Here is a 45,154-nt window from a genome sequence, read left to right as displayed (position 1 = left end):
GCGCCTGCCATTGTGGCGGGTATAGCCATCGAGGATGCGGGCAATATCCGCTGCGTATTCAGGGCCAAATTGCTGGCTGGCCCACTGCTTGCTAAAAGCGGCCTGAGTGGCAGCGGTAAAAGCAGTGGGGTTCCAGGCCATACGCAGAAAGAAGTCGGTGGGCAACTCCATGGGCTTGAGATCGCCAACATTGACTATCCAGATACGGTCCGCCTGATATTGCCAGGCCAGATGCATCTGCTCCCAGATTTTGGCAATAGGAACGGTGTTAATCCAGCGGTAAGAGCGCGGCCCGCCAACATAATCGAAATGATAATACACCCCGGCCCCACCGCTGCGCTTGCGCTCTTCTGCGGTTGGCAGGCGGCGGATATTGCCAAAATTATCGTCGGCCCACAGCAGGGTCACATCATCGGGCACCCGCATACCTCGTTCATAAAAGCCCTGCACCTCTTTATACAAAGCCCATACCTGCGGCACCTGACGAATATCATCAGCGAAGGTGTCAGACAGGATCTGGCGCTGATCCGCCACAATCTGTTCCAGCAGGCCGATATTTTCGCCTTCGCTCATGGGTTCGTCTTCCTGGCCGCGCATGCCCAGAGTAAACAGACTTTCCAGTTGCTTATGGCGCTGCGCCCCTTGTTGCCAGAAGCGATAGATATTGTCGCGATTGCTGGAATACTCCCAGGGCCCTTCGCCATAGCGGTTCCATTCCTTATCCGCGCGCATCATGGGCTCATGATGAGAGGTGCCCATTACGATACCCATTTCATCCGCCAGCAGCGCGTTGCCGGGGTCATCATCTGCAAAGGCGTTATTCCACATAGCCGGCCACAGATAATTGGCTTTCAAGCGCAGCAGCAGTTCAAACACATGCACATAAAACTCGGCGTTGTAGTCGCCGAATTTTTCTTTCACCCAGTTAGTTAAGGCGGGTGCTTCATCGTTAAGAAAAATACCGCGGTATTTCACCTTCGGCGCATCCACCATCGCCGCAGAGGCCTGAACATAGAGGCTGGACTTGCGTTTCACCGGCACATCGGCCCACCAATACCAGGGCGAAACGCCAATGGCTTCAGACAGGCTATACACCCCATAAATAGCACCGCGCTTGTCGCTGCCGGCAATCACCAAAGCCTGTTTCACCCCAGGTAACGGCTGCTGCAGGGTTTGAATCTGATAGGCTTCCCAGCGCCCTTCGATAGCACTGACATCCAGCTTGCCCTCGGCAATCAGGCGGTCCAGCACTGCGCTGTGCCCAAGGCTGCCAATAATCACTAACTGTTCGCTTTGGGTTTGCTGCCCCAATAACAGTGTTTTACCAGTGACCTTGGCAATATCACTGACCAGATTGTGGGCGGCCCGTTGCACGCCCGGCAAGGCTTCCTTGTCGATATACAGACGCGCCTGGGTATTGGCCCCTACCAGGGTAAATGCGCTTGCATCAGGTTGTTCAGTTAGCCAGTCAGCCGCGCTAAGTGGCGCGGTCAACAGCCCGGTCAGCGCCAGCATGACAGACAGAAATTTCATACCCCTGGCTCCACAGGTTCAAGACGGCTATGCACCCCCAGCATGGTGCCAACAAAGCCCCCTGCTAACTGGGTGCTCAGCAGTTTGCCATCAAATGTACCGCCCAGTGGTTGCCAGGCCTGTTCGCCCAGTTGGTAAGAAAAGCGGATGCTGTCTTTATCGCCCTCAATGGCCAGGTTAATGTCGCCGTTTGCGGGCCCTTCCAGCAGCGTTGTTAATATCACTTGTCCGTCATCCCCCGCCGCCTGCTCTAAAAACACCTGCATGCCTTGTGCGACACGACGAGCGCCAAGATAGTAGTGGTATTGTTCGTTCTGAAAAGCCGTCAGTCCGGCCGAGAAGCCTGTCGAGGACAAGTTTAGTGCCGTGCTGACCCGGTAATGCATATGCTGCTGCCGACGGCCGATAAAGCTAAGTGATTCAGCACTATTTAGCCTGCCAGTCTGTGGCTTCACCAACAACTCGCCCTTATGGATATGCCACCAATGGCTACTAAAATCGCGTAGCTGGCTCCAGTGCACACTCAGCGAGGGCTGGTCAAACTCATCCCGCCAGGTGAAGTTGCCGGTCAGCGGTTCATCCACCGGGCTGTTTGCCAATCCATCCGGTTTTTGTGGCCGATAATCAATAGCTTGCCCAGCGGGTAAAATATGTGGCCAGTCATCCTGCCAGCTCACCGGTAGCAAAAAGGTTTCACGACCACTGTTGTAGAAACGCTGTGCATAGGCGCGGGTGGCCAGGAACACCGCCCACCACTGCCCCTGGGGCGTTTGTACTATGTCCGCATGCCCGGCAGTGGTGATAGGGGCAGGTCCGGCCGGATCCAAATCGCGCTGGGTCAGTATGGGATTACCTTTGTAGGGCTCAAAAGGCAGGTCCAGGCTGCGGCTGCGAAATACCACCTCGGAATGCTCATCGGCGGTACCGCCTTCGGCACACAGCAAGTAGTACCAACCATTGATTTTGTAAAGGTGCGGCGCCTCTATCCAGATAGGTTGTTTGCTCAGATCCACGCCGCCGTTGACAATGATTCTGCCGCTATCGGCCTTAATCTTTTGCGACTTGGGGTCAAACTCCCACAACCAGATGGCCCGGTGCCCTTCATATAAAGGTTCGCCCGGCGGCGGGCCATTGTGGGCAATAAACACCCGGCCGTCATCGTCAAAAAAGATATCGGGGTCAATACCATCCAGTTCCGGCAGCCAAACCGGATCTGACCAGGGGCCAGCAGGATCGCTGGCGGTAACAAAGAAATTACCGCCCTTATCTACCAGGGTGGTAATCATATAAAACAGACCATCGTGGTATCTCAGGGTTGGCGCAAAAATCCCCCTGGATACCCTGGCTCCCGCCACGTCCAGTTGCGAGGGTCGGGTCAGGGCATGGCCAAGCAGTTGCCAGTTTACCAGGTCACGGCTATGCAGAATCGGAGCCCCAGGCGTATAGGCAAACGAAGATACTGCCATATAGTAGTCCTGCCCTTTGCGGGTAATACTGGGGTCGGGGAAGAAACCAGCCGCTACCGGGTTTTGATAACGATCTGGGGCCAGCGGAGCGTCGAACACTTCGTCCATGCCCTGGTATTCAAACCACAGGAAACTGGCTTGCGGCTCCGGTGATGGTGCCGACAAGGCGGGCGGTTCAGAGCACCCCAGCAATCCCAGCGTCAACATCAGACTGGCAAGTGTTACATGGCATCTCATGGCTGTCCCCTCAGTCCGTTGGCCATCCCCGCCAAAGCAGGCTTGGCAGCAAAGCTATCGTCAAACAAAAGCGGCCAGTCCGGGCGCTGCTTAAAACCGGGGATCCAACTGTCGCCATCGGTCAGCCCCCACAACGTGATACCACCGCGTTGCGCCGGCGGCACGGCCTGCAGATAAACCTGCACCACCTGTCGATAACGCTCGGCCTGGAGGCGCGCCAGTTCGGGGGTTAAGGCGCGATATTGCTCTGATTGATTAACAGCAATATCCAGCTCGGAAATACGTACTTTAACACCCCGTTTTGCCGCACTGGCAAAGGCATCATACATGGCGGAAAGTGAAGGAGAGTCGGTGTCGATATGTACCTGAAAGCCCAGACCATCAATCGGCACACCACGGGCCAGAAAGTCGTCCAGCATCGCCAGCACCCGCTCCAGTTTGGCGGGCAGCGCACCGCTGATGTTGTAATCATTGTAATATAGCTCGGCACTGGGATCGGCGGCCCGGGCCAGACGAAATGCCCGTTCAATGTAGCCGGGGCCTATATTGTCCAACCAGATGGTGGAGCGATATGCACTGGGGCTGTCATCGGTAAAGGCCTCGTTGACTACATCCCAGCTGTGCACCTGCCCGGCAAAATGTTTAGCCACTGTCTGAATATGCGCATCCAGTATCTCGGTAAAACTGCCGGGCGGCCCCTGATGGGCATCCATCCAGGGCGCAGCCTGGGTATGCCATACCAGAGCATGGCCATGCAGTATCAATCCATGCGCTTTGGCATACGCCAACAGGGCATCGGCGGCGCCAAACTCAAACTGACCTGGCTCGGGCTGCAGGTACGCCATTTTCATGCCGTTTTCAGCAGTCAGGCTGGAAAAGTGCTGCTCTACCAATGCTTGGCGCTGCGGGCTTTGCAGTACACTGTTTGGCCAGGGGTCAATCGGCACTGCCACCCCAACAGGAAAGTCCGCCAGGGTGTGCAGCCCTACAGACGGGGCCTGCGCCATGGCTTGTGGTGATACCAAAGCTATGCAACAAAGCCAGCGACACAAGGCATTCATCTTTGTCATGGTTTTTTCCGCAGCTGATGGGGCAACTGCTACCAACTGCGTGCGGCGCTGCCCCTTTGAAAGTACAGTGCCAGATTAAAACGGAAAAAGACGTTCTCAATCAATGCCATAGACATTATGAAAGTAGGCAGAAGGGTTGCGTTTTTTCAGTCTGAAAGTAACGAATAAAGACAGGCCGCACACAGCGCGCGGCCTGCATAGGCTTAACGGCTGATGCGAATAATATTGTTGTCGGTATCTCTGTCGATCAGGGTGACCAGCGGGTCAACCCCGGCATAGTCAGGCTCAGTATCCACCTGCAGCACCACCTGGTTATCACCAGACTTGAGCAAATGCTTGCCACGGTAGACTATCTGACTTTGCTGAGCAAAATCATCCGGGTCGCCTTTAAACAGCATAATATCCACCAACTGTTGCATAGGCTGCTCTTGCTCTTCGCCCTGACCGTCTGCCACATAATGGGCGGCTTTGACATTCAGCGTTACGCTAAAGCCCTGTTCAGCCTCGCTGAGCTTGGCGTCGGTGGCTTGCAATTCATACAAGCTGATTTGCTTAAACAGGGTATCAATCAACTGTTGGGTGGGCTCATCGGCCTTGGCCTTTAACTCCGCCATCAGATCCAGGGTGGTAGGATATCGATCGTCCCGGCCGCCCCACTTCTGCACCATCTGCTTAAGTGCAGCGTTAAGTTGCGCTTCGCCCATGGCTTGCTTAAGCGCCACCATCACCACCGAGCCCTTGCGATAATGTATATAATTCTGGCCTTCGGCGCGGGCCAGCGGCATTTCCTCAATCAGTTCCTGGGTGCGGCCGCGCAGATACCGATCCAGCTCATAGGTCAGGAAAGTACGGGTTTTAGCCTCGCCGTATTTGTGCTGCATCACCATCAGCGCACTGTACTGTGACAAGGTTTCGGAAATAATGGCACTACCCTGCACATTCGCCGCCCCCACCTGATGTCCCCACCACTGGTGCGCTACTTCGTGGGCCGTCACATAGTACACAGGGTCAATATGCTCCGGATCGCGCAGATCACTGATAAACCCGATTCGCTCCGAGTAAGGCACGGTATTGGCAAAACTCTGGGCAAAAGAACGATAACCAGGAAACTCAATAATACGCATCTGCCGGTGCTGATAAGGGCCGAAAGCTTCAGTGAAATAGTCCAGTGAATCGCGTACCGATTCCATCATCCTGTCCACGTTCCAGTGGTGGGCCGGATGATAGTAAACCTCGATATCAATACCCTTGTACTGCTGTTTTTTTACCGCCAGCCGTGCCGACATCAGGCTATAGAAATTGACCATCGGACTGTCCATTTCGTAGCGAAAATACTGTCGGCCATTATCCTGCCACTGGCGGGTCAGATAGCCCGGGGCAATGGCGGTCTGCTCTGCGTCGGTGGACAGAGTGACGGCAAAGTCAATCAGTCCCACGCCTTTACCAAAGAAACTGTCAGCATAATGACGTCTGTCTTCCAGTGGATAAGCACGCTGCAACTCAGGTAAATCGCGTTTACGCCGTTCATGCTTGTCACTTAACTTACGCTCGGGTGCAAAGCCAAACTGGCCAAACAGCTCATAGTTGTTGATAAAAGTACCGTTTTTCACCAACGTAGGGTCGCCACTGCCGTCTTCAAACCCCACTATCTGGCGTACCACTTCAACCTTACCTGCCCGCTGCTCGCCTGGCTGCATCGGTTTGGTGAAGGTAAAGCTGGCCAGGTTCAGGGCTTTATCCACCTCTCCCAGTTCTCCCCCTTCAATCTGCAGACGATAGCTGGGGCTGTATTGGGGCAAGTTCACCAGCATGGCGTCTATCACCTGATCGGTTTTATTGGTCAGCACCAATTCAGCGCTAGCCTCAATGCGACGCTGGTTTGCGAAGATATCCACCTTGGCTTCCACCGCGGTCACGGCAGGAATATCCGCATCTTCCAGGTGGCCGAAGTCGCGCTCATAGCGCTCCTGCAGATCTTCGCCCTGCTCGCTGGTCAGATAGGTATTCAACACCACAGTGTTGTAGTAAATACCGCTGCCCAGTCCAACAAACACCAATAGTGCCGCGGCCAACACAGCACGGGCGGTTTTCCCCAACACCAGCGGCAACGCCTGCAACTTGAACTTCAGCCCCATCTGCGGACCGCGCTGCCATAAACCGTAACTGACCACCCCGAGGATCACCGCCAGGCTCAACCAATAGCCCATAAACCAAAGCTGACTGGTGACAAACCAGCCATAACCGTTCATATCAGAGTATTGCAGGGACGGTGCAGCGGCATAATTAAACAGGCTATGCTCCAGTCCAATCTCCCCCAGGCCAAGAGAGATAAAGAAATAAGCCACAAACAGCAACATACCTACGTATTTGTTCGGGCTGATGGCCTGCAGAAAGAACGCCAGAGCGGTAAGCAACAGCCAGGTCGGGGCCTGGAAGCCCAAAATGGTGGCCAGATATTGCCACAGCTCCAGGTCGTCCATGCCCTTAATCAATTGATAGGCCATGGTTACCAATGCCCCACCAAATAACAGCAGTAAAATCACCAGACACACGGCCAACAGCTTCGACAACCAGAAATGCAGATTAAATACCGGCATGGCATCGACAATATCCCCCATACCAACACTGCGCTCCCGCCACACGGCTTCGGCACTATACCAGGTCACCACAATCACCAGCAGCAAAGAGAAACTGTCCTGGATCAGATTGAGCATATCCTGGGTCAGGGGCCAGTTAGGCGCATCGTATAAGGCTGCCGGGTCAAAGAAATCGCTGATCAGACTAAAGGAAGAAAAGGCCAGTAACACGAAGAAGGCCGGGCTTTTCAACACCTGGCGAATTTCAAAGCCAGTGCGGGCGCTAAAATGTGCCAACCCAACGCTGGACGAGGGTTTGTAATCAATGCGATTGGCTAACGGTGGCGTAAATTTATCCGCCTTAGTGGCTTTTTTGCCACCACGCGATGGCAGGCTCAATGGTTTGTGCAATCCGCCAAACAAGCCCAATATCAGCAGAGCCACAGTCAGCCAGATCAAGCGGTTTTGCAGTACCACGCCTTCCAGCCCCACCACCTGGGTATTACGTTCAAAAGGAGTCCAGTAACGACTGACGTCACTAAAAGCACGCAGCCCGTAAGGATCAGACAACGCTGCCAGCACGCGGTATTCAGGCTCATCCAGTAAGCGTCCGGAGATAATATACAGAATAAACAGCGCCACTGCTGTAAGGTAAACCGCCACCACAGAGCGGAACCTTAACGCCGCCGCATAAAACAGAGCCGCCATCATCAGCAAACTGGTCAGGGAAAAGGTCAGAAACGGCGTCAGGTAGTAACTCAACTGGTTAGCACCGATACGTTCGCTGTCCAGCCAGGGCATCAGACTGCCGATAAAAATGCCCAGCGGTACCATGGCAAATACCGTAACACAGACCAGGTAGCTGCCAAGGAAGCGCCCACTCTGGTAGCCGAGCAATTTGAGCGGCTTACTGCTGACAATTTCCAGCATCTGGCTCTGCTCATTACGCAAAGCGGTATTAGCGATAAAATTTACCACCAGAAACATGGCGAACACCCCGAGGATCAGGGTCATCACCGCGATGGTTTGCGGGCTGTTAAAGTTGGTGTTGGCGCTACCACCAATTTGCACATTGTCGATAGTCATAGCCAGAAACGGCAACAGGAAAAACACCAGACAAGTGACAATAAAAGACGGCTGACGGGTAAAGTACCGCCATTCAAAACCCAGATTATGTAAAAACATCCTTATTCTCCTCAGGCAGCCTGCGCCTGACGCTCAGCCTTTCTGGCCGCATGCAGGGTACTGAAATACACATCTTCCAGATTGGCTGGTGCAGATTCAAAGCCTTGCGGGGCCTGATCGGCCAACACATGAATAATGGTCTGCCCCGCTAATAAGCGCTTGGAAATCACCTGCAGCGATTTTTCCAGCTCCGCCGCTTCCTGTAATGACACCGACTTACGCCAGATGCGTCCCTCCAGCTCCTGCGTGACCAGAATGGGGTTACCTTGCAGTAAAATCTGGCCACCACCGAGCACCGCCATATTGGCGCAAAGCTCGGACACATCATCGACAATGTGAGTGGACAGAATAATCACCTTTTGCTCACCCAGACTGACCAGCAGATTATGAAAACGGTTACGCTCTTCCGGATCCAGCCCGGCTGTGGGCTCATCGACAATCAGTAGATCCGGGTCGCCCAACAAGGCCTGGGCGATACCAAATCGCTGACGCATTCCGCCGGAATAACCACTGACCGCCTTATGACGATGCTGAAACAAATTGGTATGCGCCAGTAGCCCATCCACCGTTTCCTTGCGCTGGGCTTTGTTGGTCAGGCCCTTTAGTACCGCCAGATGATCGAGCAGGTCATAGGCGCTGATACGCGGATACACCCCAAAGTCCTGTGGCAAATAGCCCAGTCGCTGGCGCAGGGCATTTGGCTGGCGCAACACGTCCAGCGTATCGAACTGAATATTGCCGCTGTCTGGTTGCTGTAAGGTGGCGATAGTACGCATCAGTGATGATTTACCCGCGCCATTAGGACCAAGCAGACCAAACATGCCCTTGTCGATATTCAGACTGACATTGTCCAGGGCCTTGACGCCGTTCTGATAGGTTTTGCATATATTTGTTATTTTCAGCATTTTGTTCTTCCGTGCAGGTGTGTTCGATTTGGCAACATAACAAACATCCTGTTTACAAAACAGATACCGACATAACTGCTAACAACAAAATAGCCGCACTAACTATCGGCCAGACCTGCACAAGGGGCAAACCTTGCCTCTTTGCCGTTATGTGCTAAATATTTGAATAGGCTGGATGTCTGTGAGTAACGCGTGAGATTTATTGCAACGCACTGCTATGATGAGTCGTTAGGGGTGATTGTCACTGAAGCCAGCGGACTGGCTGAACCCGGTGACATTCTGGCTTTGTACAATAAACTGCATTGTCTGTCTGGCCGTTACCATTGCCGTAAGGCGCTGGTAGACTTGCGAAAAGTCAGCCTCAGCTATGACAGCGCCAGCGTCCTGTATACCCTGGATCGCCTTGAACCCTTGTTATGTAATCTGCAAATCGCCCGGGTGGTGGAAGATCTGGATACCCGCCAGCAGCTTATTCAGGAATACGCCGACAAACAGAAGCTGCTAATGCGTAATTTTTTTGACCGCCAGACTGCGCTGGATTGGCTTAAAACCAGCCTGGATGGTACCCGGCTTCAGGCAGGGTTGGCCACCATGCCAGGCTGAACGAGCAAACGCATACCCTGCATAGCGAATGGTTTTGTGGCACAATAGCGGCCTTTCGCAGCCAGGAACCGGCCATGCTCTCCGTGTATTCAGTCCCCGCCGCCGCCCATCAATACGAATTTGACATCAAGCGCAGCCGTTTTTTGTGTCTGGTGCAACATGCCGATAACCGGCAGTCGGCGGAAGGCTTTATTCGCCTGCAACGCCAATTACACCCGCAAGCAGCCCATGTATGCTGGGCCTATATCGCCGGTCCGCCCAACACTACCCTGATGTCCATGAGTGATGACGGTGAACCGTCCGGCACCGCAGGCCGGCCAATGCTAAAAGTGTTACAGCACTCCGGACTGGGAGAAATTGTGGTGGCGGTGGTGCGCTACTATGGTGGAATTAAGCTGGGCACCGGCGGCTTACAACGGGCCTATTCCGATGCAGTGACCGGTGCCCTGAACGAACTTCCCACCAGATTGCAGGTGCCACGCACCGAGGTGCATATACGCATTGATTATGCGCTGGAAGCCAATGTTCGCCATTGCCTGGGGCAGTTTGATATCAGCGAACCGCAGATCCATTACCACCAGCAGGTGGAGATGCATTTCGCCGTGGCCGATGAGCAAAAAGAGCAATGCTTGCGCCAGCTGACCGATCTTTGTGCTGGCGCGCTCGAAATCAGCATTCCCGCCAACCTTAGTTAAGCTGCGTTGACAAGCAAATCCCGCAACTGAAACAGATCGGTTATCTCATAGTGCGGGTCAATGCCCTGAGGTCGCACCTGCCCTTGCATATTCAACCAGCAGGTATGAATACCGGCATTCAGGCCACCCAACACATCGGCATGGGGATTATCGCCGACCATCAGCACCTGCTCTTTGGGCGGATTACCCAGCAGTGCCATAGTGTGTTCAAAGATCCCTTTATGAGGTTTCGCCACCCCCACTTGTTCGGAAATCACCAGATGCTGAAAATGCTCACTGACGCCGTTGTTATCCAGGCGAATTTGCTGCATACGGGTGAAACCATTAGTGATAATCCCCAACGTGGCTTTACCGCTAATGGCTTCCAGCAGTTCGCGCGCGCCCGGCAATAACTTGCTGGTCTGGCCCATGGCATCCACAAAAAACTCATTGATCTGCCTGGCCTGTATGTCGTGTTTCTGCGCCCAGGGGGCAAAACGACGATGCTGCAACTCTGTTGAAGTAATTTCTCCGTCCTGGTACTGGCGCCACAGCGGCATACTGATATGCAGAAAATCTCGATAATCTGTATCGTCAAACTGCTGTTCAAAACGTGAAAAAGCCAGTTTCAGCCCAGCAAAGGCGTCGAAATCAAACAAGGTGTCGTCAGCATCAAACAGGATCCAGGGGTACTGCATCAGGTCTCCTTAATAAAGTTGCGGGTGTAAAAACGGCGCCATGGCAAGTACCAGTGCCTGATGATAAGCACTTTGACGGGTTTCACGGCCATTGGTCAGCAGCCCAATAGCGCCACCTTTGTGCTTGATATTGGTTTGTTGGAATTGCCGGTCCATCACCGGGCCAAGCTCTTCACCGGCCAGCAAGGCGCGCCAGACAACCGGTGGCAATGGCAGATTGGCGCTGCGACCAACTGATTGTTTATGCTTATCGGCAATTACCACATAGGCAAAGGTAGCAGGACCATCAATAAACTCATCCACACCACCTTCAGCGGCCACATAGTAATCCGCCTCAGCCTGACGCTGACAGGCAATAACCCGGTTTACCGCGCCCTGGCGGGTATCGGCCTCATTCATTGGCTGGTCGGGGACGCCGGATGGCACCGACAGCCCCTGGCACTGAATCAGGGTCTGGGGGAAAAGGGCAGAAAACGCCCCTTCAACCGCATTAATTTTGACGGGATTGGTGGAGCCAACCAGAATAGTCAGTGTTTGCATCAGGCCCTACGCTCGATAAAAGCGCCATTGTGCCACAATTGCATGACAATTTATCGGCCAATGGCCCTGTGCAGTGCTAAAAATAATACTCCAGGCTGAATTGCAGATAATCATCGCGGCGCAGCATAAATGCCCGATCCTCCTCGGTATCAGAGCTGAAAAACCAACCATCGATACGCCATTTCCAGTGGTCGTTAATGCGGCTGGACGCTTCAATATAGCCACTGCGACTGCCGCTCTCATCCAGATCCTGAATAAAGGCAATAAGCAGTTCGGTACCATTGATATCGTTGAAAATCAGCCTGGTCCCCAGCATCAGATCGTTCTGGCCCAGACTGGTAGCCTGTTCATCCCGTTCGTCGTATTGGTATTCCATCAACCAGCCGATATCGTATACCGAATTCAGCACCCCCACCGAGGTGTACTCAAATCCGGCCGTCAGCGCGTAGTAGCTGTCCAGTTCGGTTTTGCGATGAATAGCTTCCAGCTTGTACAAAGTCGCACCGGAGACCATCAGCATATCCAGCCCGGCCTGTTGCATTTGCCCATAATAGGGTCTTAACACGGCTTCCTGTCCGTTCATGGCGGGCTTCAATAGCGGCTCGCGATTGGTGCCATCAAACCAGGACAAACCCAACTCCAGGTCACCTAGATAGCCCATATAACGAACGGCCCAATCCAGATGCTTTTCCTCGTCTGCAGATTCAAACAGGGGATTGTCGGTATCCACCCGCAGTGGCAACCGAAAACGCCCTTCCACACCGCTGAAGGTGCGCTCACGAAAATAAGGCAAGGCAAACAGGCTCAGATTTCCCCAGTCCTTGACCAGCGAAAACTGTACCATGGGCTGTCCCAGCTTCTCTTCAGCATCAATGGCTTCAACAAAATCGGTCTGATTGATCACATCCACCAGATGCTGGGATTCAGTCTGCCCCCAGAACACTTTGCCAATACCGGCGCGCATTTCCCATTCATCGCCCACGTGCAGCCAAATCAGTTCGCGAATATCCATATGGGTGCGTTCACTGTCGCGGCTGTCGTAACGAAAAAAGGGTTTAACATTCAGGCTGTCGCTACCGTCATTCCAGCTATGATAAAACTCCGGCTCAACAAATACCGAGATATCACTGTCATGTTGTTGCTCGTACAACCCGTCCTGAAAATAAAAGCGTTGCTCCAGGGCCGCTTTTACATATGTCTGGGTGTCTGCCGATGCCCCGCAGGCCATCAGCAGCGCCACAGCCGTTAGCGATTTTTTCACCCTTCCTCCTATCTGGCGCGCTTCAGCGCCGCCTGGCTGAAATCATCTTCTGTCAGGCCGGTGCGAAAGCTCAGCTCATGGGTCACCAGGTCGGTGCTCTTTCTGGTCTGATGATTCTGCATGGACAACTTCATGGGCCGCCAGTATTTGTCCAGATACAGCTGGTAATCATGCATGGTCAGGGTTTTCAACAGGCTGTTTTTACGGTCATAAAATTCCACCTTGTGCGCACGGTAGTGCGCTTTGTCCAGCCAGGTAACCAGTCGGGTATAACCTGAATGCTCGTAGGCCGGGATCTGCTCCACCACAAAACAATCCTGATCATCACACTTTTCATCACGCAGGTATTTGTAGCTGAACTTCTCCACTTCAAATGAGCTCAGATCCTCAAAGGCAAACTCACTGCCCATAAAGGGCCCGGACTTATTTTTCGAGGCAATACGTTTTACCCGCTTCAGCGCAGGCAGGTACATCCATTGCTCATCCGGCTCCACCGCATGGGAATAATTTAAAAACGCCGTGCCTTTTACATCCGCTGGCTGATCAAAAATAGTCAGGCCCTTGTCACCGTCGTCCTGCATTTCCAGCGTCAGTAAACGCATGCGCCGTTCGATTTCCTGCCGGTTGGCAGTACGCAGGATCATACTGGCGTCGGCCTGACTGTCCTGCCAGCCCAAATCCCGGCTTTTTCGCTCTTTGGCAATGGCCAGGCCTTTTTCTTCGGCACTTTGTGCCTGTACCTGCGCCACCATCAACAGGCTGAGTAGCGCGCTAATGAGCAGTTTGCAGCTTTTTGTCCGTATCATCCGCGTTATCCTCTGTGTTTGTTTTTTGCTTATCGAAAACCATCAGGAAGGCTGGCAGGAACAGGAAATCCACCGCCAGCGCCACCAGAATAATAATGCCGGTGAGCATACCCATGTTCGAGTTGACCGCAAAGTTAGACATGGCCAGTACGCCAAATCCGGCCACCAGCACCGCCGTGGTAATAAACAGCGCGCGTCCAACACTGCTAAAAGCATAGCGCACCGCCTGCGTTGCATCAGCGCCATCCTTTCTGGCACGCTGGTATTTGGCCAGAAAGTGCACGGTATCATCGACAATAATACCTAGCGACATACTCATCACCACCGACAAGCCCATATTGATCTGCCCGGAATACAGCCCCCAGATGCCAAATCCAATCCCCGCCGGCAATAAATTGGGTAATAAACTAATGGCGCCCATTTTCCAGGAGCGCAGTGCCACCACCAATAAAGCGGATATCAATACCAGTGCTAATACGGTACCGCGAATCATACTATCCATATTGGTTTCACCGATATGCGCAAACATCAGTGTTGGACTGGCCGCCGTCATATTGATGGCAGGGGCACGTTGCTGCATCCAGGCCTGGGCGCGATTTTCAAACGCCGTGTATTCCTTACTACCAAGATTTTTCATCGTCACCATCACCCGGGTGGCAGACTTATCCAGATTAACCTGGTTATTCAGGTCCAAGCCAAATGGCAGTGACATTTCATACAGCAACAGATACTGAGCGGCTAAATCCTGCTGTTGCGGTAAGCGGTAATAACTGTCGTCATCACCATGCATGTTTTTGTTTAAACGCTTGAAGGTGTCACTGATACTGCTGACATGATCGACTTCTGGCTGGGACCGCAACCAGTTGGTAAAGTCCTGAATCAGTTGCAGATTGTCAGGCTTATTCAGGGCTGACGGTGTGCCCAGGTACAGGGCAAAATCCACCGTTGCCATACCACTGATGTTGTCCTGTTGAAAATCAGCTGCCTGGCGGAATTCAGTTGCTTTGCTGAAATACTCAGAGGCCTCGTCGTTGATCTCATTTTTCAAGGTGGCAGCAACCGCCCCAAGCGTCAGAATAATGGTCAGTGGCAACAAGCGCCGGTGATTGTGAATAACCCACTCGCTGAAACTTTCCATCCAGCCCGACTGGCTTTTCTGCTTGGCCGCCACTCGCATCGGCAACAGCAACAATAATGCGGGCAACACTGTGATAGAAAATACGCAGGCCAGCATAATCCCCAGGGCGGTCAGGTTGCCTAAATGCACCAGAATTGGCACATCAGAAAAGTTAAGGGTTAAAAAGCCAATGGCGGTGGTCACACTGGTAATAAATACCGGCATCAGATTCAGCTCCATGGCGTAGCGAATCGCTTCGATTTTTGTTTTGCCCTGGCGCAGGGCAAACAGCATGGAAGAAATAACGTGCACGCAATCGGCCACCGCCAAGGTCATCACCAGGGTCGGTACATTAACTGTGGCGGTACTCATAAAAATATTCAGCCAACCTGCCACGCCCATGGTGGCGCCTATAGTGGCAACGATAACCACCAGCGTCGCCAACATGCCAGTAAAAGAGCGCAGCAATAGCCATAGCATTAACAGAATGGCTATAAACATACCGGGTACCAGAGTCTTGCTGTCTTCTTCGGCGGCCGTGGCAAAGGCGTCATTCAAAAATACCACGCCGGTATGATAAAACGCATGCCCCGGATATTTCTCACTCATGCGCTGGCTGAGGTCACGCACATAAGTGCTGATTTCCTTGACCGCACTGGTCAGGTCATCTTCCGGCAATTGCAGCATAATGTTGATCACCCCCACCTTGGCGTCGGGGGCAATCATCTTCTTCACCAGGTTGGGTTCGCTTAAGGCCACCTTCCTGGCATCAGCAATTTGCTGGGCGTCCATGCTTGCAGCATCAGGTATCAAATCTTCAACCAGTAACTCGTCTTCCTCGGCCGAGGTATGCTGAAAGTTAGCAATAGAGTCTACCCGGGTGGAATACGGGATCTGCCAGGCCAGGTCGGTGTATTCCCTGATCAGAGCCAGCGTGTCTGGGCTAAATACATTGTTACTGTCAGGGGCAATGGTGATATTCACATTGTCAGTTTTGCTGAAGACCCGCTGCATTTCCTCGTAGGCCAGTTTTTGCGGGTTATCAGGGGCAAAAAACACCCTGTAATCACCGCGAAAATACAGGTTCTTTGCACCAAACCCAGACGCCAGTACCAACAACAGACTGATCAACAAGGTTAACCAGGGGCGCAGTAAAATACTGTTCAACCAGATAGCTCTCATGCCGCGTTCCTCTATATGCCCGGATTGGGCTGTTTTTCCTTCAGGGTCAGCAATTCCTCAGCAAACAGCTCTTTGCCAATCCGTTGCCAACTTTCCTGGTAATCCCATTGGCTGCTAAGCGGTGTCCATTGCATACCGTCCAGCAGCAGGTTGGTGTTAAATAACAACGCCTGCTGCGCGTCCAGCCCCTTAATCAATTGTGAGGTACTGGCAGCCTGCAACAAGGCATTGGTGCCAAAAGCCGTGGCCCAGGCAGCAAAACTAAAGGCTTCAAAAGGCAGGCCGGTTGGCTTGGGCAGATCACCACTGTCAACCGCAGCAGCAAACAGGCTGTTGCAGGTGTCTGACAATTGCATTTCCAGCGCCAGTTGGCCTTCCAGCCGCGCAGGGGATGCACGCTCTGCCACCGCCGGGGTTTTGGCTATCAGCACACAATAAAACAGCGTGGGGTTTAACACTGCATGCAACCAGTAGGCAAAACAGACCGCCAATACCCGTTCCCTGCCGTTGCCGTCGAAGGTAATGGCACGGGCAAACAGTTCCAGTTCAAGGGTCATACATTTGCTGCACAATGCGCAAATCAGATCCTCTTTACTGGAGAAATGGTTATACACCGTGCCTTTGGAGTAATCACAGGCCGCCACCAACTTATCCATGGTCAGACCGCTGAAGCCGTGCTCCTCCATCAGTTTTTCCGCCAGGCACAACAGTTCCTGCTCACGCTCTGCAATGGCCTGCTGGCGTTTGTTTTTGAATTTTTTAAACAGACAACGCTCGTTGTCTTTATTGCAACTTAATCTGAAATTCATTTTTTGACGAATCGTCAACTTGACGAATCGTCATAATAGTTCGTTTTGCGCGCAATGCAAGAGGGATTTTTTGCTGAACGTGTGGCGTGTGGCGTGTGGCAAGCCATTAGAGCCTGGCGATAAACAGTTTACAACATGCGGTATACATTGGCATAAGCAACCAAAGTCTTTACACGAACTGCCTCACCAGGCCACTGAGTAGCTGAGGGGACTATTGTGTGTTTTGCAGATGGCTCAGCGCTGCCTCCAATACTTTATCCTGACCATTTTCAAGATCGCCTTTGCTATTGCTGATTTCCATATCCGGTTGAATACCCTGCTCGTCATAACTGTTCCCCTTGGCATCCAGATACCTTTCATTTGGCAGGCCGAACAACCAGCCGTTAGGCAATGTGCGCGGCAAAATATCTGAAAACACGCCGCGGGTTCGCTGACCGATACGCACCACCTTGGGACTTCGTTGCATCAGCGCCATGGCGAATGCTTCGGCAGAACTGATACTCTGGTAACTGGTTAACAAGGCAATATTGCCATTAAAACCAGGCAGACCATTTGTCGCCACCAAAATGGCTTCCGGTTCAGTCCAGGCGTTACTGGCAGCAAAATCTACCGCTGCCTGTTTTCTGTAGGCAATATAGGTGTGCTGGGCGAAGCGCTGTGCTAGTTGAATCGCCAGGCGACCGGAACCGCCGCTGTTATCGCGAAGATCAATCACCAGCGCGCTAAATTTGATGTCAGTGAAGATAGTATCAAGTGCCTGACCAAAGCCGGACTCATCGTCCGCAAATTGGCCCGTTTCACTGCACCCTGAAAATGCCTTCACTCTTAAATAGCCAACATTACCCGGCAACAAGGCGAATCCCAGCCGGTCCTGGCAAAATGACGTAAGAGGCTGCAGCAGATAACTGGCTTCGACATTGGCAAAAGCTTTATCAATGTGATCATAAGCACTTTCATCTGACAGACGGCCTTCGCCAAAGAAGTACTGTTCCAGATTGGCCGCCACGATCGCCACATGCGAATCGTAAAGCGGCTCTACCAGGGAAACCAACTGCCCGAATAACTCTGTATCATTTGTATTCCCTTGGGGTAACGCCACCTGACTAAACGTCGCCCAATCTGTGCCCTTTTCAGCAAAGAAAGGGTAATGTTCTTTAAAGGTCTGCAGAAAGACCTTCAAGCTAAAATCAGCGGAGTTGTCCTTGGGGTGGCTGCACAGTGCGGGCAACGTTTTCAGACGCTGAGCCCACATAGTGGCGGCGGTATCAGTGCGGTGAAATACAACCTCATCAGGACTGTCAGTGTGAGCGATTTCCATCTCGGCATTAATAAAACCGTCAATTTTCACCGCAAAGCTGGCACGCTGTGAAAGCGATGAATCCAGTGTAATGGCACTGGCCTGCAGGCCACTTTCGACACAACTGATAGCTGTCAGTTCATAAATGGCGACATTGGGAAAGTCCACATCAAATACATAACCATACCCCGACGTCTGCCAGATTCCATTGATATCAATGGGTGTAGCACGGTCAGCAGCACAAGAGGTTGAAGCAAGTAATGTCTGGGCAAAAATGGCGATAAACAGATTCTTAAGATGCATGGCAAGGTCTTATTATTGGAGATTGGCAACCGATAGCACGCATCATTAGCAATGCTAAATAGCTTTTCCAAACTATCAATCCCCCTAAGGAAGGGAGCTCAGTGTAGAGTTTGCATTCTAAGGGAATGTTTTGTCCACTGTCGAGCTCACCACAACGGCAAAGTATTACCATACCCATAACGCATACCCTTAGTATAAATTGCATACTCTGCTATATACCTATTTGGGTTAGTATTTACTTCTCTGAGATGACTATTAGACGTGAGCTTGCCATGAAATCTGGTGCCAATAACGAAAAACCACAAAAGACTGCAGAAAAAGCCCCCAGTGCATATAGTGTTGTTCTGAAGCAACTGGGCCTGCTGTATTCCGGTAATAGCAAAGACTCGGCCAAGCCAGTCAGCGCTGATAGCCGCCGTTTTGTGCGTAGCGGAAACTGACTGGCCAAATCCAACAGCAATTCGCCAGTCTTCTATTAACCTATCCCCCATAGTAAGCACCATGCCAAAGTGACTTTCAGGGCAACTGACGGCACAATAGCTTTCCTTTTTCTGCCCGGTGTACTGAGAGTTATGGCGCAACTGTATTTTTACTATTCGGCAATGAATGCCGGCAAATCCACCTCTCTGCTGCAGTCCGCCTACAACTACAAAGAGCGAGGCATGCATGTGGTGTTGTTTACCGCCGCACTGGACGACCGTTTTGGCACCGGCGTGGTGGCCTCGCGAATTGGTTTGCAGGCCGAAGCGCAATTGTTCGGCCAGGACAGCCATCTGCTTGAACAAATCAATAAGCTCAACCGACAACAGCGCATTGACTGCGTGTTTATAGACGAAGCCCAGTTTTTAACCAAAGAGCAGGTTAAACAGCTGACCTTTGTGGTGGATGAGCTGAACATTCCGGTGCTGGCTTATGGCCTGCGCACCGACTTTGCCGGTGAAACCTTCGAAGGCAGCCATTACCTGCTGGCCTGGGCCGACAAACTGGTAGAACTGAAAACCGTTTGTCACTGTGGTCGCAAGGCCAACTTTGTGGTACGTATGGATGAGCAGGGTCAGGCAGTCAAACAAGGGGCACAGGTGGATGTAGGCGGCAATGACAAATATGTTTCTATGTGCCGCTTGCACTTTAAACAGTTGGTATGGGAGTAACAGATGGAATACGCTGCGTTATTGCTGTTTGTGGTGTCAGCGTCCGTCACCCCCGGCCCCAATAATCTGATGATAATGGCATCGGGCCTGAATCATGGTATCAAACGCAGTATTCCGCATCTGCTGGGCATAGATCTTGGCTTTACCCTGATGGTAGTGGCGGTTGGCCTGGGTATGGCAGGCATTTTCAGCGCCTTTCCGCGCCTGCATGATGTGCTGAAAGTTGTCGGTACCTTGTATCTGTTATGGCTGGCCTGGAAAATTGCTTCGGCACCGGTCGACGGTATAAAGCTTAAAGAGCGCAAACCCTTTAGTTTTATGCAGGCGGCACTATTTCAGTGGGTTAACCCTAAGGCCTGGATCATGATTGTGGGGGCGGTTGCCACTTATACCTCAGCAGGCAGCGACTACACCTGGCAGGTGATGTTTATTGCCCTGAGCTTTTTACTGCTCGGTACGCCTTGCACAATCGCTTGGCTGCTGTTTGGCACCAGTTTAAAACGCTTTATTAATACGCCGGGCAATCTACGCATATTTAATATCAGTATGGCACTGTTGTTAGTCGCATCCCTGCTGCCAGGGTTGTTGGACTTGATCACAGCGTATTGATTTACTTTCATTCTGAACCATGCTTAGTGCCATGAAAGTAGTCTTGGGGCTCGCATGGAAACCAAAACGCTAAATGAATTTATTCAGTACCTGCCAGTACCTGCACTGATTGCTAAATACTGTCCTGATGATTCCATCAACCACCCAATCCTATTTGTCAACCGTCGATTCCAACAAGAGATTGGTTATGAACAAACGGAGATCCCTGACAAAGAGACTTGGTGGCAACTCGCTTATCCTGATATCGCCTATCGCAAAGTAGTTAAAAATCAATGGGAATTAGAAGAAGAGTTGGCTGGCCGTGAACGGCGAAACTTCACTAAATTGGATGTACTGATTACCAATAAGATGGGCGAGGAGAAGCGCTACCGGGTGTTATGCAGCCCTTGTCCAGGCTTACCGGAATATATACAGGTTCTTTTTATTAATATTGAACAAACAGTCTAAACAGCGCTTGCATTAGTGATAGTTTACGCCAAAATAAAATGTATACATTTTTTATAAGGTATACATTATGAGCTCCTGGCGTCAGGATCTAAGCTTGTCGGCGGTCAGCGCCGGACTGGTGGCAGTATTAGTCGGGTTCGCCAGTTCTGTTGCCATTGTCTTTCAGGCTGCGCAGGCGGCCGGGGCTGACCAGGCCATGATGGTATCCTGGATTTTTGCCCTGGGGCTGGGCATGGGGCTGACCTGTATTGGTTTTTCCTGGTATTACAAAGCCCCGGTGATTACCGCCTGGTCCACCCCCGGCGCCGCCCTGTTGGCTACCAGTCTGCTTGGCGTACCTATTACCCAGGCCATTGGCGCCTTTCTGTTTAGTGCCCTGTTAACCTTACTACTTGGACTATCCGGCGGCTTTGACCGGTTGATGCGACGTATTCCCACCAGTATTGCCAGTGCGATGCTGGCCGGTATTCTGCTGCAATTCGGTCTGTCAGTATTTTTGTCCTTGCAGAGTGAGCCCTGGTTAGTGGGTTTAATGCTGGCCACCTACCTGCTGGGTAAACGCTGGTTGCCCCGTTATACCATTATACTGGTATTGGCCGTGGGCCTGACGGCCTGTCTGGTACTGAATAAAATGGATCTGAACGCGCTCAATCTTAGTATCAGCCAGCCTGTGCTGGTATGGCCGGAATTTGATTTTGGCGTATTACTGGGAGTTGGACTGCCGTTGTTTATTGTCACCATGACATCGCAAAATATCCCTGGCGTGGCAACGCTGCGGGCCAGCGGCTACGAGCAGGTCCCGGTATCGCCGGTACTGACGGGGACCGGGATCACAGCTTTGCTGCTGGCACCTTTTGGCGGCTTCGCCTTTAATCTGGCGGCCATTACCGCAGCGATTTGTACCGGTCCTGAATCGCATCCGGATAGCAAAAAACGCTATATTGCCGGGCTGTCGGCTGGCTTTTTTTACGTTCTGGCCGGCCTTGGCGGCGCCTCAGTGGTGGCACTTTTTACCGCCCTGCCGACAGCGCTGGTTGCCAGTTTGGCCGGTTTAGCACTTATTGGCACTATCGGTGCCAGTTTATCGGCTGCCGTGGCCGAGGTGCAGGAACGTGACGCCGCCCTGATTTGCTTTTTGTTGACCGCATCGGGCGTCAGTTTCTTTGGTATTGGCGCGGCATTCTGGGGGCTGGTCGGCGGCATGCTGACCCTGCTACTAACAAGAGCGCGTTGACCATTTGAGTATGTATCACAAACTTAAAGCAGATTTGCAGGCCGGACGTTTTGCCCCCGGCACCGTGCTTAAGCAAAAAGCCCTGGCCGAGCATTATCAGGTCAGCCGTATTCCGGTACGCGATGCCATTTTACGTCTCAAGAATGAAGGCTGGCTGACCGACCACGGTAAATGCGGGGTGGCGGTACCGGAATTTGACGCCAACGAGGTAGAGGATATCTACCTGATGAGAATGCGCCTGGAGCCCTTGTTACAGGAGTTGGCCATGGCCAACCTGAATGCCGAAATACTCGGCCGGGCCGAGGATATCCTGATAAAAATGGCGTCCGACGGGCTGACAGCGGCGGACATCGGTGAGTTGAACTGGCAATTTCATGCCTGCATTTTTCGCGCAGCAGCCCGCCCCACCTTGTTCAGTATGGTTGAGCATCTGCATCGCCAGTGTCAGCGCTATATCGGCTACCAGTCTCTTAGCCTCAACTATCAATCCCGCAGTCAGGCCGAGCACCATGCACTGCTAAACGCCTTGCGCAAAGGCGATGCAGCCCTGGCCAGTCAACTGCTAAGCGAGCATATCAGCGAAGCTGGTCAGGCTCTGGTGCGTTTTCTGCGCTGAAACGCACATTTCCGCGCCGGCTGATTTAGCGGCCAATATCCTCACTGTCCTGCCTGAACAGCGATTCCAGTTGTGCCCTGCCCTGCTTGCTGCGTTCAATCAGGGCGTCCATGTCATCCAGCTCTTCCAGGGTACCGGCCAGCAAGGTTTCGTCGTGCTTGCGAAACACCTGCACCAGATAATCAGCACGGGCACTGGACATACCATAGGCCTTGAGCAGCATATTGGCCGCTTCCAGGCTGCCTGAATACACCTCACGTACCACCTCAGTCACCCCCAACCGGTGCAGATTACGCACCGTCATGCGGTTATGGGCACGGGCGATAATATGCAGGTGAGGGAAATGCTCGTGGGCCAGCGCGGCAATTTTAACTACCTCTGTTTCGCGGTTTACTGCAATCAACAGCACCTTGGCCTGCTCAATGCCCGCTGCCTTAAGTAAATCCAGACGGGTGGCATCCCCATAAAACACTTTGTTGCCAAAGCGCTGCACAAAGGCGATATGCTCGGCGTCTTTGTCCAGCGCGGTAAAGGCAATCTGATTAGCGGTCAGGATCCTGGCGCTCATTTGTCCGAAGCGGCCAAAACCGGCAATCACCACCTGCGGCTCTTCCACGCTGGTTGCGCTGTCATACACCGGCGGACATTGGCGGCTGTTTACCCAGCGGCTGTATAAGATCACTACTGGCGAGGTGAGCGCCATAGAAATGCCAACAATCAGGCTGACCTGACTGGCCAGCGCCGGCGCCAGCAAACCATTTCCCGCCGCACTGGTCATAACCACAAAGGCAAACTCACCGCCTTGGGACAGCATTAATGCCACCCGCACGGCATCGCCTTTTTTCTGTCCGGCCAGCATCAGCAGCAGGCCGATAATCAGGGTTTTCACCGCCACCAGCCCCAGACTGGCAGCCAGGATAAAGCCGGGATTGTCCAGCAACAGTTGCAAATCCAGGTTCATGCCAATGGCGATAAAAAACAGCCCGAGCAGCAAGCCTTTAAAGGGCTCAATCTCGGTTTCAAGCTGATGACGAAAGCTGGAATTGGCCAGCAACATACCGGCCAGGAAGGCCCCCATGCCCATGGATAACCCGGCCTGCTCCATCACCAACGCCGTGGCAATCACAATCAGCAGCGCCGCGGCCGTCATCACCTCTTCGCTGCCATAGCGCGACAACAGGCGTAAAAACGGGTTGAGCAGATAGCGGCCCACCAGCAACACAGCAACAATAGCCGACAAGCTCAGCCACCAGGGCGGCGCCGCGCCCTCACCGTTACCGGCCAGTCCTTCCACCAACAACAAGATGGGGATCACGGCCAGATCCTGCATCAGCAAAATGGCGAACCCCTGCTGACCCGGCTGCGTTTTCAGAATGCCTTGCTCGGCCATTAATTGAATGGCAAATGCGGTAGACGACAAGGCCAATGCCAGGCCAATGACCAGCGAGGGTTGCCACTGCTGCTGTGCCAGCAGTATCAGCGCCCCGACCAGAATGGCGGTGGTTAACAGCAACTGACCACCGCCAGTCAGCACAACGGCCTTGCGCATAGACCAAAGCTTTTTCGGCTCCAGTTCCAGGCCAATCACAAACAACAGCAGAATCACTCCCAGTTCGGCTACATGCAGTACATGATCCGGGTCGTGAATAAGCCCCAGCACCGAGGGCCCAATTACCACGCCAGCCACCAGATAACCAAGAATGGCACCCAGCTTCAGTCGCTTAAATAAAGGTACGGCAATCACTGCCGCAATCAGGAAGATCAATCCAACGCCAAGTCCAGACATTAAGTACCTCATTGAACCCGTCTGCGCAAACGACTCAACGAGCGAGCCATCTGGACAGGACTCGTTAAAACGCTAGACCAAAAAGCAAATGGGTTTAAAATCGCAGATTAAACGAGTTAAGAGTAATATTTTGCAAAGGAACATGCTATCTATGCGCATTGTTGTCTCCGCGTTATACCTTTTGTGTTTTGCCATCCCAACCTTCAGTTCAGAAACGACTGCCCCGGGTAAGCTACCTTTGGAAGCTTTTGGCAGTCTGCCCGTACTTAGCCAGGTGCAGCTTGCGCCAAACGGCAAGCATCTGGCCATGCTGAGAAATTCAGAAGGCAATACTTTTCTGCTGGTTGCTAATATTGAGTCCATGGAATCCAGAATTCTAGCCAGTACGGACAACCAGAAATTTAAAATAAACTGGTATGAATGGGCGAACAACGACACATTGCTGATTAGTGCTCGCTTTCCAACCAAACGTTATCGAATTGACGTGACAGAAACGAGACTATTAAAAGTAAGCATTAGCGGCGATAGCGAATTACAAGCAGCATATAAATCAAGAAACTCTAGTTTCTCCGACGATGATCACTTTAGCCAGTTTCAGGACAATATAGTCAGCCTGCTTCCTGGCGACGATGAACATTTTTTACTCGCTGTGGATGCAGACATCCCAAATCGACCAAGTGTTTACAAACTGAGTTTGAAAAACTCAGCCCGGAAAAAACTCCAACAGGCCAAAGAAGATATTCATGACTGGCATGCTGACAGACAGGGGCGGGTCAGAATAGGTGTGGGGTTAGATGACACCCGTGTATTTTATATCCATAAGAATTTACAAACAGAGGAATGGGAATCCCTTTGGGAATATCAAATTTTTGATGCCCCGGACATCGATATCCTGGGCTTTGATAAAGACCCCAACCAACTCTACATCAGGGCCCTGCATAACAACAGATATGCCATTTTTAAGGTTGATCTGAGCAAGGACCCACAAATGAAAGAACTGGTGTATGCAGATCCACACTACGACATAGAAGGGCGACTACTGTATTCACGCAAAACGGGTAATGCCATTGGCGTCACACATGGCGAGGCAGAAAATGGTCGTATCTATTGGGACCAAAGCTATCAGGATTTTCAGCGCGCTTTGGATAAAGTTTTGCCGAATTCTGCGAATATCATCATTAGTATGAGCAGTGATGAGCGCATGTACGTCTTACTCAGCTTCATAGATGATCAGCCTGGTATCTACTATGTAGGAAATCGCAATACGCGCCAGTTAGAGGCATTGTCGTCCCAGTATCCACTATTAGATGAGAGCAATTTGTCTGGTAAGGCCAAAGTGCAATACAAGACGCAAGATGGATTGACGATCGAGGCTTATCTTACCACCCCACTAAGTTCAGCCTCCTCCAAACCGCTCCCAGCCATAATACTGCCACATGGCGGGCCTATGGCAAGAGACTATGGCGGTTTTGATTGGTTATCAGAGTTCCTTGCCAATCGCGGCTATGTGGTATTGCAGCCCAACTTTAGAGGTTCATCAGGATATGGTTTTGATTTTGAACAGGCCTCTGTACAAGGTTGGGGTAAAGAAATGCAAAGAGATCTGAAAGATGCTGCAGATTGGCTGGTGGCACAGAAGTTGGCTTTGCCTGAGCGTATCTGTCTTGTCGGTGCTAGCTATGGTGGTTACGCAGCCCTTATGGGAGTCGCAACGCAAGGCGAGACATTTAAATGTGCCGCCAGTATCAATGGGGTTACCGATTTAACCATGATTCTCCGTGAATCCCGTCGCTACACCAATAATAAAGTCGTGAAAAAGCAATTGGGTGAAGACAAAGGGCAACTTCGCGCCACTTCCCCTCTTCATCTGGCAGATAAAATTTCCGCCCCGATATTACTGATCCACGGTGAGGAGGACAGGGTTGTGCCAGTGAAACACAGCAGGGAGATGGCGGAAGAGCTGCAGGATCTGGACAAAAATGTTCGCTATGTAGAACTCCCTAAAGGTAACCACTACCTTGAAATTGAAGCGAATCGACTCACTACCTTACGAGAATTGGAAACCTTCCTTAGCACCTATCTATAACGGATAATCATGCCTGGCGATGGCTGACATGAATAAGTTAGCCATCGCTGGTGTAAAACAGGTAGCATTAGCATAAGTCCTGAATCTTACTCGTACCCATGCCCATAGACTTTCGCCAAAAACTCAGCACCGCCCGCCCTTATAATAAAAGCGGCGATAGCAGCCAATGGGATATCAGGAAACTGGAACGGGCGCTGGAAAGTGATCGCGGGCGTATTATACAGTCCGCCGCTATTCGCCGTTTGCAGCAAAAAACCCAGGTATTTCCACTGGAACGTAACGCCGCAGTACGCTCACGTCTGACCCATAGCCTGGAAGTGCAGCAAACCGGCCGTTTTTTAGTGCGAACCTTGTACGATAAGCTAGGCGACAGGGCAACCCATTATGGCCTGGATGGTTTAGAGCGGGCACTGGAATCCCTGGTAGAAATGGCCTGCCTGATGCACGATATTGGCAATCCACCCTTTGGTCATTTTGGCGAAGCGGCCATTACCAAATGGTTTCGCGATCACCTGGATAACCTACCACTGTTCAAAAACGAGCCGGATTCAGAACTAAAGCAACGCATCCTGGCCGATCTGTCCAGCTTTGAAGGCAATGCCCAGGCCATTCGTTTGATTCACTCATTACTGGGCCTGAACCTGACCTATATGCAGGCCGCCTGTGTATTGAAATATACCCGCCCGGCCTTTGAAGCGAAACCGGGTAAAGACCAAGCCATGAGCTATCTGCGTAAAAAGCCGGGCTACTACCTGTCGGAGCAAGGTTTTGTGCAGGCGCTGCAAAACCAGTTGGCATTGGCACCCTATTGCCGCTACCCGCTGGCCTATTTGATGGAAGCGGCCGATGATATTTCTTATTGCCTGGCAGATATCGAAGACGGAGTGGAAAAAGGTCTGCTTAGCTATTCCCGTCTGACCGAGCTACTGATCGACGAATTTAATGGCGATCATGGTCTGGCCGACGTGGCCTTTCTACCCGGCCGTGACCCCAGAAGTTTTCGCCAGGTTATGAACTATGTGCTGAAACGCGCCGATGATGAGCCCCTGAACAAAGCCCATCAGTATTTTATGTGGCTGCGGGTCAGTTTGATTCACCCGCTGGTGCAGCACGGTGCCGATGCCTTTCTAGACAATATCGAGTCTATTTACGCCGGTGATTTTAACCGCGCCTTGCTGGAAGATGATTCACTGAACCATCGCTTGATCGAAACCTTTAAGAAAGTCGCCATTAAGCATATCTTCAGCGTCCCTGAGGTGGAAACCCTGGAATTACAGGGCTATCGCATTATCAGCGAATTACTTAATCAGTATCGCCCCTTACTGGCCTTGTGCAGCGAAGACTTCCAGCAGGTGATCAGCGGCGGTCACCGTGACCTGCTGATTGAGTCCCGTCTGGCCAAACGTTTGGCCAATAAGCATATCAGTGCCTACCAACTGGCGCTTAAAGACCTGCCAGACAATGCCGATTTAACCTTATGGGAAGGTTATTATCGTTGCCGCCTGATCCAGGATATGGTCAGCGGTATGACCGACCAGTACGCCCTGGATGAATACCGGGAGCTACTGGCCCTGAGTGCTTAAACTGGAGTGAGGAAGAAACCCTCTCGCTGAGCAGCCTCGAGCAAGCAGTTAACCCGGTTTTCTCAGGGTGGCAGGGCTTTTAAAAAATCGCTTAAAGCCTAACGAATACACCAGGGTTACAACAATATAATGAAATAACGCAATAGGATGGAGTTCGGTCATACATTTCAGCCCTTATGAGTATATTTTATCGGCCAGGACGCAATGACAAAGCTAACCAGATAAACCAGACAATTTGGCTTAATCCAAACAGTTCTTTTATTTCCGGGATACTTTGAATTAATGTCAGAACGCCAAAGGTACCCACCACCACTCCCAGCATATGCAAACCTTTTGACATTATCTTATGCACTAATCCGCAAATGCTGGCCAGCAAAACCCATAACCCTCCAACGAGTTCAATGCCGCCGCCCTGACCATTTACAATAGTGTTATAGGTATAAAAAAGGGTCTCAGCCTGAAGTGGGGATTTATTAAAAAGGCTGACCATGGTATTCATTGCCACCAGGGCAATCATACCGGATGCCATCATTAACACGACCCAGACAATACCGAATAAGCTGGCAGTATTTAACAAGCCTGAATTAGCTAATTGCATTTTATTATGCAATGCCTGCACAGAGATAAGTAATAGCCCTCCAAAAACCAGATACCCCACCAAGTAGGCAAGACTGATCAGTAATTGTTGCTCTGCAATATACTGAATTTTATCCGCTATGCTTTCCGATGCAGGAAAAGACAGCAGCGCCCCAAACACAATGAACATAAAAATATAACACAGCGCCATCCCCATGGACGCAACGGCTCCTGTGCACTGTAGTGCGCGGTTAACTGAATTTTCTGTGTTGATAGTCATAAAACATTTTCTCCAGGTGGATTTAATAACGGTTTATTTCGACACAGAGTACCGGGCATGGCAGCAGAGTTCGTCTGCGCAACGTGGCGAGGACATAAAAGGGCCTGTCACCCTTAGTTGCCCAATACCATAAAGTGCATATATTTGCGCATGGGCTTATGCAGATAAAGGTCATGCCTATTGCTGTGGTATGCACACAGAGAGGCCAGGCACAGTATTGAAGGGCAGATGCGGGAACGGCCTCTTATTGCTGTCCTGGACAAGTGGTATGGACATATCAAGGTGGACTGTCATGTTAAAGTCCGGCCGATTGCATCTATTGGTGCAGTTGAATATGTTAAGGTAGCCCCAGGCTTTATGCAGAAGTAATTTTATGCTCGAATTATTTTTATCTTCTATGGCTTTAGCGATTGCCGCATTTTGCCTCTGTTTATTGTTGCCACAGCATAAAAATCACGCAAGCCGGCCATTGTCATTGATCCTTTTGTGTTTGATTTTTCTGGCCAGCGGCCCTGTGGTTTTCTCTGCACTTGCTGAGCTTAGACAACTTTATATTGCGGTGTTACCCATAGCCTTCTACGCCTTATTACCCAGTTTATGGTTATACCACGAAGCGTTAATAGCACAGGCGCCCTGGCAATGGACCAGCAAAGCCAATAAACATTTTCTAACCCTGCCTCTGGTAATCATCATCTCGCTGGTTATTTTTTTGTTACCCGAGCAAGACTTTAACAATATGTTCTTTTCGGATATTCCGGTTAATACCTCAATGGCAACGTTTTCCGCACTGAGTTTTTTTTCTTTGCTGCTTGTATGGTGCGTGCTTAGCCTGATTTATGTCATCGCTATATTTAAAAGAACACTGAATTATCATTCCCGTATTAAGCAAATGTATTCAAATGAACAAGGCAAGACCTTACGCTGGGTAAAAGGAATATCTTTGCTGTTGGTTTTTACCTGGGTATATGCGTTAGCCGTGCTGGCCTTAGAGAATCGTTACCAACAATATGGTGTTTCCGATACCGGGGTCTTCCTGCTGCTCCTTATTTTAGTCTGGCTGCTTGCAACCAAAGGGCTTCGTCAGAAACCCGGCTTTGCCGAGGTTTTTCAAATTGAGTCGGACAATGCCGCAAAGGCCAGCACAGAAGAAAGTAAGGCCAAGTACCAGCGCTCTGCGCTCAATGCTGATGATTTCGAACGCATTGCAGCTAAACTGACACAGGCCATCTGCCAGGATGCTGTGCATCTGGATGCCGACCTGAATCTGCTTAAGCTGGCCAAACACATCGCTGTGCCTTCGCAATATATATCCCAGACTCTGAACCAGCATCTGGATATCAGTTTTTTTGATTTTATCAATCAGGCCCGTATTGAAGACGCGAAACCGCAACTCATTGACAGCAACAAGAGCGTGCTGGATATTGCCCTGGCGGTTGGCTTTAACGCCCGCTCATCCTTCTATAAGGCCTTTAATCAATCCACAGGTATGACGCCCGGTGAATACAAAAAGCGCTATAAAGTCAGGTCTGGGTGATCTGACCTGAAGGGGCTGATATTACAAACAGCGCAAGCCTGCACTCAAAGGCCAAACCTATAGTCGCTGAAAAGCTAAGGATAAAGGCTTAGAATCAGCAGCACTGGCAACCAAAGTACTTTGGTGGTTGTCTTTTTTTATCCCTACCAGAGGTATAGCAAATGGAAAACTGGCTTATTTGGGTCATTCTTGCGGTTGTTGTGATTGCAGCAATCTCTGTTTACAACGGCCTGATTGGCAAGAAGAATCAGGTGGAAAATGCAGAAGCGTCCATTGATGTGATGCTAAAGAAACGCTTTGACCTGATCCCCAATATGGTGGAAAGCGTGAAAGCTTATATGCAACATGAAGCGTCACTGCTGAATGAACTAACCGCTCTGCGAGCCCAGGCGCAGTCCGGTGGCCTGCAGGGTGAACAGAAAGTGGCACTGGATAAACAAATGAATGCCGCCATGTCCCGTTTTAATATTGCAGTGGAAAACTACCCGGACTTAAAAGCCAGCGACAACTTCGTGATGTTGCAACGCACCATCAATGAAGTAGAAGAACAAATCTCTGCGGCCCGCCGCGCCTTTAATGCTGCAGTTACCGACCTGAACAACGCTATAGAAATGTTTCCATCCAATCTGTTTGCCAGCCGGATGAATCTGAAGCAGCGCGCTCTGTTTGAAATCCCTGAAACGCAAAGGGAAAACGTCAATGTCGGTCAGCTATTCGGCAGATAAGTGAACAACATGGATGTCACCCCAAGCCACTCTGCCAGGCAGGCAGAACTAACAACCCTGTTTTCAGGCCAGCTTAAAAGCCAGTTACAGGCGCTGGATTCCGTCAGACAACAGGCGGTCAAGCGCCTGTTTATCGGCTGTATTGTTGTGCCCCTGCTCGGTTTGCTGAGCTTTGCCTATGCTCAGGTGAATTATATGGGCCCTGAGCTTATCTTCTGGGTTGTCGGCATCAGCGCGATGTTGATGTACTGGCTTGTAGCCAGTAAGTGGTCAGCCTACCGACAAGGCTATAAAACGCAGGTCGTGGGCAAGTTACTCAGTACCTTTAATCGCAGCTTTAAGTACTCCCCCAGCGGTGAGATCTCATCGGTTAAGTACAAAGAAAGCGGCCTGTACCGACGCGCCTATGACAGATACCAGGGTGAAGACCATGTCACAGGTAAGCTGGGCAAAACACAGCTTGAATTTTCCGAACTGCATACTCAGTACAAAACCACCACAACGGATTCCAAAGGTCGTACCCGAACCACCTGGCACACTATTTTTAAGGGCCTGTTTTTTGTCGCCGACGCCAATAAACACTTTAAGGGTAAAACCTATATTCTGCCCGACAGCACCGGCTTGTTTTCCGCCCTGGGCAAATCTTTAGGTAATCTGTTCGGCACCCGCGACGACAGGGTCGCTTTGGAAGATCCCGAGTTTGAGCGTTATTTTGAGGTTTACAGTAACGACCAGGTAGAAGCCCGCTACTTAATTTCCCCGGCCTTGATGCGACGGCTTCTGGCTTTCAGGTACGAAGCCGATGCCAGGGTGGCACTGTCTTTCGTCGGCGGTCAGTTATATATCGCGATTCCTACCCGCAAGGCCTATTTTGAACCTAAGTTGTTCAAACCTTCGGTCAATATGGACGTTATCGAAGAGATCTATCAGGATCTGGAATTTATTACCGGCATCGTGGAAGATCTGGATCTGAATACCCGTATCTGGACTAAGGAATAAAAATAACCACGGACAGAATCCTTTTACCGCAGAGACACCGAGAAGAGCTTGTAAAGTGACAACACCTGCAACCACTTTGTGTTCTCTGCGCCTCTGTGGTTATCAATATCTTGGTCGGATAAATTTCACCACAGAGGCACAGAGGGCACTGAGAAATACAGGAGATTTTTCAATGTAGGCTGTTGAAAACTCAGCGCTCTCTGCACCTCGGCGGTGCATCAGCCTTCTCACGAATAACCTCTCACAAAGACGCAGAGTGAACAGAGAAATACGCCAAGGGTAATCATCCCCTTAGACAACTCTGTGTTCTCTGTGCCTCTGTGGTTTTCATGCTTTTTAGCAGAATACCGTCATCACAGAGGGGGCGGTGAAAACATTAAGACTTGGTGCGGATTCCCCTTACAACAACCCCGTGTTCTATTTGCTAAATATCCTGTTACAACTCAAATGCGTATTGATGAAAGTTTTCAAAGCCTGCATAGCTCTGTAAGCTGAACAGGTTTTTTTAAGCCGTAGTAAAATCAACAACAGCAACAAAGGAAAGTGACAATGAAAAAGCTTTTATGCGCGGTGAGCCTGGCCCTGGGTGTCAGTGGTTTCGCTATAGCCGACAGCCTGGATAATGCCATCAACAATGCTCAGCGTACGGCAGATTATCAGGCCCGAGACCAGTACCGTCATCCAAAACAAACCCTGGAATTCTTCGGAATTAAGCCGGATATGACTGTGGTGGAAGTGTCCCCAGGCGGTGGCTGGTATACCGAGATTCTGGCGCCCTATCTTAAAGACAGTGGTACTTACTATGCAGCCGGTTTTGACCCCGAGTCCGAGGTAAAGTACTACCAAAATGCCCACAAGCGTTTCAGCGAAAAGCTGGCGGCCAATCCCGAGATGTATGGCAATGTCAAAGTCAGCATTTTCCAGCCCCCGCATAAGCTGGATATTGCCCCGGCTGGCAGCGCCGATATGGTGCTGACCTTTCGCAACGTACATAACTGGTATATGAACGGTGGCGAGGAAAACCTGCTGGCCAGCTTTAAGGCATTTGCCAAAGCCCTGAAACCAGGTGGCGTATTAGGCGTGGTTGAACATCGCTTACCGGCCGACCGTCCGGAATCAGATCAGCAGCGCAGCGGCTATATGCATCAGGCTCTGGTGGTACGTATTGCCGAGCAAGCGGGCTTTACCCTGGCGGCTGAATCAGATGTGAATGCCAATCCCAAAGACACCGCCGACCACCCCAAAGGCGTATGGACCTTACCCCCCAGTCTGCGTTTAGGTGACGAAGACAAAGCCAAATATCAGGCTATTGGGGAAAGTGACCGTATGACCCTCAAGTTTGTTAAAAAATAACTCTGGTAGCGCCGCGGTGCGGCGCTTTTTCAGTCACTAGCCCATACTGACAATGGCTTTACGAAAACGCGTCAGGGCAATAGCAAAAAACACCAGACCAATCGCCAGCAACACCAGCAACAGTGGCCAGGCCAGCGACCAGCCCGCCCCCCGGTGCAATATATCCTGTGCCAGCGATACAAAGTGAGTGGATGGCGAAAGCTGCATAATCCAGCGCAGCCAGTCAGGCATGCTTTCCTGTGGCGTAGTGCCCCCTGAAAGCAGATACATCACCACCACCACCGGGATCACCAGTAAACCAAACTGCGCCATGGTGCGGGTCAGGGTACCGAGCATAATTCCCAGCGATGTGACGGAAAACAGATACAAAGCCGTCGCCAGACTAAACAACAATACCGAGCCCTGGATGGGCACGGCCAAAAGCTGATGCACCACCAACGCCAGGGATAACAAAGTCGCCACCAGGATCACCAGGCCATTTGCCCAGACTTTAGCCAGCATAATCTCGGCCGGGGTGACCGGCATCACCAGCAGATGTTCAATAGTGCCATGTTCCCGTTCGCGGATCAGCGCCGCGCCGGTGAGGATAATGCCCAGCATAGTGACGCTGTTGATCACCTGCATAACCGAGTTAAACCAGGCCGAATCAGCATTAGGATTAAACAACTTGCGCACTTCCAAACGCACCGGCAGGCTGTCGGTATAATTCACACCGGGGGCCAGATATGCCAGGCTTTCAGCCTGAACAATCTGCTGAATATAGGTGGCGCCATTACCGGCCTGAGTCATCGCCGATGCGTCCACATTCAGTTGCACCTGCGGCTGCTTACCTTCAAGCACATCCCGTTCAAAGTCAGGCGGGAATACCAATACAAACACAAACTCCCCTTGCTCCAGCACCATATCCAGTTGCCGGGCGGAGATCTTCACCGCAGGTTGGAACTGCGGGGCCAGCAGGGCTGCGGCGATTTGCCGGGAAAGTGCGGAGTCATCTTCGTCCACCACCGCCACTGCGGCGTTGCGAACTTCAAAGTTCACGCCGGTGGCAACGGTGTACACCGCGATTGAGAAAATATAAAAGATCAGACCCAGAAGCACCGGATCGGCCTTCAGACTGAACAGCTCCTTTACCCCTAATTGCCAGACATGACGCCACTGCATCTTCAACGCTCCTGCTTGCGCAAACCCAGCCAGGCCAGCCAGGTAAACAGTCCGATAAACCCTAACAGCGCTAACAGATTGGGCCACAGTTGCATAAATGACAGGGCCTTGGTGAAGCTGCCAATGCTGATCTGCTGGAACCAGGCAGAAGGAAACGCCAGCCCCAGATAGCGACCGGCCCCTTGCAACGAAGATACTGGGGTCAGCAGGCCGGAAAAATTGACGGCCGGTAAGATGCTTAGTACCGCCGCCGCAAACAGTGCAGCCACCTGGGTGCGGGTAAAAGATGACACCACCAGCCCAAACCCAGTGGTAGCAGCCACATACAACAGCGCGCCTAAACTTAGTACCCACAGCGAACCTTGTACCGGCACCTGGAACACCAGCAACGCCATCAACATCAGCAATATATAACTGACAAAGGCAATCAGCACATAGGGTGCCTGTTTACCCAGTAAAAACTCCAGACGCCGGGTGGGGGTGGACTGAAAATTAGCAATGGAGCCGGTTTCTTTCTCTCTGACAATGCCCAGCGCCGTCATCATGGCAGGAATTAGCGCCAGCATCAGCATCACCACGCCTGGCACAATAGCAAAGCGGCTTTCAAATGCCTGATTGAAATGAAACCGGCTTTGTACTTGCACTGGCATACCCAGTCCGCCTGGTTGCGGCTGCCCGGCCTGCAAACGTTGCAACTCACCAAGCAGCACTGCGTTAAGATAACCTGTACTGGTTTCGGCTTTAAACGGCATAGCACCGTCAACCAGGGCTGCAATTTGGGGCCGCTGGCCTTGCATTAACTGCCGTCCGAACGCGGGCGGGATCTCCAGCAATAAACTCAGCTCGCCGGTACGCAGTTTATTTAAGCCATCCTCGTTATCTTTGGGTGCCGGCTGGCGGGCAAAGTAGCTGGAGCCGTCCAGCCCTTCCAGCATCACCCGGCTTTCCCTGGACTGATCATAATCCACTACCGCGAAACGTAAGTTATCCACATCAAAAGAAATGCCGTAACCGAAAGTCAGCATCAGCAATAGCGGGCCCAGTAGAGCAAACAACAGTCGAATCGGGTCGCGACGGATTTCCAGGCTCTCACGCCAGGCATATGCCCACCAGCGTTGCAACGCACGATATCGTGGCGACGGCCGTTCAGGCTCCACCACCACGTTGTCTGGGCTTGTGTCATGCAAGCTGTGTTTTGCTTGCGTATTGGCCGCGTCCTGCAGGTAGGCAATAAAGGCCTGCTCCAGGTTGTTTGCCCGCCGGTTTGCCGTGAGTTCAGCCGGACTGCCCACCGCCAGCACCTTGCCTGCATGCATCAGGGAAATACGATCGCAGCGCAATGCTTCATTCATAAAGTGGGTGGAAACAAAGATGGTAACGCCCTGCTCTCGGGACAACCTCAGCAGTTGGCGCCAGAACTGATCACGGGCAATGGGATCTACCCCGGATGTGGGTTCATCTAGGATCAACACCTGCGGCTCGTGTAATACGGCAACCGCCAGTTGCAGTCGCTGGCGCATCCCCAGCGGCAAGCTTTGTGGCAAGCTGTGTTTTACCTGCACCAGCTCAAAATCCACCAGCAATTGTTCAATACGCTGCCTGGCGAAGTGGTCCTTCAGGCCATATAAGCGGGCATGTAATTCCAGGTTATGCAACACCGATAGCTCGGCATACAGCGAAAAACTTTGCGACATATAGCCGACCTGTTTGCGGGTTTGCATATCTGCGGCATCTGGCAGGCGGCCAAACAGTCTCGCTTCGCCACTTGAGAATGGTAACAGGCCGGTCAACATTTTCATGGTCGTGGTCTTACCGCAACCATTGGAGCCGAGAAAACCAAATATCTCGCCCCGCTCTATACGAAACGACACGCTGTCCACCGCCACAAAATCACCAAAGCGCCGAGTCAGATCCTTAGCTTCAATCGCAGGTGGCCCTTCATAGTGGCCAGGCGGTGTAACCTGAACCGCCTGGTGATTGAGCCGCTTACTGTCCGGCAACAGAGTGATAAAAGCCTGCTCCAGTTCCTGGCTATGGGTTTGCTCCAGCAAGCTTGCCGGGCTACCGGTGGCAATCACCTTGCCGTCATCCATGGCCATCAGCCAGTCAAAACCCTGTGCCTCTTCCATATAAGCGGTAGCCACCAGCACACTCATAGCAGGTCGGCTAGCGCGAATTTCATCGATCAGTTGCCAGAACTGACGACGTGAAAGCGGGTCAACCCCCGTGGTAGGTTCATCCAGTACCAACAAATCCGGGTCATGAATAAGGGCACAGCACAAACCCAGCTTCTGTTTCATGCCACCGGACAATTTACCGGCAGGACGGTCTAAAAAGGGCGCCAGGCCTGTCGCTTGCGTCAGGCGGGCGATACGTTGCTGACAGGCGGGGCGGCTTAAGCCAAATAGTTGGGCAAAAAAAGCCAGGTTTTCCGCAACGCTTAAGGTCGGGTAGAGATTTTTGCCCAGTCCCTGCGGCATATAGGCAATACGGGGTAATAACTGCCTGCGGGCCCGCACATCGGCCATATTTTCGCCCAGTACCAGCAGCTTTCCCTGCTGCAAGCGCTTAACACCGCAAATCAGCGCCAGCAAGGTGGATTTACCTACCCCATCCGGGCCGATTATGCCCACCATACAGCCGGCCGGAATCGACAAACTGACAGGTGCCAGCGCGGTTAGCTCACCATAGAGGTGGCCGACGTTGTGCAGGCGTACTACGTCGGTCAACTGTTGCAGCGCATTCATGGCAAGCTGATGGTCAGGCTGGCCGGCCACGGCGTATCTGCGCTGTCACGCACATAAGCCATGCCCCTTACACCGGTCTTCACTTTTTCCTGATATTTGTCCAGCAGGGCTGGATCAATGGCCAGCTTAACCCGGAACATCAGGCTGTCACGGGCATCCCGGGTCTCGACTGATTTGGGGGTGAATTGTGCATCGGCAGCAATAAAGCTGACTTTGGCCGGCACCACGTAGTTAGGAATAGGATCCAAAATCAGACGCGCCTCTTCGTTCATCCCTAGCTTACCTACCACATCGGCTGGCAAAAACACCGTCATATACACATCGGATAAATCCAGCAGGGTCACCAACCTGCCACCAGCCGCCAGCACTTCACCGGCCTGCGCCAGTTTGTATTGCACCCGACCATTGCCCGGCGCACGGATTTGTGTGTCATCCAGCAGGCTTTGCAATTCCTGCTGCGCTGCTTTGGCTTCACTGACACTGGCCAGCAGACGTTCAGTACTGGCATTGGCCAGTTTCAACGCAGCAGAGGCAGAATCAAACTGGGCTTTGGCTTGATCAAGCTTATCCTGCGACAGCAGTTTTTGGGCTACCAACGCCTGAATGCGTTTGAGCTCTGATTGCGCCAGGGTCAGTTGACTTTGGCGTTGTTCTGCCCCGGCTTTGGCTTCCTCTACCGCCAGCATTGCCTGCTCGACCTTGGATTGTAATTCCGCCTGTTTGGCCAATAGCTGCTGGTTGTCCAGGCGGGCCAGCAAGTCACCGCGATGCACCATCTGGCCTTCCTGCACCAGCACTTCTTCCACCCGGCCCGCCACTTTGGTGGCCACCTCAATTTGCGTGGCTTCCAACCTGCCATTGGTAGAGATAATACCCTGCGGCAACTGCGGCTGACTCCACCACCATATCCCGCCTGCTACCGCGGCGACTACCGCCACCAGCCCAAATATACGCGCTGTCGTTGCCATCTCATTCACTCCTTGATTTTTCTGGTTCACCCAATCAGGCCCAGGATAACAATATCATCCTGACGGCTTATTGATATCGAACAAGCTTATGGTTCGGATTCCTTCTGTACAGCAACATGGTATTGCAAAACATGACGCTGGTACATTTTCAACCTAGTAACACCTGAACACCACGAAAATACGTTCACCGCAGAGACGCGGAAAATAGCGTGCAGAGTGACATTATCTGCAACCACTCTGTGTTCTCTGTGCCTCTGTGGTTATCAATATTTCAGTTGGATAAATATCACCACAGAGGCACAGAGGGCACGGAGGGCACGGAGAAAGACAGAAATTTTTTTGATGTATATCCTGCGCTCTCTGCTTCTTGGCGGTGCATAAGCAAATCCGCTACCGAGGGACGCTGATAAGCTCGGTGCCCATCTGCAGAAAATGCTGCTGCATTATCGCCAGGCGCCCGCTCAGCACCCAGTCGGTCCAGGGCTGCCAGCCGTTGGTTAACTGTCTGCGTAAAAAGGCACAAGCCTTACCCTGCTTTTTAAAAACCCCTGGGCTGCTGCGCATGATCAGTTGTTCACAGCGATTGGCAGGCAACAACATATGCGTCACCATAGGCAGGCTGATGGCAATTTCCAGCCCCTTGGGATCAAGGTCACTAAACATAATCACCTGCGTGTGTGATGGTAACTGGGTTAGCAACTTCTTCAAGCCGCTGTTCAGACGGTTATGGCCACGGTAAACCAACAAAGAGTCGGCAATATCGTCCGCTACGCAGGCGCGCTGCCAGTGATCAAATACATCCAGATTTTCCACCACCAGTATCTGCTTGGGTGGAGTTTGCAATAGCAGCTCAACAGGTAGACGCAGCGAACTTTGCGGGGGAAGCTGAAGATCGAGGCCGCAGGTATGCATAAGACCATCACGCTGACGAACCAGCACAAAATCATCATCGGGACGAATATCGGCCAGTTTTTCCTGGTTCAGCCTGGCTGTAACGGCCAGGCGTTCAAGACCTGTTTCCAGTCCCTGCAACCAGTCAAAACGCGGGTAATCCTTTTGCAGCTCGTCCCGTAGTCGGCGTTTTTGCTCAGAGCTGAAGCTGCATATCTGGCCTTGCTGTCGGAACAGATCGCCATAATTGTCCACCAGCCATTGTGTCAGCGCTGAGCCAAAGCGTTTTTGCAGGCATTCCTGATCCTGCAAAAAACGGCTGAGGGTATTGATGTCGCGGCGATTAAGTTCCATAACTATGCCAACTTAAGCTAGCGCAGCCCCAGTTCCACATCGCGCACAATTTTATTGCCGGTAAATATTGGATGGTCCTCGATTTCCGGTTCCAGGGCGAAATATTGGCGATCTTCTTCGGCCAGGCCCTGGTAGCCGCCAATTACCTGGTAAATCCATACTTCTGGATCAAATTCCAGTGCCTGGCTGGTCAGATATTGTAAGGCTGTTAAACGCTTGCCCGTATCAATCACTTCGCAGAAATAGGCTTCCACCGCCTGATGAATGGCCTTATCGTCCAGCTCCACCTGGCCCTGACTTTCCACATCTATAGCCTGAGCATTACGCTCCTCATCATGGGGTTTTTCGGTGCGATGCAGGGCCTTAATGCGCCCAACCAGCAGTAGCAGATCCTGCTCATGGTCAACCCGGTTTACATCCACCGCCGCAGGTTGCAGTAATGGCTTGGCCAGATTAAACAACGCCGGTACCTGGCTGTGATTGGCATAATTAGCCGGTACAAAATCGGGCTGCTGCTCCATATGTAGCAAAAAGCCCTTAAGCAGGCGGGTGCGGCCGCGAAACTCGCGGAAGCGCCCAAGCAGTTCCAACAGACGCGACTGCGCCATACTCAGTTCCTGAGTGCAACGCGAGAAGCTTTGCTGCAGGGCGACCACCAGCAGATGGCGAAGCTCACGCAGGCCGCCAGCCACTTCGGACAGCTCATCAAAGCGGAACATTTCCAGTTGGCTAAGCAGCTCAGACACCTGACTTTGCGCAAGCTCGTTTTCACGAATTTTGGCATCAATAGAGGCCACATAACCGAATTCATTATTAATACGGCTAAACAAAGTACGCACGCTGTTTGCTAATGACTCAGCCAGGGCATAAACATGTTCAGCCAGATCATTTAAATGCGCCTGGGCTTCGGCATAACGATGATTATGCAGCGCTTCTTTATAATGCTGGGCCAGGGTTTTGAGACTGGCCAGTGCCGAGCCGATATTGGTGTCGATCTGCCGGTTGCGCTCATCATGTAAACTGCCTTCCAGTAAATTACGGATGGCCTTTTTCAGGCGCAGCGGCGCACCAGGTTCAGGCCGCCATAACACACCGAGTTTCTTAAGGTTATCGATAACACCGGGACTTGCCTCACTTTCATGCAGGGTACCGCTTAAGTACACCTGCATAATCAAATCGGCATTGCGCGACAGGGCATTAAGCAGTTTAACCCCGGCCTGATGCAAATTCTGATTCACAGCAGGCTCCCTTGCTGAATGGCAGATTCGGCCTGCTCCGCCAGCGACAGCGCTTCGGTCTCATCAATAAAGCGCAGCACTTCATACAGGTAATCTATTTTGCCGGTGGCAATATAAATCAGTTTATCCGGGTTGGGTTTCATCAGGTAGCCCAGCTCAGTTAAGCGTTTAAATACCAGATTTAACTGCCCGACCACCTCAACACTGTTGGAGTTAAACAAACGATAACGGGCAATCTTGGCTAACTGCTCTTTGTAAGCCGGGGTGTCCTCGATGGTGCTTTGCAATTCATTTGAACGAATGGTGCTGCCCTGAGTTACTGGCACATCCGAGCCACTGCTTTGTTGCACCAGCAGTAACCATTCCACCAGGGGCAACAAGCCCGCAGCTATTTCCTGAAACTGCGATGACAATACCTTACGCTCACTGTCTCCCAAGGTGCGATAGGCGGCAAAAAATACCTGACCGTCGGCTGCGCTCGACAAACTGCGGTTTAAGGTGGCCAGGTATTGGTCCACCGCTTCAAAGTTGGCACTTTGTTTTAAATAGCGCCAGCCGTCTTCGTCACTGATTTCACAAATAAAATCGCCAGACAGCAGACGCTCAAGAATACGACCTTGTTCACTGATCATGCGCTTTTCTCCTGTTGCTGGGCACGTTGACGCAAGCGCTCACTAATCGCACTGACTTTGGGCTGCACCACTTGCAGTTTGCGGCTGGCTTTATCAATAAGGTAGCGATTGTCAAACAGCGTCAATACCTCTGACTCGGGGTTGGGGAAGGCGCCCACCACGGAAATATTGTTGTTCTGACAGGCATCAAAGATTTTCTTCACATTGCTTTGGTGCAAGGTACCGAGCTCATCAATAGGCCAGTGAATAACTGCATTGGCTTTACCGCGTAACAAACGGGTAAAGGCCAGCAGGAACTTACACAAAATCAGGTAGGCCATACCGTGGCTGGAGGATTCATTTAATTGCCGGTCAGTGCGGATCACCAGATCGCTCTTACCTTCACGTAACTGCAATTCAATATCCAGTAACTTACCAATGCCACCAGATAAGGCCGCGCGACCAAGAATATCCATTACCCTACGCATACTCATGGCATAGTCATCGGGTGGCAAATCGGCCGCACCGTCTTCCAACCATTCCTGATATAAGCGATTAAACTGAGTGAGTTCTGGCCAGAATTCTAATTCACTGATACGTGAACGAATACGCACGGCAGAGTCAGATACGCCATCCAGGAATAACTCTTCTTCAACCTCCTGACTAATCCGTCGACTTTGCGTGACAATGCGTTTATCAATATCTTCCAGGACTTTGTAGTATTGGCTAAGGTCGGCACCAAAGGTACGCCCCAGGTCGCGAAGCCCCTGTAGCTTCTGCGGAATCAATACATTGAGTAACTGATCCAAATGGCTGACCAGGCGGCGGTGATCCACTGTGCGTACCCCCTGGGCATTGATTACCGCACATTCTTCCCTGGAACGCTCCCAGGTTTCCGCCAGTCCGGTACCTGCCTGGCTGGCAATTAGAGAATCAAAATGCTCAACATAGGCTTTAATATCGCTAAGCAGTTTGTCGCGACTTTGCAGTAACTGCTGACCTTCACCCAAGCGCTGCACAATACTGCCTTTATCCACCGCCGACTCAGCTTTAGGTAAGCTCAGTTTATTCAGCTGGGAATAAATATTCTTTACGTCAAGTTCCTGTTCCCTGGCGGTTTTCAGCAATTGTTCGACCTGGGTCTGCAATTCCTTCAGTTGGCTGCGCTGTTCTTTATAGGCCCCCTCCTGCTTGGCAAGCTCCCTTTCCGATTCAGCCTGCACCTTGCGGGCACGGGCCAGGCCCTGCTGCCAGGTGACCTTGTGTTGCAAATACACCGTGGCGTGCCAGTGCTCGTAATCTTTAACCAGCCCGCGGCTCTTTTCTGTTTTAAGAATATCTGTTTTTAATGTCTCGATTTGCTTACGCAGCTCAGCAATTTCGTCAACATCGACTCCGCGTTTGGCTAACTCGTTTTGCAGCCACAACTGCGCTTGTTTCTTGTCGTTAGTGGCCTGCTGGCGGCTATGCTGGATATGCTGTTCCACCTGCGCAATCTGGCTACGCAAGTCGTCGGTTACCTGCTGCCAATGGAATTGCAGTTCGGTCTCTGCGTCACGCAGTTGATCACGAATTTCGTCCAGCGCTTGCTGCTGCTGGCTTTGCACCTGCTGCTGACGCTTTTCATTGTCCTTCAGTCGGTCTTTATTCTGTTGCTTGCGTTCGGCCAGGGCCGCTCGATATTCCTGCAATAACTGGTCTTTATCTTGTTGCAGACGCTTGCGGTTCGCTTCCAGGGTGCGCTGTTCACTGTCGGCCTGAGCCTGCTTCAGTTCCTGGTTACGCACGACCTCTGAGGCCTGTGCCAGTTTCTGCTCCGCCAGATTCTGTTGTTCAACAGCTTCGGCCAGCAGACGCTGTGCACTGTCCAGTTGTGACTGTAACTGCTGTTCACTGTGAGCATAATCAGGCGTATCCAGCAGTGAAACATCCAGTTTCAGACCAAACAGGCTGTCATGCACTTCACCCAGCTCGGGCTTCAGGTCCTTACGGGTCAGCAGTTCAGCATTAATCACTTTACCTAAGGATTTGGGCCAGTCCGGCATTTCACGGCGCACAAACTCCAGCAAGCTGCCCTGGCCGGGGTACAGCAGCGCTTCGATTTTATCCACCTGCTGCTGGGCTTTGGCAAACTGCTTACGGGCCTGCTCCAGCTCGACGCTTGCCTGGTGACGGGACTTCTGACTGTTACTGAGTTCCTGAGCCAAGCGGCGCTGCTTATCGCGCCCGGCATCTTCCAGATCGGCTGCCTCCTGAATACTTTCTTCCAGCAGCGCAACCTGACTTTGCTCAAACTCATTGAAGCCTGCATTGCGCAAGGCGGCTGACAGCTCAGCATGCTGAACCTTTAGTTCCTGCAAACGCTGCTGGTAGTCTTGCTGAGCTTCGCTTAATTGTTGTTGATAATCCTGGCGCAATTCGGCCAGTTTGCGCTGCTCATCGGTGCGGGCGTCGGCCAGTTTTTCCTTTAGCTCCTGCTGCTTCTCGCCGTAAAGTTCCTGCTCCTGGCTGAGTTTCTCGCTGATGGCAGCCAGTTGCTTGTTGTAACTGGACTCAACATCCTGGTGTTGATCGGTCAGCAGGCTGTAACGATTTTGCGCACCATCCAGTTGACTTTGCCACTGACCCAACTGATTCAGGTTTTTCTGCAGGGTCTCAATGTCTTTGTCCTGCCAGTCCTGGTATTCCTTCTCGACCCGCTCCAGATCACTTTCATACGTGCGTACTTCAGCTTTAGCCTCAGACAGTTGCTGGTTAAGGTGGTCACGCTGAATGGCCCAGTCGCTTTCCTGTTTACGCAAGCTCAGCACCGTCTCTTCCAGCTTACCTTCGTGCTGCACTAAGCTGGCGGCCAGTTGGCTTAAATCAATGGAAAATTGCTGACGCAGTTGTGCCAGGCGAATTTCGCTCTGGCTCAACTCGTGGTTAGCCTGCTCCAGGCGGCTGAACTGAGGACGGATGGCATCAAATTCTTTGATCAGATGACATTCACGGATCCAGTCTTCTACCTTATTGCGACTCAACCCGGAACTGGGTGGTTGCACCCCGTCTTCTTCCAGAATCGCGGCAATCATGGCCTTGATGGTCTCCATCTTGCCTTCACGGGAATGCACAGCCTTGGCCAGTTTCTCTATATGGCGCAGGCTATGCTGAGTTTCACACAGGGCAAAAATGCGTGCATAGCCCAACAGTTCCCTACCATTGCTGGAGGCGTTCATCACTCCCCTGTCATTTTGCAGAACAGCGCGAAAATCCTTAGTGTTGAGCTGCTTACTGACGGTATAGCCATTGCGGGCCAGGGTTCTGGCCTGCTCTACCGCCGGCAGACTGGTATGTTTGCCGTTTTTGTTCTGGTACAGGTAGTCGTCCAGATCAAAGCCTTTGGCGATAAAGCGGTAGTTCACACCGTTGCCGGTGGAGGTCAATACCAATTGGCAAAGCTCTTCTTCACCGGTGCGATACTCATAGATAATAAAACTGGATTCACGGGGCAGATACCAACGCTCGAAACTGTCACGAGTAGCGGGTACCACGCGGCTGGGATATTCGCCGTAAAAAACCGGGATAAGGCGTTGCAGAGTGGTTTTTCCCGATGCATTGGTGCCACATATATTGGTGTGGCCGTCGAGTTTAAGTTCCACCACCCCTGGCAGGTGGGTATCAATCAGAATCAGGCGAACTAGTCCAGGCATAAGGTTCCTTATTCGGGGATGGCAACATCCATCCAACTACAAGCGCCAAAGTGCGAACTCTCTGGGCCGCAAAGCAAAGGACTATTCTATACCAAGGCGGCAATTCAATTCACTATCCAAGGCAAGCTTGATAGATAGGCAATATGGTTGATACTCAAGGCTGACACATTGATGTATTGCAAGGGAAAAAGCTAAAGAGAAATGAATATGCATTTAAACCTGTTGTCAGCTCCTGCCTTTTTTACTGCGTC

Annotated in this window: 36 protein-coding genes (1 of these 36 only partly in view); 15 read left to right on the top strand and 21 right to left on the bottom strand. The window is 51.7% G+C overall.

Features of this window, described 5'->3' with window-relative positions; genetic code table 11:
- From CSR04_RS20660 to CSR04_RS20640, 5 genes are all read right to left on the bottom strand, one after another.
- Nucleotides 1-1,533, bottom strand: a 1,533-nt coding sequence (locus tag CSR04_RS20660) for a glycosyl hydrolase 115 family protein (RefSeq protein ID WP_172449448.1), incomplete at its 3' end; no start/stop codon positions are given.
- Entirely contained in the window at nt 1,530-3,236 is a 1,707-nt protein-coding gene (locus CSR04_RS20655) for a glycoside hydrolase family 43 protein (protein WP_102798235.1), read from the bottom strand. The genes CSR04_RS20660 and CSR04_RS20655, both read right to left, overlap by 4 nt.
- A complete protein-coding gene (locus tag CSR04_RS20650; RefSeq protein WP_146027217.1) occupies nt 3,233-4,306 on the bottom strand; it encodes an endo-1,4-beta-xylanase in 1,074 nt (357 codons plus the stop codon). The genes CSR04_RS20655 and CSR04_RS20650 overlap by 4 nt, the downstream gene beginning before the upstream one ends.
- 203 nt (nt 4,307-4,509) lie before the next feature.
- Nucleotides 4,510-8,067 (bottom strand): ABC transporter permease/M1 family aminopeptidase, encoded by a 3,558-nt coding sequence (locus CSR04_RS20645; protein ID WP_102798233.1) that lies wholly within the window; start codon nt 8,065-8,067, stop codon nt 4,510-4,512.
- An 11-nt stretch (nt 8,068-8,078) separates the two neighbouring features.
- Nucleotides 8,079-8,972, bottom strand: coding sequence for an ABC transporter ATP-binding protein (locus CSR04_RS20640; protein WP_102798232.1), 894 nt, complete (start codon nt 8,970-8,972; stop codon nt 8,079-8,081).
- A 192-nt stretch (nt 8,973-9,164) separates the two neighbouring features.
- Between CSR04_RS20640 and CSR04_RS20635 the strand changes: the two genes are divergently transcribed.
- Nucleotides 9,165-9,575 carry a hypothetical protein gene (locus CSR04_RS20635; protein WP_102798231.1) on the top strand — a complete coding sequence of 137 codons (411 nt, stop codon included), beginning with the start codon at nt 9,165-9,167 and terminating at the stop codon, nt 9,573-9,575.
- A gap of 74 nt (nt 9,576-9,649) precedes the next feature.
- Complete coding sequence (locus CSR04_RS20630) at nt 9,650-10,270, top strand: YigZ family protein (RefSeq protein ID WP_102798230.1); 621 nt, start codon at nt 9,650-9,652, stop codon at nt 10,268-10,270.
- Here CSR04_RS20630 and yjjG read toward each other — a convergent pair.
- The 7 genes from yjjG to CSR04_RS20595 all read right to left on the bottom strand — a co-directional run bounded on the left by yjjG (nt 10,267) and on the right by CSR04_RS20595 (nt 18,262).
- Nucleotides 10,267-10,947, bottom strand: a complete 681-nt coding sequence (gene yjjG / locus CSR04_RS20625) for a pyrimidine 5'-nucleotidase (protein WP_102798229.1) — start codon at nt 10,945-10,947, stop codon at nt 10,267-10,269. The two genes, CSR04_RS20630 and yjjG, sit on opposite strands and share 4 nt — an antisense overlap.
- Before the next feature lie 9 nt (nt 10,948-10,956).
- A complete protein-coding gene (yjjX, locus tag CSR04_RS20620; RefSeq protein ID WP_102798228.1) occupies nt 10,957-11,487 on the bottom strand; it encodes an inosine/xanthosine triphosphatase in 531 nt (176 codons plus the stop codon).
- A 76-nt stretch (nt 11,488-11,563) separates the two neighbouring features.
- Complete coding sequence (locus tag CSR04_RS20615) at nt 11,564-12,748, bottom strand: hypothetical protein (protein WP_245921791.1); 1,185 nt, start codon at nt 12,746-12,748, stop codon at nt 11,564-11,566.
- Between the two features lie 8 nt (nt 12,749-12,756).
- Nucleotides 12,757-13,554 carry an outer membrane lipoprotein-sorting protein gene (locus CSR04_RS20610; protein WP_102798227.1) on the bottom strand — a complete coding sequence of 266 codons (798 nt, stop codon included), beginning with the start codon at nt 13,552-13,554 and terminating at the stop codon, nt 12,757-12,759.
- Nucleotides 13,520-15,853, bottom strand: coding sequence for an efflux RND transporter permease subunit (locus tag CSR04_RS20605; protein WP_102798226.1), 2,334 nt, complete (start codon nt 15,851-15,853; stop codon nt 13,520-13,522). The genes CSR04_RS20610 and CSR04_RS20605 overlap by 35 nt, the downstream gene beginning before the upstream one ends.
- 11 nt (nt 15,854-15,864) lie before the next feature.
- Entirely contained in the window at nt 15,865-16,662 is a 798-nt protein-coding gene (locus tag CSR04_RS20600; RefSeq protein WP_102798225.1) for a TetR/AcrR family transcriptional regulator, read from the bottom strand.
- A 211-nt stretch (nt 16,663-16,873) separates the two neighbouring features.
- Nucleotides 16,874-18,262: a S41 family peptidase gene (locus CSR04_RS20595; RefSeq protein ID WP_102798224.1), complete on the bottom strand. Its 1,389-nt coding sequence runs from the start codon at nt 18,260-18,262 to the stop codon at nt 16,874-16,876.
- Between the two features lie 272 nt (nt 18,263-18,534).
- Between CSR04_RS20595 and CSR04_RS25030 the strand changes: the two genes are divergently transcribed.
- The 6 genes from CSR04_RS25030 to CSR04_RS20565 all read left to right on the top strand — a co-directional run bounded on the left by CSR04_RS25030 (nt 18,535) and on the right by CSR04_RS20565 (nt 22,319).
- A complete protein-coding gene (locus CSR04_RS25030; RefSeq protein WP_172449447.1) occupies nt 18,535-18,702 on the top strand; it encodes a hypothetical protein in 168 nt (55 codons plus the stop codon).
- Nucleotides 18,703-18,834: 132 nt separating this feature from the next.
- Complete coding sequence (locus tag CSR04_RS20585) at nt 18,835-19,413, top strand: thymidine kinase (RefSeq protein WP_102798222.1); 579 nt, start codon at nt 18,835-18,837, stop codon at nt 19,411-19,413.
- 3 nt (nt 19,414-19,416) lie between these two features.
- Complete coding sequence (locus tag CSR04_RS20580; protein WP_102798221.1) at nt 19,417-20,022, top strand: LysE family translocator; 606 nt, start codon at nt 19,417-19,419, stop codon at nt 20,020-20,022.
- 54 nt (nt 20,023-20,076) lie between these two features.
- Entirely contained in the window at nt 20,077-20,469 is a 393-nt protein-coding gene (locus CSR04_RS20575; protein ID WP_102798220.1) for a hypothetical protein, read from the top strand.
- Between the two features lie 67 nt (nt 20,470-20,536).
- The gene (locus tag CSR04_RS20570) at nt 20,537-21,703 is read left to right on the top strand and encodes a benzoate/H(+) symporter BenE family transporter (RefSeq protein ID WP_102798219.1); all 1,167 of its coding nucleotides are present in this window, start codon (nt 20,537-20,539) and stop codon (nt 21,701-21,703) included.
- A gap of 10 nt (nt 21,704-21,713) precedes the next feature.
- Entirely contained in the window at nt 21,714-22,319 is a 606-nt protein-coding gene (locus CSR04_RS20565; RefSeq protein ID WP_102798218.1) for a GntR family transcriptional regulator, read from the top strand.
- Nucleotides 22,320-22,344: 25 nt separating this feature from the next.
- Here the strand turns inward: CSR04_RS20565 and CSR04_RS20560 are convergent, their stop codons facing one another.
- Nucleotides 22,345-24,105 carry a monovalent cation:proton antiporter-2 (CPA2) family protein gene (locus CSR04_RS20560; protein ID WP_102798217.1) on the bottom strand — a complete coding sequence of 587 codons (1,761 nt, stop codon included), beginning with the start codon at nt 24,103-24,105 and terminating at the stop codon, nt 22,345-22,347.
- Between the two features lie 88 nt (nt 24,106-24,193).
- Here CSR04_RS20560 and CSR04_RS20555 point away from each other — a divergent pair, with 88 nt between their 5' ends.
- The gene (locus CSR04_RS20555) at nt 24,194-26,191 is read left to right on the top strand and encodes an alpha/beta hydrolase family protein (RefSeq protein WP_102798216.1); all 1,998 of its coding nucleotides are present in this window, start codon (nt 24,194-24,196) and stop codon (nt 26,189-26,191) included.
- 98 nt (nt 26,192-26,289) lie between these two features.
- Nucleotides 26,290-27,774 (top strand): dGTPase, encoded by a 1,485-nt coding sequence (gene dgt / locus CSR04_RS20550; RefSeq protein WP_102798215.1) that lies wholly within the window; start codon nt 26,290-26,292, stop codon nt 27,772-27,774.
- A gap of 187 nt (nt 27,775-27,961) precedes the next feature.
- Here the strand turns inward: dgt and CSR04_RS20545 are convergent, their stop codons facing one another.
- Entirely contained in the window at nt 27,962-28,630 is a 669-nt protein-coding gene (locus tag CSR04_RS20545; RefSeq protein ID WP_146027216.1) for a hypothetical protein, read from the bottom strand.
- Nucleotides 28,631-29,099: 469 nt separating this feature from the next.
- On the opposite strand from CSR04_RS20545, the gene CSR04_RS20540 reads away from it, so the two are divergent.
- The 4 genes from CSR04_RS20540 to CSR04_RS20525 all read left to right on the top strand — a co-directional run bounded on the left by CSR04_RS20540 (nt 29,100) and on the right by CSR04_RS20525 (nt 33,241).
- The gene (locus CSR04_RS20540) at nt 29,100-30,164 is read left to right on the top strand and encodes a helix-turn-helix domain-containing protein (RefSeq protein WP_172449446.1); all 1,065 of its coding nucleotides are present in this window, start codon (nt 29,100-29,102) and stop codon (nt 30,162-30,164) included.
- A gap of 161 nt (nt 30,165-30,325) precedes the next feature.
- The gene (locus CSR04_RS20535; protein WP_102798212.1) at nt 30,326-30,889 is read left to right on the top strand and encodes a LemA family protein; all 564 of its coding nucleotides are present in this window, start codon (nt 30,326-30,328) and stop codon (nt 30,887-30,889) included.
- A 9-nt stretch (nt 30,890-30,898) separates the two neighbouring features.
- Nucleotides 30,899-31,888: a DUF3137 domain-containing protein gene (locus tag CSR04_RS20530; RefSeq protein WP_146027215.1), complete on the top strand. Its 990-nt coding sequence runs from the start codon at nt 30,899-30,901 to the stop codon at nt 31,886-31,888.
- Between the two features lie 549 nt (nt 31,889-32,437).
- Nucleotides 32,438-33,241, top strand: coding sequence for a class I SAM-dependent methyltransferase (locus CSR04_RS20525; RefSeq protein WP_102798210.1), 804 nt, complete (start codon nt 32,438-32,440; stop codon nt 33,239-33,241).
- 36 nt (nt 33,242-33,277) lie between these two features.
- Here CSR04_RS20525 and CSR04_RS20520 read toward each other — a convergent pair whose 3' ends face one another.
- The 7 genes from CSR04_RS20520 to CSR04_RS20490 form a co-directional block, all read right to left on the bottom strand.
- On the bottom strand, nt 33,278-34,402 hold the full coding sequence (locus CSR04_RS20520; RefSeq protein WP_102798209.1) for an ABC transporter permease: 1,125 nt from the start codon (nt 34,400-34,402) through the stop codon (nt 33,278-33,280).
- A gap of 2 nt (nt 34,403-34,404) precedes the next feature.
- On the bottom strand, nt 34,405-37,149 hold the full coding sequence (rbbA, locus tag CSR04_RS20515) for a ribosome-associated ATPase/putative transporter RbbA (protein WP_102798242.1): 2,745 nt from the start codon (nt 37,147-37,149) through the stop codon (nt 34,405-34,407).
- The gene (locus CSR04_RS20510) at nt 37,146-38,117 is read right to left on the bottom strand and encodes an HlyD family secretion protein (protein ID WP_102798208.1); all 972 of its coding nucleotides are present in this window, start codon (nt 38,115-38,117) and stop codon (nt 37,146-37,148) included. The genes rbbA and CSR04_RS20510 overlap by 4 nt, the downstream gene beginning before the upstream one ends.
- Nucleotides 38,118-38,507: 390 nt before the next feature.
- Nucleotides 38,508-39,362, bottom strand: coding sequence for a DUF7281 domain-containing protein (locus CSR04_RS20505; protein ID WP_102798207.1), 855 nt, complete (start codon nt 39,360-39,362; stop codon nt 38,508-38,510).
- Between the two features lie 17 nt (nt 39,363-39,379).
- Nucleotides 39,380-40,600, bottom strand: a complete 1,221-nt coding sequence (locus CSR04_RS20500; protein WP_102798206.1) for a phosphoenolpyruvate carboxylase — start codon at nt 40,598-40,600, stop codon at nt 39,380-39,382.
- The gene (locus tag CSR04_RS20495; protein ID WP_102798205.1) at nt 40,597-41,232 is read right to left on the bottom strand and encodes a condensin complex protein MksE; all 636 of its coding nucleotides are present in this window, start codon (nt 41,230-41,232) and stop codon (nt 40,597-40,599) included. Before CSR04_RS20495 ends, CSR04_RS20500 begins: the two co-directional genes overlap by 4 nt.
- Nucleotides 41,229-44,903, bottom strand: a complete 3,675-nt coding sequence (locus CSR04_RS20490) for an ATP-binding protein (protein ID WP_102798204.1) — start codon at nt 44,901-44,903, stop codon at nt 41,229-41,231. The genes CSR04_RS20495 and CSR04_RS20490 overlap by 4 nt, the downstream gene beginning before the upstream one ends.
- A gap of 207 nt (nt 44,904-45,110) precedes the next feature.
- Here CSR04_RS20490 and CSR04_RS20485 point away from each other — a divergent pair, with 207 nt between their 5' ends.
- Nucleotides 45,111-45,154, top strand: the beginning of a protein-coding gene (locus CSR04_RS20485; RefSeq protein WP_172449445.1) for a putative bifunctional diguanylate cyclase/phosphodiesterase. It continues 2,512 nt past the right edge of the window; 44 of the gene's 2,556 nt are visible here — the first part of the coding sequence; the start codon lies at nt 45,111-45,113; the stop codon falls past the right edge of the window.

This window comes from Bowmanella denitrificans, from assembly GCF_002887595.1.
Lineage (GTDB): Bacteria > Pseudomonadota > Gammaproteobacteria > Enterobacterales > Alteromonadaceae > Bowmanella > Bowmanella denitrificans.
The sequence above is the reverse complement of the archived record's forward strand: the minus strand, read 5'-3'. Positions and strand labels throughout refer to the sequence as shown.

Bases quoted from the DNA above. Each gene is read 5' to 3' on its own strand.
- CSR04_RS20655 (WP_102798235.1), bottom strand. From the start codon at position 3,236: ATGAGATGCCATGTAACACTTGCCAGTCTGATGTTGACGCTGGGATTG.
- CSR04_RS20650 (WP_146027217.1), bottom strand. From the start codon at position 4,306: ATGACAAAGATGAATGCCTTGTGTCGCTGGCTTTGTTGCATAGCTTTG.
- CSR04_RS20645 (WP_102798233.1), bottom strand. From the start codon at position 8,067: ATGTTTTTACATAATCTGGGTTTTGAATGGCGGTACTTTACCCGTCAG.
- CSR04_RS20640 (WP_102798232.1), bottom strand. From the start codon at position 8,972: ATGCTGAAAATAACAAATATATGCAAAACCTATCAGAACGGCGTCAAG.
- CSR04_RS20630 (WP_102798230.1), top strand. From the start codon at position 9,650: ATGCTCTCCGTGTATTCAGTCCCCGCCGCCGCCCATCAATACGAATTT.
- yjjG (WP_102798229.1), bottom strand. From the start codon at position 10,947: ATGCAGTACCCCTGGATCCTGTTTGATGCTGACGACACCTTGTTTGAT.
- yjjX (WP_102798228.1), bottom strand. From the start codon at position 11,487: ATGCAAACACTGACTATTCTGGTTGGCTCCACCAATCCCGTCAAAATT.
- CSR04_RS20610 (WP_102798227.1), bottom strand. From the start codon at position 13,554: ATGATACGGACAAAAAGCTGCAAACTGCTCATTAGCGCGCTACTCAGC.
- CSR04_RS20605 (WP_102798226.1), bottom strand. From the start codon at position 15,853: ATGAGAGCTATCTGGTTGAACAGTATTTTACTGCGCCCCTGGTTAACC.
- CSR04_RS20600 (WP_102798225.1), bottom strand. From the start codon at position 16,662: ATGAATTTCAGATTAAGTTGCAATAAAGACAACGAGCGTTGTCTGTTT.
- CSR04_RS20595 (WP_102798224.1), bottom strand. From the start codon at position 18,262: ATGCATCTTAAGAATCTGTTTATCGCCATTTTTGCCCAGACATTACTT.
- CSR04_RS25030 (WP_172449447.1), top strand. From the start codon at position 18,535: ATGAAATCTGGTGCCAATAACGAAAAACCACAAAAGACTGCAGAAAAA.
- CSR04_RS20585 (WP_102798222.1), top strand. From the start codon at position 18,835: ATGGCGCAACTGTATTTTTACTATTCGGCAATGAATGCCGGCAAATCC.
- CSR04_RS20580 (WP_102798221.1), top strand. From the start codon at position 19,417: ATGGAATACGCTGCGTTATTGCTGTTTGTGGTGTCAGCGTCCGTCACC.
- CSR04_RS20575 (WP_102798220.1), top strand. From the start codon at position 20,077: ATGGAAACCAAAACGCTAAATGAATTTATTCAGTACCTGCCAGTACCT.
- CSR04_RS20570 (WP_102798219.1), top strand. From the start codon at position 20,537: ATGAGCTCCTGGCGTCAGGATCTAAGCTTGTCGGCGGTCAGCGCCGGA.
- CSR04_RS20565 (WP_102798218.1), top strand. From the start codon at position 21,714: ATGTATCACAAACTTAAAGCAGATTTGCAGGCCGGACGTTTTGCCCCC.
- CSR04_RS20560 (WP_102798217.1), bottom strand. From the start codon at position 24,105: ATGTCTGGACTTGGCGTTGGATTGATCTTCCTGATTGCGGCAGTGATT.
- CSR04_RS20555 (WP_102798216.1), top strand. From the start codon at position 24,194: ATGGGTTTAAAATCGCAGATTAAACGAGTTAAGAGTAATATTTTGCAA.
- dgt (WP_102798215.1), top strand. From the start codon at position 26,290: ATGCCCATAGACTTTCGCCAAAAACTCAGCACCGCCCGCCCTTATAAT.
- CSR04_RS20545 (WP_146027216.1), bottom strand. From the start codon at position 28,630: ATGACTATCAACACAGAAAATTCAGTTAACCGCGCACTACAGTGCACA.
- CSR04_RS20535 (WP_102798212.1), top strand. From the start codon at position 30,326: ATGGAAAACTGGCTTATTTGGGTCATTCTTGCGGTTGTTGTGATTGCA.
- CSR04_RS20530 (WP_146027215.1), top strand. From the start codon at position 30,899: ATGGATGTCACCCCAAGCCACTCTGCCAGGCAGGCAGAACTAACAACC.
- CSR04_RS20525 (WP_102798210.1), top strand. From the start codon at position 32,438: ATGAAAAAGCTTTTATGCGCGGTGAGCCTGGCCCTGGGTGTCAGTGGT.
- CSR04_RS20520 (WP_102798209.1), bottom strand. From the start codon at position 34,402: ATGCAGTGGCGTCATGTCTGGCAATTAGGGGTAAAGGAGCTGTTCAGT.
- rbbA (WP_102798242.1), bottom strand. From the start codon at position 37,149: ATGAATGCGCTGCAACAGTTGACCGACGTAGTACGCCTGCACAACGTC.
- CSR04_RS20510 (WP_102798208.1), bottom strand. From the start codon at position 38,117: ATGGCAACGACAGCGCGTATATTTGGGCTGGTGGCGGTAGTCGCCGCG.
- CSR04_RS20505 (WP_102798207.1), bottom strand. From the start codon at position 39,362: ATGGAACTTAATCGCCGCGACATCAATACCCTCAGCCGTTTTTTGCAG.
- CSR04_RS20495 (WP_102798205.1), bottom strand. From the start codon at position 41,232: ATGATCAGTGAACAAGGTCGTATTCTTGAGCGTCTGCTGTCTGGCGAT.
- CSR04_RS20490 (WP_102798204.1), bottom strand. From the start codon at position 44,903: ATGCCTGGACTAGTTCGCCTGATTCTGATTGATACCCACCTGCCAGGG.